A 46087-nucleotide genomic window follows, 5' to 3' on the forward strand; every position below is an offset into this window, starting at 1 on the left:
CGCGAGCACAAGAAGCTCGCTCTACGCCAAGCCGCATGACCAGCTTCATGATCGCCCATTTTGCAGAACTTGACGCACACAACCCCTTTTTGCAGCTACCGGCCGCCAACGTCAGTGACGAATGAATGGGTCGCGATCCTTCGCGCCCCCCTCTGTCCTGCCGGACATCTCCCCCACAGGTGGGGAGATTGGCCAATCATCTGGCCCTACACCTCGCACCCAAAAACCGCTAAACACGCCCCCATGAACCAGCACGCGCACCTCCGCATCGGCCATTCGGCCTGTCCGCATGATTGCCCCTCGACCTGCGCGCTCGAGGTCGAGCTGCTCGACGGCAACCGCATCGGCCGCGTCCATGGCGCCAAGTCCAACAGCTACACGGCCGGCGTCGTCTGCGCCAAGGTCGCGCGTTATGCCGACCGCGTCCACCACCCCGACCGTTTGCTGAAGCCGCTGATCCGCGCCGGCGCCAAGGGCGACGGCGCCTGGAAGGAAGCAAGCTGGGAGGCGGCGCTCGACCTCGTCGCCGAAAAATTCATCGCGGCCGAGGAGAAATACGGCTCGGAGACGGTCTGGCCCTATTATTATGCCGGCACGATGGGACTGGTGCAGCGTGACGGCATCGACCGGCTGCGCCACGCCAAGAAATATTCGGGCTTCTTTGGTTCGATCTGCACCAATCTCGCCTGGACCGGCTGGATGATGGGCGCCGGCGCCTTGCGCGGGCCGGACCCGCGCGAGATGGCGAAATCCGACTGCGTGGTGATCTGGGGCACCAATGCGGTGGTGACCCAAGTCAACGTCATGACCCACGCCATCAAGGCGCGCAAGGAGCGCGGCGCCAAGATCGTCGTCATCGACGTCTACGAGAATGCGACGATGAAGCAGGCCGATCTCGGCCTGGTGCTGAAGCCGGGCACCGATGGCGCGCTGGCTTGCGCGATCATGCATGTCCTGTTCAGGGAAGGCATGGCCGACCGCGCCTATCTCGAAAAATATACTGACGACCCGAAAGGGCTTGAAGCCCATCTCGTGACGCGCACGCCGGAGTGGGCTGCAGGGATCACCGGCTTGACGGTCGCCGAGATCGAGGCCTTCGCCCGCCTCGTCGGCACGACGAAAAAGACCTATTTCCGCCTCGGCTATGGTTTTGCGCGCCAGCGCAATGGCGCCGTCAACATGCATGCGGCGTCCTGCATCGCGGCTGTCACCGGCAGCTGGCAATATGAGGGCGGCGGCGCCTTCCATTCCAACTCCGGCATCTTCAAGCTCAACCAGGAAGTGCTCGAAGGCACCAGGATGCGCGATCCCTCGATCCGCTATCTCGACCATTCGCGCATCGGCCCGGTGCTGACCGGAGCCAGCGACGCGCTTTATGGCGGCCCGCCCGTGACGGCGATGCTGATCCAGAACACCAACCCGGTAAATGTCGCGCCGGAGCAGCGACTGGTGAAACAGGGTTTTATGCGCGACGACCTGTTCTCTTGCGTGCACGAGCAGTTCATGACCGACTCGGCCAAGCTTGCCGATGTCGTTCTGCCGGCGACGATGTTCCTCGAGCACGACGATGTCTACAAGGGTGGCGGCAACCAGCACATCACGCTTGGCCCCAAGCTGATCGAGCCGCCGGAAGGGCCGCGCACCAATCATTTCGTCATCGAGCAATTGGCTGATCGCCTCGGCGTCGCCGATCGCCCGGGCTTCGGCCTGACCGAGCAGCAGCATATCGACATCATCCTGGGCAAGCGCGGGCTGGGCAGCTTCGACAGCTTGAAGGAAGAAAAGTGGGTCGACCTGCAGCCGGATTTCGACACCGCGCATTTCATCAGGGGATTTGGCCATGCGGATGGAAAATTCCGCTTCCGTGCCGACTGGACCGGACAGGCCGCGCCCAACCGGCCGCCCAAAAGCATGGGCCTGTTCGGCCCGGTGGCGCGGCTGCCGGAATTCCCCGACCATGTCGACCTGATCGAGGTCGCCGACGAAACCCACCCGTTCCGGCTGACGACATCGCCAGCGCGCAATTTTCTCAACTCGACCTTTTCGGAAACGCCGGTGTCGAAGGCCAGGGAGGGCCGCCCGGAACTGCTTCTGCATCCCGACGATGCCGCAGCCCTTGGGTTGGCCGACGGCGATCGCGTCGAAGTCGGCAACACGCGCGGCGAAGTCGTGCTGCATGCGAAGCTGTTCGACGGCATCAAGCGCGGCGTGGTGATCGCCGAAGGCATCTGGCCAAACAGCGCCCATGAGCGCGGCGAGGGCATCAACGTGCTGACCGGCGCCGACGCGCCTGCACCCTATGGCGGGGCTGCCTTCCACGACAACAAGGTCTGGCTGCGCGCGGCAAGTTGAGGTCGGCGAACTCAGCTCGTCTGGCGCCAAATCATACCGGCAGGATTTCAGCCGCCTTCTTTTGGTCTCGCCGAAGACGGATGTCGTCGGCGATCGCATGAGCCTCGATCGAGATTTCGCGCAGCAATCCGGTGACCGGATTGTGAAACCCAATCAGATAAAGGCCAAGGTCCGAAGCCCTCGCATTGACGCCGCTACCGCCTGGCTGGACGCCGGGCTCCAGCAATCTGGCATAGCCCGGCCGGAAACCAGTGGCGAAGATGATCGCATCGAACTCGCCATGCTTGCCATCTATGAAACGGGCGCCTTGTTCGGTGATCTCGGCAATATCGGGTGCGACCTTGATCGCGCCTTCGCGGATCTTGCCGACCGTGCCGATGTCGATCGTCGGAATGCGCGATGCCAGGGCGATCTGCTGCAGCATTCCTTGCCGCGGCCGCGTGAGCCCATATTTCCCCAGCCTGCCCAGCGCCAGATCGAGAATGATAGGGAACAAGGCATCGTTGATGCGTTGCGGCATCAGGCGAGCCGCCATGCCGATCATCTGGATGGGCACGCCGAGCAGCTCGCGCGGCACGATATGGACGCCGCCGCGCACCGAAATCGTCGGTCGCGCACCGCCTTCCACCAGATCGAGCGCAATCTCGGCGCCGGTGTTGCCCATGCCGACGATCAGAACCGACTGGCCGGCAAAAGGCATGGCGTTGCGATAGTCGGCGCTATGCAGTCTTTTGCCCTTGAAGGCATCGGCGGCAAATCCGGGCATCAGCGGCTCTGCGTTGTTGCCCGACGCGATCACCACGTTTGAAGCGTGCAGGGGGCCGGTTGTCGTGTCCACGAGCCAGCTTCTGCCTTGCCGGCTGATCGCCCGCACCGTTTCTCCAAATCGGGGCCGCAGATCGAAACGTTGCGCATAGGCATCGAGATATGAAGCGAACAGATCGCGCGGCACATAGCGCGGATACTCCCTGGGAAAGGGCACGAGGGGCAGCGACGAATAGCGTTTGGTCGTGTGCAAATGGACACGCTCATAGTGGCGTCGCCACGCGGGTGCGGCCTGCTGCTCTTTTTCGAGCAGGACGAAATCCTGCCCGGCCTGCCGCAGGCACGCGGCAATGGACAGGCCCGCCGGCCCGGCACCGATAATCGCAACTGGTGTAGTGTCGTCCAAGCGCGCCTCCGCCGACAAATTCGCTTCCGGAGAATGGCAAAAGCATGGCAGCCGGAGCCTGCCATGCCTGCAACGCTCAGCCGGTCAAGGGCACCGTCAACCCGACCTTGACCCGGTCCATGGCAACGAACGTTCGGAACTTGCGGACATTGTTGCTGTCGAAGAACAGTTTTCGCGTCAGCGCTTCATAGGCGCCCATGTCGGCCACGGTGATGACCAGGATGAAATCGGCCTCGCCGGTGACATAGTAGCATTGCTGGATTTCAGGGGTCGCCGAGAATTGCCGCTTGGCCGCGTCGATCAGTTCGGCGCGTTCGCTCTCGAGTTCCACCTCGACGAAGATGGTGATCGGCTGGCCGACCGCCGCCGGCTCGATGATCGCGACATTGCCGGCGATGACGCCGGTCTGCTCCATGCGCTTGATGCGGCGCTGCACCGCCGGCGCCGACAGGTTCACAGCTTCGCCGATCAGCCGCTGCGGCGTCGTGTTGTCGCGCTGCAGGATGGCAAGGATGGCGAGATCGAAACTGTCGAGCGAGGGCGGGATTGCAGGCAATGAATATTCCTAGCGAAACAAACTTGCATTTGCGAGGCCATATTACAGCGCTCTTTGCGGTCATCCTGCAATATATTCTCGCCGAACGCCAAGGAGGCCCGCAGTGTTCCTGCTCAACCGCAATGCTTTGCATCGCCTGCCACTCGATACCGCCGATGCCGAAATCCTCGGCGTGGCCGGCGCTGACACGGTCGAGCGTTTTCTTTCCCATCGCGACAATCACCTGAAAACGCCGCTGCATGCGCTTCCGGCGTTTGCCAGCGAACTCGGAATTAGCGCCGTCCACATCAAGGATGAGGGCTTTCGCCTCGGCCTTGGCAGCTTCAAGGCGCTTGGCGGCGCCTATGCCGTCTTCCGGCTGGTGCTGGAGGAGGCAGGCAGCCGGCTTGGCCGGCCCGTCGACGTGGCCGATCTCGATCGCTCTGATGTGCGGGCCGTCGCCGCGGCGATGACATTTGCCTGTGCGACCGACGGCAACCATGGCCGCTCCGTCGCGCAAGGCGCGCAACTCGTCGGTGCGCGGGCGGCGATCTTCGTCCACGCCGGCGTCAGCGAGGAGCGCATCGCCGCGATCGCCCGTTATGGCGCCGAGATGATCCGCGTTGACGGCAACTATGACGATTCGGTCAGGCAAGCCGCTCAGGTTTCGGCCGACAAGGGCTGGACCGTCGTGTCCGACACCTCGTGGCCCGGTTATGAACGGATTCCTGGCCTGGTCATGCAGGGCTATACGGCGATCGTGCGCGAAGCCTTGCGCCAGCTCTCTCGGACGCCAACCCACGTCTTCGTGCAGGCTGGTGTCGGTGGCATTGCCGCCGCGCTGGCCGGACATCTTGCCATCGTGCTCGGTGATGCTAGGCCGACCTTCATCGTGGTCGAGCCGGCGCGTGCCGCCTGTGTCTTTGCAGCCGCCCAGGCCGGGCACCCGGTCAAGGTCGCGCATGGCCAGCCGACGGTGATGGCCATGCTTGAATGCTACGAGACCTCCCCGGTAGCCTGGCGGGTGCTGGCGCGCGCCGCCGATGCCTTCATAACGGTGGATGAGGCCGACGCCGTCGCGGTGATGCGGCGGCTGGCCCGGCCGGCCGCCGGGGATCCGGTGATCGTCGCCGGCGAAAGCGGCGGTGTTGGTCTTGCCGGGCTGATCCGGGCGATGGCGGACAAACCGACCGAGCTTGGACTGGACGGCAAATCGCGGGTGCTGGTGATCAACACCGAAGGTGCCACCGACCCGCATCGCTATGCCGAGCTGGTTGGCATGAGCCCGGCCGATGTGCTGGAAGGCAAGATGAAAGCCGAGGCAACGGCATGATCGCGATCGATGCACAGCGCCTGCTTGGGCGTATCGGCGAACTCGGTGCCGTCGGTCGCGACGGCGAGGGCAGGCTGATCCGGCTGGCCGCCTCCGACACCGACAAGCAGGGCCGCGATCTCTTCGTCGGCTGGCTGCGGCAGGCCGGGCTCGATGTCGCCATCGACCGGGTCGGCAATATTTTCGGCATCTGGCAAAGCCCGGACAACAGGGAGCAGGCACCGCTGCTCATCGGCTCGCACATAGACACTGTCATCGATGCGGGCATCTATGACGGCTGTTATGGCGTGCTTGCCGGGCTGGAGGTGATCGAGACGCTCAAGGCATCAGGCTTTTCGCCGTCGCGTCCGGTCGCGGTCGCCGCTTTCACCAATGAAGAGGGCGTGCGCTACACCCCCGACATGATGGGCTCGCTGGTCCATGCCGGCGGCATCGATGCCGAAACGGTGCTGGCCGCTGTCGGCACCGACGGCAGCGTGCTGGGCCAGGAGCTCGCCCGCATCGGCTATGCCGGCGACCGGGAACCCGGGTTCCTCAAACCGCATGCTTATCTCGAACTGCATATCGAACAGGGGCCGGTGCTGGAGCGTGAAAGCGTGCCGATCGGCGCGGTGGAGAATCTGCAAGGCATCTCCTGGCAGCGTATCACCATCGACGGCGTCGCCAATCATGCCGGCACCACGCCGATGTCGATGCGCAACGATGCCGGCCATGCCGCCGCCCGGACCATCACCTTCCTGCTCGACCGGATCAAAGCCTCGAACGCGCCGACGGTGGCGACCGTGGGTACGATCCGCTTCGAGCCGAATGCCATCAACGTCATTCCCTCACGCGCCGTCTTCACCATCGATCTGCGCGATCCCGACGAACAACGCCTGCAGGCGGAGGAGGGGGCGCTTGCCGCCTATCTCGAGCAACTTGCCACCGATGAGGACGTGACGATCTCGGTCGAGCAACTGGCGCGCTTCGAACCGGTGATCTTCGACCTTCGCATCGTCGAACTAATCGAGGCCGCCGCGAAAAACCGTGGTCTCGGCGTCCGGCGCATGACATCCGGTGCCGGCCACGATGCACAGATGCTGGCGCGTATTGCCCCGGCAGCGATGATCTTCGTGCCGAGCGCCGGCGGCATCAGCCACAATCCGCGCGAGCACACCGAAGATGCCGAGCTTGTTGCCGGCGCCAACATCCTGCTTGATGTGGCCGCGCGACTGGCAAAGTAGGTCAGGAGGGGCGGAAAATGTCTGAACTCGATCGTGACGCGCTGAGGCGCGAGATGATTTTTTGGCGGCGCGATTTGCACGCGCACCCCGAATTCGGCTTCGAGGAGAAGCGCACCGCCGCCTTCGTCGCCGCCAAACTGCGTGAGTTCGGCCTCGACGATGTCACCGAAGGTGTCGGCGGCACCGGCGTCGTCGGCACGCTGAAGCGCGGCAGCGGCAACCGGGCGATTGCGCTCAGGGCCGACATGGATGCACTGCGCATATCAGAGCAGTCGGACGCACCCTACCGTTCCGGCAATCCCGGCATCATGCATGCATGCGGCCATGATGGCCACACCACCATGCTGCTCGGCGCGGCAAAGCTGCTGGCGGAGCAAGGCGGTTTCGATGGTATCGTGCGCTTCGTGTTCCAGCCGGCCGAGGAATGGGGCAGGGGCGCGCTCGCCATGCTCGATGATGGGCTGATGCAACGCTTTCCCTTCGACGAGATTTTTGGCCTGCACAATATGCCCGGTCTGCCGATCGGGCATTTCGAGACCCGTGCCGGCCCTATCATGTCGGCCGAGGATATCTTCGAGATCGTGCTCACAGGGCTCGGCGGTCATGCCGCGCGGCCGCATGCGGGCAACGAGACGCTGGTCGCCGCCTGCGCGCTGGTCACCAATCTGCAGACCATCGTCTCGCGCCGGCTGAGCCCGGCCGACATATCGGTGGTTTCGGTGACCGAGCTGATCACCGACGGCACCCGCAACGCTCTGCCCGGCCTTGCCCGCATCCTCGGCGATGCGCGCAGCTTCCGGCCCGAGGTCAGCGCCGAGATCGAGCGGCAAATGCGCATCATTACGCAGGGCACTGCCGCCGCCTACAATGTCGCGGCCGAGGTCAATTACAGCAGGGAGTTCGTGCCGCTGCGCAACGATTCCGAACTGGTCGATGCGGCATTTGCCGCCGCAAGGCACGTCTTCGAACCCGGCAAGATCGCCGTCGCCCGCGAGCCGATGACCGCTTCGGAGGATTTCGCCCGCTTCCTCGACCACGTGCCGGGCTGCTTCGTCTTCCTCGGCAATGGCGAGGCTTCGGCGCCGCTGCACAATTCCAGCTACGACTTCAACGATGACGGGCTGTTGTTCGGCACGAATTTCCATGTAGCCGTGGTCAGGCAAAGGCTGGGTGGCGAGGCGGGAAGATGATCGCGTTTTGATCGCCAACTCCCGGGTTTATTGAGATTGCCGGGATGATGGTCAAGACAAGCTTGTGACGGCTGGCGACCGATAGGGCCGTGCGCGTCGGTACGTTTTTAACAAAGACAATCCCCCGATGACGCAGGGGCAAGACTCAGCTAGCCTTACCTGTGCGGCGGACCTCATTATCCGCTTGGCCGGCGCTTCGTTCCTCCTCCCAAGCGGCGCCGGCCTTCTTCCCCCAAAGCCTGTCCGGAACGCCACGGCGGCATGCGGCAGGACACGAACCCCGCAAACGCCAAGTTCCGCCTCCGGTGCCCCGAGAATGCATCGGGAAAGCGCTGGCGAAACCCGTAGCCCACCCTCATCTCCGACTGCGCGCGTGGACGATTGGCAAGGGAACCAAATGCGGTTTACCCGGTTGGTTCTGCTCCAAGGAGTGTTGCACCATGTTCCGTCTGCTCGTCGCCGGCGCCTTCGCCTATGTCACTTATCGTATCGCCAGGAAGATGGTCGAAAACGTGCCCGATACGGTCGACCCGCTGCTGTTGCCGCCGTCGCAATATGATCGCGAGACCTTGCGGCGGCAGTCGGCCGACATGGGTGTCGATCCGCAACGCTAAGACACCGGACGTCACGCTTCGGCCTGTCGAGCACGAGGCCAGCCTCGCATCGACGTTGCGAACAAAGCAGAAACGATGCTTGATGGGCGATGAACCTCGCCACTGCTGATTCGACCTTTCGGGAACCGACCATCCAGCCTGCCTATCTCGCGCGGCTGAACGACGCCCAACGCCAGGCCGTCGAGCATGGCGACGGCAAGATCGCCGGTCCGCTGCTGGTCATTGCCGGCGCGGGTTCGGGCAAGACCAACACGCTGGCGCATCGCGTCGCCCATTTGGTCGTCAAGGGGGCCGATCCGCGCCGCATCCTGCTGATGACGTTTTCGCGCCGCGCCGCGTCCGAAATGGCCAGGCGCGTCGAGCGTATCGCCGGCGAGGTGCTCGGCCGCGATGCAGCTGTCATCACCGATGCGCTGACCTGGGCCGGCACCTTTCACGGCATCGGCGCGCGGCTGCTGCGCGACTATGCGCTGGAGATCGGTCTCGACCCTGCCTTCACCATCCATGATCGCGAGGATTCCGCCGACCTGATGAATCTGGTTCGCCACGAGCTCGGCTTCTCGAAGACGGAAGCGCGTTTCCCCACCAAGGGGACCTGCCTTGCCATCTATTCGCGCGCCGTCAACGCGCAGGCACCGCTCAACGAGGTGTTGGGTTCCGCCTTTCCCTGGTGCGCCGGTTGGGCGGAGCAGCTGAAGCAATTGTTCGCTGGTTATGTCGAGGCCAAGCAGGCGCAAAATGTGCTCGATTACGACGATTTGCTGCTCTACTGGGCGCAGATGGCGGCGGAGCCCGAGATAGCGGCGCATCTGGGCGGGCGTTTCGACCATGTGCTGGTCGATGAATACCAGGACACCAACCGCTTGCAGGCTTCGATCCTGATGGCGCTGAAACCCGACGGCGCCGGGCTGACGGTGGTCGGCGACGATGCACAGTCGATCTATTCGTTCCGGGCCGCCGAGGTTCGCAACATCCTCGACTTCCCCAACCAGTTCGCGCAAGCCGCCGACGTCGTGATGCTGGAGCGCAATTACCGCTCCACCGAAACCATCCTGGCGGCCGCCAATGCGGTGATCGGCGAAGCCTCGGAGCGCTTCACCAAAAACCTGTGGTCGGAGCGCAAGTCGACCGACAGGCCAAAACTGGTGAGCGTGCGCGACGAGGTCGAGCAGGCCAATTTCGTCTGCGATACCATCCTGGCCGAGCGCGAGGCCGGCACGGCACTGAAATCGCAGGCGGTGCTGTTTCGCGCCTCGCACCACAGCGGCCCGCTGGAGATCGAGCTGACGCGGCGCAACATTCCCTTCGTCAAGTTCGGCGGGCTGAAATTCCTCGATGCAGCCCATGTCAAGGACGTGCTGGCGGTGCTGCGCTTCGCCGAGAACCCGCGCGACCGCGTCGCCGGCTTCCGCGTGCTGCAGCTGATGCCGGGCATCGGCCCTTCGGCTGCCGCGCAGATCGTCGAGACCATGACGACGGCGCTGGACGAGGCCATGGGGCTGGCCGGCTGGCGTCCGCCGCAACGCGCGGCGGATGACTGGCCGGGCTTCGTCTCGCTCTATTCCGGCCTGCGCGCCGGCGCCAAATGGCCTGCCGACCTCGAACAGGTCAGGCTGTGGTATGAGCCGCATCTGGAGCGCATCCACGAAGATGCGACGACACGGCGCGCCGATCTCTTGCAACTTGAGCAGATCGGTTCGGGCTATGCTTCGCGCGAACGCTTCCTGACAGAATTGACGCTCGATCCGCCCGACGCCACCAGTGACCAGGCCGGGCCGCCGCATCGCGACGAGGACTATCTGATCCTGTCGACCATCCATTCGGCCAAGGGCCAGGAATGGAAGAACGTCTTCGTGCTCAACACGGTCGACGGCTGTATCCCGGCCGATCTCGGCGTCGGCACCAAGGAGGACATCGAGGAGGAGCGCCGGCTGCTCTACGTGGCGATGACGCGGGCCAAGGACAATCTCAACCTGGTCATGCCGCAACGCTTCTTTCCGCACGGCCAGGCGGCGCGCGGCGACCGCCATCTCTATGCCTCGCGCACCCGCTTCATCCCGGCCTCGATCCTGGCGGCGTTCCAGCAGGTGTCATGGCCGAGCGCACAGGTGGCACAGGGCAGGGCGGCCCGGCCGGAGGTGCGCGTCGACATCGGCGCGCGCATGCGCGGCATGTGGAAATAAATAGCCGCGGGATAGCGCCATGTCGAAACCACCGGTCAGGGTCGCCATCGCGGGTGCGCTGGGCCGCATGGGCCGCGAGATGGCGGCCGCCGTGCAGGGCGATGCGCGGCTGGCGCTCGCCGCCCGCTTCCACCGGCCGGGCAGTATCGGCGAAGGGCTGGTGAGCCGCGACGAGGCGCTTGCCGTGGCCGACGTGGTCATCGACTTCACCACGCCGGCTGCCTCGGCTCATCTGGCCAGCATTTGCGCCGAGCGCGGCGGCCCGGCCCTGGTCATCGGCTCAACGGGCTTCGATGCTGATGAATCGGCTGCTATCGCCGACGCCGCGAAAACAATTGCCATCGTGCGCTCCGGCAGCTTTTCGCTCGGGCTCAACATGTTGATCGGGCTGGTCGAGCAGGCGGCGCGGGCACTCGATCCCGATGACTGGGACGTGGAAATTGTCGAGGCGCATCATCGCCACAAGGTCGATGCGCCATCGGGGACGGCGTTGATGCTGGGGTCTGCCGCAGCCGGCGGACGCGGCATCGACCTGGACACGGTCGCCAGGCGTGCACGCGACGGCGTCATGGGCTCGCGGCCGACCGGCGAGATCGGCTTTGCGGTACTGCGTGGCGGCAGCATCGTCGGCGAACACAGCGTCAGCTTCTGCGCCGAGGGCGAGACCTTGACCTTGTCGCATGCAGCCGGCGACCGCATCATGTTCGCCCGCGGCGCCATCGCCGCCGCACTCTGGGTGGCTGGACGTCCGCCCGGCGAATATGACATGCGCGACGTGCTGGGTATGACCGGCCTATAGCGGCCGGTTTGTCCTCCTGGTTGGACGTACGCACCCATATCTCGTCCACCTCCGCACCGTAAAGAATGCTGGAGGGGTCAGGTCTCTCCAAACCGAACCGTTCGGTTCGATTTCTGTTGACGGACTGTATAGCAGATGGTGAACGCTGGCTTGGTTGTCGGCCTCGCATGGTGGGAGAGGAATCTCACTAACAATTTGATTTCGAACAATAAAATTATGACCGCTGAGGCCCTGTGCCAAATTTCAAGGTCCGAATTCGAGCCGCGAAGGAACATCTTCGTGATTGGAATCCGTGGCAGGGCAAGCCCATCTCGGGGTGGTCCGAGCGACGCGAAACTCCTCCCAAGGGCACGCCACTAGACGGACAGAACAAAGAAATACTGGAGTAAATAAAATGACCAAGATCGCTCTTACCGCCGCCGCCATCCTCGTTGCCACGGGCACTGCTTTTGCCGGCAGCGACAATTATGGCTCTTACAATGCCAACCAGCCGGTTGCGAACCAGTCCGTGTCCAACATCGACACCACGCACACCGGCTCGATCCCGAAGTCCGTGAAGACGCAGGGTGATGCCAATGCCAACGTGCCGGCTCAGTCGGGCCAGGGCATCTGGGGTCGTTGATTTTCTGAAGTCTGCGACCACAAAGAGCGGTGGGCTTTGCCCGCCGCTCTTGTTTTTTGCATGAGCAGGATTTCGGCCGACGGCGTCAATGTCGCAGCGCCGATCGTAAATCGAACCAGACGGTTCAATTTATGTTGACGAATCGTGAACGATGGCGAGCGCTGGCTCGACGAACCGCCGCACCATGCGTCAGGGATCCCCTTATAAGCGTTTGAGATAAATTGATAAAACAGAGTGGCTCAACACCTTGGCCTACGTTCGAGGTCCAGATTCCGCACGTGAGGGAACGTCTTCGTGATTGGAAGTCGGCGCACGAAAAACCCAGATCGAGGCTGTCCGAGCGACGCGAAATTCCTCCCAAGGGCACGCCACTAGACGGACAGGAACAGGAATACCGGAGTAAATAAAATGACCAGGATCGCTCTTACCGCCGCCGCCATCCTCGTTGCCACGGGCACCGCTTTTGCCGGCAGCGACAACTATGGTTCGGACAATGTCAATCAGCCGGCCGTCACCTCGCACGCGGTCAATGTCGACCACAGTTACACGGCTTCGACCCACAGGCTGGTCAAGCATCGCGACCTCACGCTGAGGCCCGATTCGGCCCAGCCGGAATCCGGCCAGGGCAACTGGGGAAACTGACGGCTCAAGCGGGCGTGCGGTGGGCTTTGCCTGCCGCACCTGCCATGGACGCTAGCCCAGGTCCTTCGGCCGCAGGCAATGTGTCAACCGGGCGGGGGACACGACGGACCAATCGCCTTCGAAGACCACCCGGGCCAGGGCTGCCGTCGGGAATTTCTCCTCAAGTCTCTTGAGCGCCTTGGCGTCTGACCCCGGCCCGGCGAGCTGTCTGGCCAAATGTTCCAGGCCCGGATTGTGGCCAATTACCAGCAAGCTGCCGCTTGAAGCGTCGGTTTGACCAATCTGGCTCAGAATGTCCGCCGCTGAAGCATCGTACAGCGCCTTGACGAATGCGATCCGGGGCTGGACGGGCAGCTCCGCCGCCACAAGCCGCCAGGTGTCGCGGGTGCGCAGCGCCGGCGACACCAGCGCCAGGTCCGGCAGCCAGCCGCGCGCCGCAAGCTCGCGTCCCATCAAGCACGCCGCCTTAACCCCGCGTTCGGCCAAAGGCCGGTCGAAATCATCGAGATCAGGGTCGTCCCAGCTCGATTTGGCGTGACGGAGGAGGAGTAGTTGTCTCATCGATGTTGGTCAGGACCAGCGAGACTGGTCAGACGAGTGCGGGCCTTTTGTTTGATCGCCTCAATGTCGAAGGGATCGAACGGGCCGCTTTCCAGTCCTTCCAGCCAAGCTCTGCGCAGTCGGTCCGTTTCGGTCTGGCACCGAGTCTGATTTGGCGGTTCCAGGCTAAGTGCCGTTGTCATTCCCGATCTAGGCCTCTCACGGCGTGATGCGCGCCAGATGCTCGAGGTCGGCTTCCTCGCGCAGCGGATCCGGGGCCATCACCACCGAAGTGCCGTTGTCGGCATCGTCGGCAAAGTGGGCAAGTACGGTGCGGCCGGCCTCCATGCGCGCCTTGCCTTCGGCGACCAGTCCCAATGCCAGCGGATAGAGCCGGTGCTCGGCCTTCAGCACGCGGGCTGCCAAAGTATCGGCGTTGTCGCCGACCATCACCGGTACGGCCGCCTGCGCGATGATCGGACCGTCGTCCATCTCGGAGGTGACGAAGTGCACGGTGCAGCCATGGATGCGGATGCCGGCGGCCAGTGCGCGCACATGGGTGTCGAGCCCCTTGAACGCCGGCAGCAGGGCAGGGTGGATGTTGATCATGCGGCCCTGCCATCTCTGGACGAAGCCGGGGGTGAGGATGCGCATATAGCCGGCCAGCGCCACGATCTCGGCGTTGAAGGCTGCGAGCGCGGCGTCGATGGCGGCGTCATGCGCCTGCTTGCTGCCATGGTCGGCACGCGAGACGACCTGCGTGGCGATGCCGCGCGCCCTGGCGATGCCGAGCCCGGCGGCATCCGGCTTGTCGGAAATGACACCGACGATCTCGGCCGGGAACGCCGGGTCGCTGGCCGCGGCAATCAGCGCGGTCATGTTGGAGCCGCGTCCCGAGATCAGGACGACGGTGCGTTTCTTCTGCGCGCTCATAGGCCGATCGAGCCCCGATAGATGACCCCGGCGTCGCGGCGCGGCACGATGCGGCCGATCGGCGTCACCGTCTCGCCGGCCTCCTGCAGCACGGCGGCGACCTGTGCCGCCTGGCCGGATGCGACCGCCAGAATCATGCCGATGCCGCAATTGAAGGTGCGCATCATCTCTTCCGGCGCCACGCCGCCGGTCTTGGCGAGCCACGAAAACACGGCAGGAACGTCGATCGCTTCGAGATCGAGTTCGGCCGAAAAATCCTTGGGCAGCACGCGCGGGATGTTTTCCGGGAAGCCGCCGCCGGTGATGTGGGCGAGCGCCTTGATACCATGCGTGTTGCGGATCGCCTTGAGAATCGACTTGACGTAGATGCGGGTCGGCTCGAGCAGCGCCTCGGCCAGCGTGGCCTCGTCGTTGAACGGCGCCGGATCGCTCCACGACAGACCGCTGACGGCGACGATGCGGCGCACCAGCGAATATCCGTTCGAGTGCAAGCCAGAGGAAGCCAGGCCCAGCAGCACGTCGCCTTCGACAATATCGTCGGTGGGCAGCAATTGGCCGCGTTCGGCGGCGCCCACCGCAAAGCCGGCCAGATCGTAATCATTGCCGTGATACATGCCGGGCATCTCGGCCGTCTCGCCGCCGATCAGCGCGCAGCCGGCCTGGCGGCAGCCCTCGGCAATGCCGCCGACGATCGCGGCACCCTGGTCGGGATCGAGCTTGCCGGTGGCGAAATAGTCGAGGAAGAACAGCGGTTCGGCACCTTGCACGACGATGTCGTTGACGCACATGGCGACGAGGTCGATGCCAATCGTGTCGTGCTTGCCGGCATCGATGGCGATCTTGAGCTTGGTGCCGACGCCGTCATTGGCCGCCACCAGCACCGGATCGATAAACCCGGCCGCCTTGAGGTCGAACAAGCCGCCAAACCCACCGATCTCGCCGTCGGCGCCCGGCCGGCGCGTCGCGCGCACCAGCGGCTTGATCTTCTCGACCATGAGATTGCCCGCGTCGATATCGACACCGGCCTCGGCATAGGTGAGCCCGTTCTTGCGCTTGTTCACGTCGCGCTTGCTCATTTCTGGTGCCCGTTCAACAATTTTCCTTGTCGCGGGCTCTTCGCATGAACGGTTTCTGTCCGCAAGGATAACGGCCATCTCGGCCCATAAAACCGTGGACGGCGCGCGCGTACAGGCGCTCGTGATTGGCGAAAGCCGGGCTGAAAGCCGCTCTCCCGTGCGGGAGATCGGCAGCTTCTCCCTTGTTGCCACCCGCCATCTTCATCATCTATCTCCGACCAAGAGGAGGTGCCAAGCATTTGACCATCCCCAACCTGATCACCATCCTGCGCCTTGTCCTGGTGCCGGCGGTGGTGCTGGCGATGCTGCAGGCGCGCTGGGACTGGGCTTTTGCCGGGTTCCTCGTCGCCGGTATTTCCGACGGCGTCGACGGGTTCATCGCCCGCCGTTTCAACCAGCAATCCACCCTCGGCGCCTATCTCGACCCGGTGGCCGACAAGCTGCTGCTGGTTTCGGTGTTCGTTGTCATGAGCTTCATCGGGCAATTGCCGCTGTGGCTTGTCGTCATCATGGTGTCGCGCGACGCGTTGATCGTCTGCGCGGTGGTGTTGTCCGCCGTCATGACCCATCCGGTCGAGATGAAACCGTTGTTCGTGTCGAAGGCCAACACCGCGATCCAGATCGTGCTGGCCGCGCTTGTGCTGGGAGAACTTGCCCTTGCCGTTCACCTCGACCCGCTGAGGTCAGTTCTCATATTGCTGTCCGGGGTCTTGACCGTGGCTTCGGCCGCAGCCTATCTCGTGACTTGGCTGAGGCACATGAGCGGCTATGGCGAAGGCTCCACTCCGGACATCTGAGACAGAAGCGGCAGCAATCGAGGCCGCGGCCGCCGACACCGCCGCGTCCGCGACCTTTCGCCGCCAGATCTTCTTCTGGCTGGCCGGCGCCGCGCTGCTGGCGCTTTTCCTCTATGTTTTCAGCGCGATCCTGCTGCCCTTCGTCGCCGGCATGGTGCTTGCCTATTTCCTCGATCCCGTTGCCGACCGGCTGCAGCGGCTCGGCCTGTCCCGTTTCATGGCGACGGTGGTCATCCTCATCTCCTTCCTCATCGTGCTGGTCCTGGCCTTCGTCATCCTCATTCCGGTTTTGGCCACGCAGATGGCCGATTTCGCCGGCAAATTGCCGGAATATCTGACCCGCCTGCAAAGCCTGATCACCTCGTTCGATCCGAAATGGCTGGAACAGAAGTTCGGCGTCAACGCCAATAGCTTGCGCGACGGGCTGAATTCGCTGCTGACCTCGGGCTTCGGCCTGATCACCACCGTCTTCACCTCGCTGTGGAGTTCCGGCATGGCGCTGGTCTCGGTGGTAAGCCTGTTCGTGGTGACGCCGGTGGTCGCCTTCTACATGCTGCTCGACTGGGACCGCATGGTGGCGGTCATCGACGGTTGGGTGCCGCGCGACAACGTCGCGACCGTGCGCGCCATCGCGCGTGACATCAACACCGCAACAGCCGGCTTCGTGCGCGGCCAGGGCACGCTGTGCCTGGTGCTGGGCGCCATTTATGCCACCGGGCTGACGCTGACCGGACTGAATTTCGGCATCCTCATCGGCCTGTTCGCCGGGCTGATTTCCTTCATCCCTTATGTCGGCTCGCTGACCGGGCTGGTGCTGGCCGTCGGCGTCGCCTTCGTCCAGTTCTGGCCGGACTGGACGATGATCGTCGCCGTCGCGGTCGTGTTCTTCATCGGTCAGTTCATCGAGGGCAACATCCTGCAGCCGCGGCTGGTCGGCAAAAGCGTCGGCCTGCACCCGGTATGGCTGATGTTTTCGCTTTTTGCCTTCGGTGCGCTGTTCGGCTTCGTCGGCTTGTTGATAGCGGTGCCGGCTTCTGCGGCCGTCGCCGTGCTGGTGCGGTTCGCCATTGCCCGCTATCTCGAATCGCCGCTCTACAAGGGCCGCGGCGCGGCACCTGTGCCGCAGCTTCCGGCCGATCGCGGCGGCGGCCACCGCACGCAACCGCGTCGCTGAAGTGACTGCCCAGCCAACCGACCCGCCACGCCAGTTGCCGCTCGATCTCGGCCATGGCACCGGCTATTCGCGCGACGAACTCGTGGTCTCCGGCACCAACAACCAGGCGGTGGCGCTGGTCGACCGCTGGCCGGACTGGCCATCGCCGGTGGTGGTGCTGGCCGGTCCCGCGGGTTCGGGCAAGACGCATCTGGCCTCGATCTGGCGCGCGCGTGCCGATGCGGTGGCGGTCGACGCCAGGCGCATCGGCGACAGCATTGCCAATCTCGGCGCGCGGCCGGCACTGATCGACGATGTCGATACCGGCGCGGTCGATGAACAGGGCCTGTTCCATCTGATCAATGCGGTGCGTGGTGCCGGGTCGACGCTGCTCCTGACGGCGCGCCGCTTCCCGTCCGCCTGGGGCGTCACGCTGCCTGATCTCGCCTCACGGCTGAAAGCGGCGGCGACAGTGGAAATTCATGAGCCCGACGATCTCCTGCTCGCCGGCGTCATCACAAAACTCTTCGCCGACCGTCAGATCGAGGTCGAACCGCATGTCGTGCAGTATCTGGTCCGCCGTATCGAGCGCTCGCTGGCGACAGCGATGCGCGTGGTTGAGCGGCTCGACCGGACCGCGCTCGAACGCAAGACCCCGATCACCAGGGCGCTGGCAGCCGAAACCGTCAACGCCATGGACGAAGGGCAGGGCGAATTCGAGATTTAGCCTGAGAGGCCAGTCTCAGAGCCACATTCTGGCGAAATGACGCACCGCGAGGTAGACGGCAGAGTGAGCGGCGATATAGCCGGCGGCGACCAGCACAAACATTCCGATACTGATACGCCAGGAGCGGGAGACGACAGCGCCTGGGGCCTGCCTCGCCTGTCTGCGGCTTTCACGGTTGTTCCACATCGCCAGTGCGGCGCAGGCAATTGCCCACGTCACCATGAACGGAACGGTGATGCCGGCATAGGCAAAGTAGGCCGGTCCGAAAAGCGACACCCAGGCATCGATTCCAAGCATCTGAACCCCTGTTTGCCGAACCGGCCCGCGGCTGCCGGATGCACGACCGGAGCCGGAGCAAGTGAGCATATGGCTGCGCCGGGCATTGGGCTGTGAGGGGATGGTCGGAGTGGAGAGATTCGAACTCCCGACCCTCTGGTCCCAAACCAGATGCGCTACCAGGCTGCGCTACACTCCGAACGGTCTGTTGCCTATTCATTTCGATGGTGCATGGCAAGTGCAAAAACCCGCGAGAGCAAAAACCTTGCCGCCGTGCGCATTGCGCAGTAATGACGGGCGAAGGGTGGCGATGCCGCCTTGCACAAGAACGAGGTGGCCATGTCCGCGCGCATTTTCAGCCCAGCCAAAACCGCGATGCAGTCCGGCAAGGCCAAGACCGGCCACTGGGTGCTGGAATTCGATCCCGAGACGCGCAAGAAGATCGACCCGCTGATGGGCTATACGACGTCGGCAGACATGAGAAGCCAGATCAGGCTTAGCTTCGACACGCGGGAAGAGGCGGTGGCCTACGCCGAAAAGCAAGGGCTCGCTTTCCGCGTCGAAGAGCCGAAAGAGACCAAGCGCCGCCAGATTTCCTATGCGGAGAATTTCCGCTATGACCGCAGGACGCCCTGGACGCATTGAACGGCGCCCAGCGCCAGAATATCCAGCCGGTCCAAAGGCCGGCCAGCGGTCCCGTAGCTCAGCTGGATAGAGCACCGGCCTTCTAAGCCGATGGTCACAGGTTCGAATCCTGTCGGGATCGCCAAAGCCTTTCGGTCCGTTCCGGACACATAGGTTACGGTTTATACCAGAGACATGGGCTTTCAGAGAGCGTCACCAGGCCTCGTGCGCTCAAACCGCCGCCGCCAGAAGCAGCGTTACCCCCAGGACCGTCGACGCATAGATCGTGGCTAGAAGCACGATCGGGCGAGGATATTCGGCGGGTGTCGCGAGGCCGGCAAAGTGGGGATTTCGAAATGTTTCGGTGCCGGGCGACGGGCCGTCGGCGACGGCGGGAGTGTTGTCATTGCAAGCGTGAACAGAAAGACGCTGGGCAATATCGGCGGCGATCAGAGGATCGTCCGCCACCAATTTCGACCAGTCCGAAACAATACCAATTTCACGTTTGAACATCGCGCGCCTCCCGTTTGGGATCTAACAGCGATATCTAAATTATGTTCCGCCGATAGTTTGACGAGGCGGATCGCTCTTGGCCCTTGCAACCTTCTGATCGATGAAAACCACGCCCGCTGCCTCCAACCCTCGACGGATGGCAGCCAGCTTGGCCGAACTCGGAATCCTTCGTCCGCTCTCGAAACTGCCAATCGTTCCTTCGCTAAGGCCGCACTTCGCGGCGAGTCGCACCTGCGACCATTTCAGCATCGCTCGTGCGGCTCTGCACTGCTGGGACGTAAGGGGCTGGATCCCTGAGACGGTGGAGCTTCCCTTGTTCACATCCTCAGATCCCTTCGCTTCGGCGGGAGGTAGCTTTGCACCAGGTGCACCCTGTCCAGATCCACCGTGACCATTGTCCCGAACGACACCGTGACCTTGTCGCCATCGATCCGCGTAACGTCGCCGGATAATTCCATCGGCTGGCCCTTGGCCAGCCTGACCGAATGCGAAAAATCGTAACCGGGGATCGACACGCTGACGCGGTCTTCCGTGACGCGCTTCAGCACCGTCGCCATGACCGCCACTTCGTCGCCGACCTTTATTGCCATGCTTCTGATTCTGGGGCGGCATCCGGCTGGCGTCAAGGATTAGCTATGCCTTATATAGAAAGTCACGGAATCACCTCTTTCCATCCAGGAACGCCACGACAGCGGTAAATACCGCAAGCTGTTCAGCTCTGTCATGGTGATGAGGGGATTTAGCGTGGCCGGGCAGTCGGCTGGGGGCCAGCGTATTATTTCGTTACTCTGCCTTTTCGGAACCTTCCCGCGCACGGCGCGTTCGGCCCGCTGTATTCGCGGACCCTCATATAAAAGTGGACAGGCGGGAGGCAAACAAGGGTGGGGAGGAGTGTTGCCATGTCGAAGCGAGAAATAGGCATATCTTCGGCTCTGGATCGGCGCATCGCCGACCTCAAGGCCAGGATGCAGGACGCCCGGATCACGGAATATGAAATGAAGACCTTTCAAAAAGTGGCTTCAGCCATGGGAGGCGACGGAGGCTCCCTGCGCCTCGATGCCGACGACCTGATCGCGGCATCCTTTGTCGTCGATGCGCTGAGTGAGCCGACGCTCAACTGACGACGAGCGGTCTGGCTTCGCGCGCCGTTTTGCCCTTGCTCGGCCGGCAGTTGGCCCACGCCTTCAAGCTCTGAAACAGGATGGCTGCTTTCCAGCGGCCGTCTTGTAGCGTCTGTCGCAAGTCACCGACAGGGCCGGCGGGTTGGTTCCGCCGCCCGATATCGAATTGGAGGGAAAGTCTTATCAATTTGTTGGGGTTGGTGCGTCATAGTAGCGACGGCTAACGGAGTTGAACGCGATGAAGCTCGATCTGTCGCCGACGAGCTGGGGCAGGGTGATCGCTGTCACGGCAGTCGGTACGGCATTCTTCATTGCCGTGGCGTTCTTCGTCGATTCCTTCAACTTTCCCTATCTTTCGCCCGAGGCTCTGTGGCGGGCACAGATGACCGACCTGATGCTGCCTTTGGTGCTGGGTGGTTCGTTTCTGTTTTTCCTGATGTGGAAGATTCGCCAGCTGGCCATCGCGCAGCGCGACCTCAGCGTCATCGCCGCGACCGACAGCCTGACGGCGGTGCTGAACCGTGGCGCCTTCTCGATGCTGGTCGAAGCCTATCTCGAGCAGACCCGAAAGCAGGAGCAAACCCGTTCGGGCGCGCTGCTGATCATCGACGCCGACCACTTCAAGTCGATCAATGACCGCCTGGGCCATGACTGCGGCGATCAGGCGCTCAAACTGATAGCGCAGGCGATCAAGGGGCAACTTCGTGGGGGCGATATCGTCGGCCGCATCGGTGGCGAAGAATTCGGCGTGTTTCTGCCCGGCGTGGATCCCTCGCAATCCTGGATGGTTGCCGAAAGCATCCGCCGGCGTATCAGGGAGATGGAATTCTCACCCGGCGGCAGGCCTTGTCCGCTTTCCGTCAGCATCGGCGGCACAAGCTTTACCGGCCCGATCACCTATGAGGAAATCTTCTCCGCTGCCGACAAAAGGCTTTACACGGCCAAGTCGAACGGACGCGATCAAGTCAGCTTCGATCCGGCCGGAACGTCTCCGGCGCCTGCGCCCGGGGTCGCCACCGTGCATTGATGGCATAAACTTGCAGATTGCTGGATCGGGAAGCGCAGACCGCTCCTCTACGCTTTCAAAGCTTACAGTCATGTGCAGGAAATCCGATCTTTTTGGATAGCATGCCGGCTCGATAGGCGATGGACTGCAACCGCTTGCCGGTATACTCCCCCGCATTGGCGATGTTTCGTTGTTGGTAGAAACGGTTCTGAATCCTGAGTTTCTAAACGTTCCGGCCGACGTGCGATCATGATTTTTGATGCTGGCGGGCATGTGGCGGGAACGGTCAGGTAAGCACTGCTATTATGATCCATTTGTTCAACGGCTTTCAGGATCCCTTCGGCGGCAGTGACCTTGAAGCTTTGGAACTGCACCGGCTGTTGAGTGCCGACTCCGAAGTGCATCTGTGGGCAACCTCCTCCAGTGTGTCCGCCGAGTTGATGCGGAATTTCCCGATTCGCCGCGTCTCACTGTCGAAGTGGGATGTACCGAATGGGGGTACCTACGTCTTTCTCGGCTCGCATTGGCGCAACAAGATGTGGCCTTACCTGATCCCGCGACCGCGCCGGCTGATCTATGTCTTCAATACCTTTCACCCGAAAATCATGTCGCTGACGAGGCGCATGCCCCGCATGCTGAACTGGCCCGACGCCGAACTGGTGCTGATTTCCGATTTTCAGAGACGGATGCTCCAAATCGATGGCACCGTGCATCCGTCTCCGATCGATATCGAACGTTTTTCACCACGGCTTTCACCACGGCGTCTGGATTCGGATCGTCCGTTCACCGTCGGACGCTTGAGCCGCGATGGGCCGGGCAAACATCATCCCGATGACATACCTCTCTACGAGACATTGCTGGCCGAAGGTACAGCCTTGCGGATTCAGGGAGGGACAGGGCTCAAGGGCAGCCTCATGCCGCATCCGCAACTCGAGCTGTTCCCACCCGGCCAATTTATCGCCGAAGAGTTTCTGCAGACGCTCGACGTGTTCTATTATCGCACCGGTTGGCATGTGGAAACCTTCGGTCGCGTCGTGTTCGAGGCGATGGCCTGCGGGTTGCCTGTGGTCTGCCATTCCCATGGCGGCTATTCCGACCATATCAGGCATGGCGAAAACGGTTTCTTGTTCGAAACGACGCAGCAGGCGGCGCGGATCCTGGCCGATCTCAAAGCCGATCCGGCGCTGCGGGCGGCGGTGGGCCTCAAGGCCCGGCAGACCGTCGAGCAGCTGTTTTCGCCGCAGGCACTGCGGCAGCGGCTGGATTTTTATCTGCGTTAGCGGCACGTCATCCCTTGGGCGGTGCTTGACGCAACAACATGCCTGGCTGTCTGTCATCGATCTCGACATCGCGCTAAAGCAGGCACGCAAATCAGACCATTGGGGCTGACAGGCAGCGGCGCGCCACAGGGCAGGACTTCTATCGATGACATTGATGGGCGCGGCGGCACTGCTGATCCTGATCCTGACTTACGCCGGTGTCGCCATCGGCCGCATCCCCGGCCTGCGCCTCGACCGGGCGGGGATCGCGCTTCTCGGCGGGGCCGCGATGATCGCCATCGGCGCGCTCAGCATGGAGGATGCCTACCGGGCGATCAATTTCGACACCATCACGCTTCTGCTCGGCATGATGATCGTGGTGGCGCATCTGAAAGTGTCGGGCGCCTTTCGCGGCCTTGGCGCCATCGCCATCGAGCACGCGCACGCGCCCTTCATGCTTTTGGTGATGGTGACGCTGCTGACCGGCGTGTTGTCCGCCTTCCTGGTCAACGACGCCATCTGCCTCGTCATGGCGCCGATCGTCGTCCACGTCACCCGCATCATCAAGCGCAACCCGATCCCCTATCTGATCGCCACCGCCACCGCGTCGAATTGCGGCAGCGTCGCCACCATCACCGGCAATCCGCAAAACATGGTCATCGGCGCGCTGTCGGGCATTTCCTATCCGGCCTTTTCGGCAGCGCTCGCTCCGGTCGCCCTTTTCGGCCTCGTCGCGGTCGTTGTCATCATCCGTATCGTCTTCCGGGCCGAATTCGCCCGCACAGTCCAACTGACGCCGGAGGTATCGCGTGGCCGCATGCACAAGGGGCAGGTGCTGAAGGCGGTGGTGGTCTGCATCGGGCTGGCGATCGCCTTCTTCGCCGGCGTGCCGGTGGCCAAGGCGGCACTCATCGGCGGCGCCATCCTCTTGCTCACCCGCGCCATCAAGCCGGAACGCATCTACCGCGAGATCGACGGCCCGCTGCTGTTCATGTTCGCCGGTCTGTTCGTTGTGGTCGCCGGCGCCGAAAAGACGCTTCTTTCGCCAGACATGATCGCTTCGGCCAAGAACCTCGGGCTGGGCGACGTCTGGCGCCTGTCCGGTTTCACCGCGGTTCTCTCCAACATCATGAGCAATGTCCCGGCCGTGCTGGCGCTTCGGCCCTTCATACCGGGCCTCGAAAACCCCGAGCGCGCCTGGCTGGTCGTCGCCATGAGCTCGACACTGGCCGGCAATTTCACGCTGCTGGGTTCGGTCGCCAATCTGATCGTCGCCGAACAGGCACGCGCCGCCGGCACGACGCTGTCGTTCGGCGCTTTTTTCAAGGTCGGCTTGCCGCTGACGCTGATAACGCTGGCCGCCGGCACGGCATGGCTGGCGTTTGGGTTCTAATGCATGTCGCCCAAAAGTGGCCCCGGTTTTGGGGCAACGATATGCATAAAACCAAAGGCTTAAAGCGCGTCGCGCTTTAGGCCTGGCTGCCTGAAATCCGCGCCCGCACCAGCGTCGCCGCGGCGCGGCCGGCGGCCTCGATGTAATCGGGGTTGCGGTGGATCAGCATGATCGAAAAGCAGCCGTCGATCAAAAGCACGATCTCGCGTGCCAAGGCAGGCGGCTCGCCGACGCCATGGTCCGACAAGGCGCCGGCTAGCCATGTTTCGAAATTCAGCTTGTGCCGCGCGCCGACTTTGACCGCCGGATGTCCGGGCATCGAGGCGAGTTCGGCGGCCGTGCGCAGGAAGCTGCATCCTTTCCATTTCGGGTGACGAGCGGACCTCGCCAGATTGGTGAAGATCGCCTCGACCTTGCGATCCGCGCCGCCTTCGGCAGCATCGAACCAGCCAGCCATCCGCTTCAGATTGGGTTGGTCGCGGCCATCGAGATAGGCGGCGATGAGGTCGTCCTTGCTCTTGAAATGGTAGTAGAGCGTGCGCTTGGTGAGACCCGCTTCCTCGGCGACGGCATCGACGCTGACGCGACCGATTCCTTCGGCATAGAAGAGCCTGGTCGCGGCATCGACAATGCGTTTGCGGGTAGGACTTTGCGTGTCAGGCATGAGCTTAGGTATACCGACTAGTGAATATACACAAGCGGAAAGAGGCATAGTCTTCCGGTCATCAGCATGATGAAGAAGGAAGAGCCAATGACCGATCTTGTCCTTAACGAAACCCGGGATGGGATTGCCATCCTCACCCTCAACCGGCCGGAGAAGCTGAACGCGTTGAACTATGCCCTGATCGATCGCCTGCTTGCGATCCTCGACGACATTGACGTCGATGACAGCGTTCGTGCGGTCATTCTGACCGGAGCAGGGGAGCGGGCGTTTTCGGCCGGCGGCGACATTCATGAGTTCTCGGCCAGCGTGGCGGTCGGCGTCGATGTCGCGATGCGTGATTTCGTCATGCGCGGGCAACGGCTGACGGCGAGGCTGGAAGCGTTTCGCAAACCCGTCATCGCTGCCGTCAACGGCATTGCCTTTGGTGGCGGTTGCGAAATCACCGAGGCGGTGCCGCTGGCCATCGCCAGCGACCGCGCTTTGTTCGCCAAGCCGGAAATCAACCTCGCAATGCCGCCGACCTTTGGCGGAACCCAACGCTTGCCCAGGCTTGCCGGGCGCAAGCGGGCGCTCGAACTGCTGTTGACCGGCGACTGGTTTGCGCCGCCGCGGGCGCTTGAACTGGGTCTCGTCAACGAGGTTGTGCCGCATGCCGAGTTGATGCCGGCCGCGATCGGCCTGGCCAGGCGCATCCTGCGGCACTCCGATCTGGCGATTGCCGGCATCCTCACGGCGGTGGCGCGCGGCCTCAACCAGAGCATCGCCGAAGGCTTGGCTGTCGAGGCCGAGCAGTTCGCCCGCATGGCCCCGACCGCCGATCTGCGCGAAGGGCTGAATGCCTGGATGGCACGCCGCGAGCCGGGCTATGACGGCTCGTGGACGCATATCGCGCGCCCCGACGAGGCCAGGCGAGCCTCGTTGGCGCTGGATCAGGGCGCCACCACCAAACGGCCTTTCATGTTGGGGTGAAAGCGGCAGAAATAATCGACCGCTCCCGCCGCCTTCAATGTCAGGCTTGCGGATTTCTTCGGCGGGATCATCACTTCCCAGCCGCCTTTCACGGTGGCCGTGTGGGCGAACACATCCTTGTTCACCCACTCGATCGTGTCGCCGACCTTGGCCTCGACGGTGGCTGGCGAGAACACCAGCCTGTCGATGATGACCTGGATGGTTTCTGCTCGCGCCGGAACGGTACCGACGGCCAGCGCCAACGCAATCCACAGATGGCGTTTCGGCATGCTCCCGGTCCTTACTTGAGCATGCCGGCGACGTGCTCGGCGTGCTGCTCATGGCCCTGGAAAATCTTCAGGCCGGTTTCCAGCAGGCTCTTCAATTCGGCATTCTGCGCCGACGGGATGAGCAGCGTTTCAAGAGCGCCATCGACCTGCTTGTGATAGGCCACCTCATTGTCGACATAAGCCTTGTCGAAGGCCGCGCCCTTGAGCTTGGCGAGTTTCGCCCGCTCCTCCTCCGCCGCCTTGGTCAACGCCTTGCTGGTAGCGTTGTCTTCCGGCGTGACCTTGAGTTTCTTGACCAGATCGAGCGCCTGCACGTTCACCGCCTCATGGTCGCGCACCATGTCCTTGGCGAAGGCGAGCACCTCCTTGTTCTTCGACTTTTTGAGCGCTTGCTTGGCCGCCTCGACGTCGATCACGCCGGCCGTGTAGGCGATGTGTGCGATCTGCGGGTCGGTCGGCTTGTCGGCGGCTTGTGCGAACGGGGCGGTGCCAAGCAGCAGCATGGCGGCGAGCGCGGCGGTGTGTCGGATAGACATGGCATCTCCTTCGTCCGGGCGTTTGAAATCGCTCCGGACAGTGTTTTTCGGTTGACGGTCATTGGATGCGGTACGGCGGCAAACGTTCCCGCCAAAATCAACTGAATCGCCGAGGCTCAGCTTTCCAGCCCGAGCCGCCGCATCACGGCGCCTGTCAGCCTTTCGCAGCGCCGGCCGGCGAAGGGGAAGGCATCGAGCAGCACCGGCCCGATCTGGTCGTCCAGCGCCTTGCGCACCAAAGCGCGGGCCCGGTGCAGCCTTGTCTTGACGGTTTGTGGCCGCACGCCGAGAAGATCGGCGGTCTCTTCGATGCTCAGCCCCTCGATCACCCGCGCCACGAACACCGTCCGGTAGACATCGGGAAGGCTGTCGGTGGCCCGTTCGACCAGCTGGAGGATCTGCCGTTGCGCCATCGTCCGTTCCGGATCGTCGCTGGGGTTGAGAGGGAACCGGATGATCTCGGCTTGCGGATTTTCCGGCAGTGCCACCGTTCTGCGCCTTTTGCGCAGGCGGCCAAGCGCCTCGTTGATGACGATGCGCGACAGCCATGTGGCCAGAGAGGAGTCGCCGCGAAACGCTTCGAGATGGGCGAAGGCCCTGACATAGGCCTCCTGCACGATGTCCTCGGCCTCGCTGTCATTGCGCACGACGCCGCGCGCGATCCGGTAGAGCCGCTGATTGTGTGTCTTGATGATGGTGCGGAAGGCATCGCCGTCGCGCGCCAAGGCGCGGCGCACAAGCTGCATCTCGCCTGGCACAGCAGAAGGCACGGCCGTCAAGACAGCAGGCATGGCCAGTTTCCTCAACCCAATCTCCGGACCGAACCTCGACTGAGAGATTGGACGCTGTCGCCGGCAAAAGGTTCCCGAAGACTTTTCGCGGGGCCCGGCGGCGGTACCCTACCGCGCGAGTGAAGGCTTGTCAGGCAGCCTGCAGGCGCGCCGTGGCCGCCAACAGATCGGTCTGGGTGATCAGCCCGAGAATCCGTTTGTCGTCGTCGACGATGATGACCGCATGGCTGCGGCCGTCGGTGAGCACCGGCAGCAGACCCATGGCGGCAAAACCTGCGGCGGCTGTTGCCGCGGGCGATATGACGGATCCGACCGTACCGGAGGCCTGGGTGAGTTCGCGCAACCCCACGGTGCCTGCCAGCCTGGCCTCCGCATTGACAACCGGCAGGGTCCGGATGTTGTGGTCAAGCAGCAATTGGCGCGCTGCCTCGGTGGAGGTGTGAGCATCGACCGAGATCACATCGCGCGACATGATGTCCGCGCACAGAAGGGTCTTGTGCGCGCGCACCATCGCCTGCAATTCGACCTGCCGCAGCAGCCGGTCGAGATCGTTGCGATCGATATCGAACGTCTCGTCGAGTGCGCCAAGCGCGGCATCGATGTCTTCGGACCGGAAGCCCACGCGCAGCTGCGCCGGCGGATCGCCGGTGCCGTGGCTGTTCGCCGGCGCTGCAACCGGTACATGCGGATAATTGCGCCGGGCCAGCCTGTGGAAGCCGTAGCCGAGCGCCACCAGCAGGATCGAGTTCAGCGCCACCGGCACGAATGGAAACAGGAAGCCGGCGCTGATGACGGCAGGCCCTCCCAGCACCGCGGTCAGCGCGGCCGCTCCGCCCGGCGGATGCAGGCAGCGCGTGAACGACATGGCGGCGATGGCCAGTGCTACCGCGATGCCGCTGGCAAGGGCGGTTTCGTGGATGAAATGCGCCACGATCACGCCGACAAGTGCCGATATCGTGTTGCCGCCGATGATCGACCATGGCTGTGCCAGCGGACTGGCGGGCACGGCGAACAGGAGCACCGCCGACGCCCCCATCGGCGCCACCAGCAGCGGCACGTGCGGGCCGTTGCCGAGCACAAGGCTGGCGATCACACCGGTGAGTGCAATGCCGATCGTCGCGCCGATACAGGCGACGAGACGCTCGCGCAGCGTCGCGCCGGCAAGAATGGGAACAAAAAGGCGGAAAGCCATGGGGTCGAAAACTCTGCCGGTATTCCAGGGGAAGTCCAAAATGTGCTGATTGCACCGCAATGGCGTGGCATCGCTGAATTTGAAAGCCAAACTGATCCGCGAAATCGCAATTTTAGGGAATAGAATTCCGCTAGTGCATGTCGCCCAAATGTGACCTCGGTTTTGGGAGAACGACATGCGCAAAAACAAAACCTGAAGCGGGTCGCCTGAAAATCTTCAGGCGCGACCCGCTTTAGGCCGCCGCTGCGGCGGTCAGGCCGCGCGAAATATCGGCCTTCAGGTCGTCGACATCCTCGAGGCCGATCTGCAGACGGATCAACGGACCCTCATAGGGGGCTTTTGCAACGACGCGGTCGCCGAGCCAGACCGGTACGGCAAGGCTCTCATAGCCGCCCCAGGAATAACCGAGGCCGAAGATCCGCAGCGCGTCGAGGAAGGCGTGCTGCTGCTTCTGGCCGCCACCGGCAAGAACGATGGAAAAGATGCCGCTCGAGCCGGAAAAGTCGCGCTTCCACAGAGCGTGATCCGGATGGCTGGGCAGGGCCGGGTGGAGCACGCGCGCCACGCCCTTCTGGCCCTCGAGCCAGGAGGCGATCGCAAGCGTGCTGCGCTGATGGTGTTCGAGGCGTACGCCCATGCTGCGCAGGCCACGCAGCACCTGGTAGACGTCGTCGGGCCCGGCGCAACAGCCAAGCGTGCAGAAGCTTTCGTAGAGGTGCGTCCAGCAACTCTCATTGGCCGACACCGTGCCAAGCAGCACGTCGGAATGGCCGGCCGGGTATTTGGTCGCCGCATGGATAGATATGTCGACACCGTGGTCGAGCGGGCGGAAATAGAGTGGCGTCGCCCAGGTGTTGTCCATCATCACGATGGCGCCCGTGGCGTGCGCCGCCTTGACGATGGCCGGGATGTCCTGCACCTCGAACGTGTTGGAGGCCGGCGATTCCGTGAACACCACCTTGGTGTTGGGCTTGATCAACGCCGCGATGCCGGCGCCGACATCGGGGGCGTAATACTCGACCTCGACGCCCAGCCGCTTCAGCATCGTGTCGGCGAAATTGCGCGTCGGATGATAGACGGTATCGACGATCAGCAGATGGTCGCCGGCCGAGACGAAGGCGAGCAGCGGCACCGTCACCGCCGCAAGGCCCGACGGCACCAGGATCGTGCCTGCCGAGCCTTCCAGCGCGTCTATGGCATGGGCAAGCGCATCGGTCGTCGGTGTGCCGCGCGTGCCGTAAGTGTATTTCTGGGTTCGCGCCGCCATCGAAGCCGCGTCGCGGAAAAGCACGGTCGAAGCATGCACCACCGGCGGATTGACGAAGCCGAAATAGTCGTGCGGATTGTTGCCCGAATGGGCAAGCCGCGTGTTGATGCCCATCCCGCCGTGCTCGCTGCCGTCTTTCGCCATTCTGCGTCGCCTTGTTTGATAAGCCGCTAGCCATAGTGCGGCGCTATGGACCGTGCAACAGCCACCGCCCGCCAGGAGGCGGACTTCGAATATGCCAATTCGTCGCGGCAAAAACAGCGATACGGGGACGGAGTATTAAACGAAAAACCCGCCTGTGCGGCGGGTTATCGGCGCAAACCAGCACCATGGACGAATATGTACCATAGCTGAGGGCAGGGAGTCAAGAAAAAATTCCTATCAAGAAAAGCGACAGGCACAAAAGCTACCGGCACAAAAAGCTGCTGCCGCCGCCGCCGACCTGTTGTCGTCAGGTCTTTTGTTGACCTGCGTTCGGAGCCCTTGTCCCAGCCGATCGGTCTATTGTGGGCGGCGGTGAATGGTATATGATCGTCGGCTAATATTAATCGCCGGATTGCTTCGATCAGATGCTGCCGGATGGTTGCTGCCGGTTGACTTCTGGTCCTCCACGATCCGGATCGCGCTCACGAAGCGTGAGCGCGGCAAGGGAGGAATGCCATGCCGGACGTCAAATGGGCCATGAAGGCCAGCGAATTCATCAACTGCAACTGCGCCTATGGCTGCCCGTGCCAGTTCAACGCCATGCCGACATACGGATTCTGCCAGGCAGTCGCCGGCATGGAAATCGAGAGCGGCCATCACGGCGACACCAAGCTCGACGGGTTGCGGTTCGTCGGGATTTTCAGCTGGCCCGGCGCCATACACCAGGGCGGTGGCGAAGCCGCGGTGGTCATCGACGAGAGGGCGACGGAAGCCCAACGTGGCGCGCTGCTTCGCATATTGGGCGGTCTGGACACCGAGCCAGGTGCAACGATATTTCAGGTCTTTTCGACCACGCTGGAGAAATTCCACGATCCGATTTTCGCGCCGATCGAATTCAAGATCGACGTCGACGCGCGAACCAGTCGGCTGCATGTCGAGGGTATAACCGACGGTCGCGGCGAGCCGATCCGGAATCCGGTCACCGGCGCCGCGCACCAGGCGCGCATCGACTTGCCGCACGGCTTCGAATACGCGATCGCCGAGGTCGGGCGCGGCTGGACCAAGGCGACGGGCCCGATCAAGTTCGAGCTGGCCGATACGCACAGCCATTTCGCCAATCTGCATCTCACGCAGAGCGGCATCGTGCATTGACCTGATCCAATGGGCGATACGGCCCTCGAGGCGGTGCTGAGGCGCGATCGCGCGGTCGTGACGGCCGCGCTCGTCGTGATCGCCGTGCTCGCCTGGGCCTATGTGCTGTGGCTCGCCGCCACCATGGTCATGCCCGGCTCCCTTTTGCCGGATGGCGAAGGCGGCGACATGGCCGGCATGGATATGGGCGCCGCCGTGGCGCCCGGCTTCCGGGTCTGGGCATTGGGCGATTTCGCCTTCACCGTCACGATGTGGGCGGTGATGATGGTTGGCATGATGACGCCTTCGGTCGCGCCGATGCTGCTGCTCTATGCCGGTGTCGGCCGCAAGGCGCGGGCGGATGGCCGGCCTATCGCTTCGACGGGATGGTTTTTTGCCGGCTATCTTGCCGTCTGGGTCGCCTTCAGCCTCCTGGCGACCGGTGCGCAATGGCTTCTCGCCCGTCTAGCCTTGCTCGATCCCTCGATGGCGACCCTCAGCGCGATCCTCGGCGGCCTCGTTCTGATCGCCGCCGGTCTCTATCAATGGACGCCGATGAAGGGCGTCTGCCTGCGCCAATGTCAGGCACCGATCGCGTTCCTGGCCAGCCATGGCGGATTCCGTTCCGCTCCGCTCGGCGCGCTTTGGCTCGGCATGGATCACGGCGCTTATTGCCTGGGGTGCTGCTGGGCGCTGATGGCTCTGTTGTTCGTCGGTGGCGTCATGAACGTGCTGTGGATCGCCGGCATCGCCATCCTTGTTCTGCTGGAAAAGACGGTGCCGACCGGGCAGCTGATTCCGCGCGTTTCAGGCGCGTTGATGGCCGCCATCGGGACCTGGATCGTCTTTCAAGCCTTTTGAGAGCAGTCTTCGTCGGCGGTCTGTATTGGTATGCAGCCGTCAGTAAATCGTCAGATGACAATCTTGGAACCTGGTAGTTCGTCGCACGGGGAGGTCAACAACGACGAGGTATTGCCCGGGATGGATTTCGCTGCCGCGGCCCGTATTGGCCCGGCGTTGGCGTTGCATGAGATTTGCCGCCTTTAGTAGCCCTGCTGGCTAAATCGCGGGCGTGTTTGTCTGTAAATCGGGCATTTGCGGCAATCGGTTTTCAAACTCTTTGGGTTTCGGTCATTTTCCTTGACCTCACAGGAATTATCGCCTTCGATGACATTTGTGAACGGGAGGCGGCGCGTCGGTTACGATGCGGGGTTCCGGGATGGGCCGGGATGGGAGCCGCGTTCACACGGGAGAAAAAAATCAGGATTTACTCCTGAAAAACAGAGAAAAGGGTCTGTGGGTCATGAAACATATTGCTATCGGCATTCTAGGCGCCGCCACGCTTGGATTGATGGCGTCCGCCGCGTCGGCGGCCACGCTCGACACCGTCAAGGCGAAGGGCTTCATCCAGTGCGGCGTCTCCACCGGCCTGGCCGGCTTTTCGGCGCCGGACGACAAGGGTGACTGGCAAGGCATCGATGCGGATTTCTGCCGCGCTGTCGCGGCCGCCGTCTTTGGTGACGGCTCCAAGGTCAAGTTCACGCCGCTCAGCGCCAAGGAGCGCTTCACCGCGCTGCAGTCGGGCGAGATCGACATCCTGTCGCGCAACACCACCTGGACCATCAACCGCGATACGGCGCTTGGCCTGAATTTCATCGGCGTCACCTACTATGACGGCCAGGGTTTCATGATCAACGCCAAGAAGCTGCCGGGCGTCAATTCGGCATTGCAGCTTTCGGGCGCCGCTGTCTGCGTGCAGAGCGGCACCACCACCGAGCTGAACCTCGCCGACTACTTCAAGGCCAACAAGATGGAGTACAATCCCGTCGTCTTCGAAAAGCTGGAAGAGGTCAACGCCGCCTATGATGCCGGCCGCTGCGACGTCTACACCACCGATCAGTCGGGCCTCTATGGCATCCGCCTGACGCTGGGAGCGCCGGCCGACCATGTCGTGCTGCCCGAGATCATCTCCAAGGAGCCGCTCGGACCGGCCGTTCGCCAGGGCGACGACCAGTGGTACCACATCGTCAAGTGGACCTATTTCGCGCTGCTGCAGGCTGAAGAGCTCGGCATCACCAAGGCCAATGTCGATGAGATGAAGAACTCGGCCAGCCCCGAGATCAAGCGCGTGCTCGGCCAGGAAGCCGATACCAAGATCGGTACCGATCTCGGCGTCTCCAATGACTGGGTGGTCAACATCGTCAAGGCCGTCGGCAATTATGGCGAAATGTTCGAGCGCAATGTCGGCTCGGGCAGCCCGCTGAAGATCGCGCGCGGAATCAACGCGCTGTGGACCAAGGGCGGCCTGCAATACGCGCCGCCGATCCGCTGATCGAAATGTGATCCGGGAGGCAGATCATCTGCCTCCCGGTTTCTCTTTCCAGGGGACGGTCGAATGGCATCGCAGGAAGTACTTCGCGAGGAGCCCAGCCGCGGTTCCTTCATCAACGATCCGAAAATCCGGGGCATATTCTTCCAGGTGCTGGTCGTCGTGCTGCTGGTGGCGGGCGTCTGGTGGATTGCCCACAATGTCATCGACAACTTGACGCGGCTGCGCATCGCTTCGGGCTTCGGCTTCCTCAAGGGTCGCGCCGGCTTTGACATCAGCGAGAGCGCGATCGCCTATTCGTCGGATTCGACCTATGGCCGCGCGATTCTGGTCGGCCTCATCAACACCTTGATCGTCGCCATCGTCGGCATCATCACCGCAACGATCATCGGCTTCGTCATCGGCATCGGCCGGCTCTCGCAGAACTGGCTGATCAGGAAGATCTGCACCGTCTATGTCGAGGTCTTCCGCAACATCCCGCCGCTGCTGGTCATCTTCTTCTGGTATTCCGGCGTGCTGGCCGTTCTGCCGGCGCCGCGCGACAGCATCGGTTTGCCGTTCGGCTCCTTCCTCAATCAGCGCGGTTTCTATTTTCCACGCGCCGTGTGGGGCGACGGCTCATGGCTGATCTTCGTCGCCCTGCTCGTCGGCATCGCCATGGCGTGGTTCGTCGCGCGCAGGGCGCGGCAACGGCAGATGGCGACCGGCCAGCAATTTCCGGTATTTTGGACGTCCGCGGCGCTGATCGTCGGGCTGCCGCTGCTCGCCTATGCGCTGAGCGGCTTTCCCCTGAGCTTCGACTACCCGAAGCAGTCGACTTTCAACCTGACCGGCGGCTTTCAGGTCCGGCCGGAGTTCCTGTCGCTTTATCTGGCGCTGTCCTGCTATACCGCCGCCTTCATCGCCGAGATCGTGCGCGCCGGCATCAGGGGTGTCAGCGCGGGCCAGACGGAAGCTGCCGGTGCGTTGGGGTTGCGGCCCGGATCGATCCTGCGGCTGGTCGTCGTGCCGCAGGCCATGCGCATTGTCATTCCGCCGCTGACCAGCCAGTATCTCAACCTGACCAAGAACTCGTCGCTGGCCATCGCCATCGGCTATCCGGACCTGACGGCGACCGCCGGGACGGTGCTGAACCAGACCGGCCAGGCCGTCGAGGGCGTGGTGATCATGATGGTGATCTATCTCGCCATCAGCCTCCTGACCTCGCTGGTGATGAACTGGTTCAACGCCAAGATGGCGCTGGTGGAGAGGTGAGGTAAGGACATGCAAGAACATGATATGTCCTGGGTGCGCACCGAAATGGTGCTGGCGCAGCCGGCGCCCGCCAGCGTCACCGGCCTCGGCGCATGGGTGCGCAAGAACCTGATTGCTTCTGCCGGCGACACCATTTTGACCATCGTCGGCATCGCCCTGGTGGCGATGATCCTGCCGCAAATCATCAATTGGGCGTTCATCAACGCCGTGTGGACGGGACCGGATCGGACCGTATGCGCCACGGTGGCGCAAGGCGGCATCCAGCCGGATGGCTGGACCGGCGCCTGCTGGGCTTTCGTCAACGCCAAATTCGGCCAGTTCATGGTCGGACGCTATCCCATCGAGGAGCGCTGGCGGCCGATCCTGGTCGCCATACTGTTCGTGGCGCTGCTGGTGCCGATGCTTATCCCGAAAGTGCCGCGCAAAGGGCTGAATGCGGTTCTGCTGTTCTTCGTGCTGCCGGTCGTCTCCTTCGTCCTGCTGGTCGGCGGCATGTTCGGCCTGCCGCATGTCGAGACCTCGCTTTGGGGCGGGCTCTTGGTAACGCTCAGCCTGTCCTTCGTCGGCATTGCCGTGTCGCTGCCGCTCGGCATCGTGCTGGCGCTCGGCCGCCGCTCCAAGATGCCGATCATCAAGACGCTGTGCGTCGTCTTCATCGAGACGGTGCGCGGCATCCCGCTGATCACCGTGCTGTTCTTTGCCAGCGTCATGCTGCCACTGTTCCTGCCGGAGGGTGTCTCGTTCGACAAGTTCCTGCGCGCTTTGATCGGTGTGTCGCTGTTTGCCGCGGCCTATATGGCCGAAGTGGTGCGCGGCGGCCTGCAGGCGATTCCCAAGGGCCAGTATGAAGGTGCCGATTCGCTCGGTCTCGGCTATTGGCAGAAAATGTATTTCATCGTCATGCCGCAGGCGCTGAAACTGGTCATCCCGGGCATCGTCAACACCTTCATCGGCATGTTCAAGGACACCAGCCTGGTCATCATCATCTCGATGTTCGACCTGCTCGGCATCGTCAAACAGAATTTCTCCGATGCAAACTGGGCAACCGCGCAGACGGCGAGGTCAGGCTTGATCTTCGCGGCCTTCGTCTTCTGGCTGTTCTGCTTCGGCATGTCGCGCTATTCAATGTACACCGAACGCCGGCTCGACACCGGCCACAAACGCTAAACAAAAGAACAAGGGGACCCCCTGCCATGGCCACCGAAAATGCCGTCAGCGCCGAAGAGATCAAGGTCAACGCCGCAAAGATGCAGATTTCCACCACCGATGTCGCCATCGACATCATCGCCATGCACAAATGGTATGGCGAGTTCCATGTGCTGAAGGACATCAACCTGAAAGTGATGCGCGGCGAGCGCATCGTCATCTGCGGCCCCTCCGGCTCCGGCAAATCGACGATGATCCGCTGCATCAATCGCCTGGAGGAGCACCAGAAGGGCAAGATCATCGTCGACGGCAAGGAATTGACCAACGATCTCAAGAAGATCGACGAGGTGCGCCGCGAGGTCGGCATGGTGTTCCAGCACTTCAACCTGTTCCCGCATCTGACCATCCTGGAGAATTGCACGCTGGCGCCGATCTGGGTGCGCAAGACGCCGAAGAAGCAGGCCGAGGAAATCGCCATGCATTTCCTCAAGCGCGTCAAGATTCCGGAACAGGCCAACAAATATCCCGGCCAGCTTTCCGGCGGCCAGCAGCAGCGTGTGGCGATTGCCCGCTCGCTGTGCATGAACCCGCGCATCATGCTGTTCGATGAGCCGACCTCGGCGCTCGATCCGGAGATGATCAAGGAAGTGCTGGAGACGATGGTTGGCCTTGCCGAGGAAGGCATGACCATGCTGTGCGTCACCCATGAGATGGGCTTCGCCCGCAAGGTCGCCAACCGGGTGATCTTCATGGACCAGGGCCAGATCGTCGAGCAGAACACGCCGGCCGAGTTCTTCGACCACCCGCGCCACGAGCGCACGAAGCTGTTCCTGTCGCAGATCCTGCACTAGGCCTCGACGGCCACGAAGAGCCCGGCTGAAACACTGCCGGGCTCTTTTGCGTATGGGATAATAGGCGGGCGTTCGTGTCGCGCCGGAGCGCGTTTGCAGGGCCGCCTTTCATGAAAAGACTGGGACGCTTTCTAGGTCTTCTGTTGGTTGTCGTCGCACTCGCCGTGGCGACGGGCACCTTCGTGCCACGGCCGCTGTGGCCGGCGGCCGCCGCCATGCCCGCTACGACGCGCCACATCCTGGTGCTGAACAATCCGATCCACACCGATATCGCCATCCCGGTCGATGACGCCGTGCGCCGGCGTTTCCATTTCCTGGTCGATGCGGGCATACCGGCCGACAGGCCGGAGGTCCGCTACATCGTCTTCGGCTGGGGCGGTCGCGCCTTCTACCTGGAGACACCGACATGGTCCGAGCTGAAGGCGGTGCCGGTGATGAAGGCACTGACCCTCGACGCGTCGGTCATGCATGTCGATGTCGCCGGTGACATCGTCGAACCGCGCCCCGATATCGCGGGGTTCGACATCACCGAGGATCGGTTCACGGCGTTGCTCGATTTCATCGATGCGAGTTTCCAGCGGGGACCGGAAGGCCCGATCCTCGTTCCGGACGCAGCCTATTCGAGGTTCGACGGCTTCTACGAAGCCAATGGCCATTTCAACGCACTGGTCGGCTGCAACACCTGGACGGCGGCGGCCTTGCGCATCGCCGGCCTGCGCACCGGCTGGTGGAACCCGCTGCCTGTATCGCTCGGCCTGTCGATGAGCTTGTATAATTAGCGTGAGCATTCCGCGAATTGGCGTCGCGTTCCTTCACACCCCCCTCTGTCCTGCCGGACAGTCCGGCAGGACAGAGGGGGGTGCTGTCCACCAACCGATTGTGCTTGTACGCTCAGCGTCGAATGATCTTCTGAGCCTGCCACCCATAGAGCCAGTCCAGATCCGCCGCGAGTTTTTCCGACGAGCGCACCTTCAGGAACACATTGCGCGCAATCGCCACTGGACCCGAGGCATGCCAGGCCAGCCGGTTGACAGCGCCGCGTCGGGTGACCTGCGCGACACGCGGCCGCCGTGACTGCTCCCAGACGGCAAGTGCGGCCAGGGGGTCGGCAGGGAAGTCGGCGATGATGTCGGCAAGCGTCGCCGCATCCTCGATCGCCATGGCCGCACCTTGCGCCGCGAACGGGGTCATTGCATGCGCGGCGTCGCCGATCAGCGCAATGCCGTTCGGTGTTGTCCAGGGCTGTTGCGGGTCGACTGTGTGGATCGGCCATGCGGTCCACGGACCGGCCTGCTCGACCAGACGGGCAAGTTCTGCCGCGGTGCCGCGCAGGGCGCTGCTCAGGATCCCGGCGTCGGCGTTGCCGGACCAGCCCTCGGCAATGCGGTCGCCCTTGGTGAAGGCCGCGAGATTGAAGGCCGCACCCTTGCTGACGGGATAGGCGACCATATGGAAGCCGGGATGCAGGAAGGTGGTGACGCAGTCCTTGGCGCCGATGGCTGCAAAGGTTTGCCCGGCGGCGCTGTCAACAGCGACGGTGGCGCGCCAGGCCAGTTCGCCGGAGAAATGGCTCCTTGCGAAGGCCGCTCCCTTGCTCGAGCAGGCAAGCCCGCGTACCGACGACCAGACGCCATCGGCGCCGACCAGCAGGAAGCCCTCGGCTTCGACAGTCTTGCCGGCCATCTCGGCCGTCGCCGTGATGCCATGGGTGTCGGCGGCAATGGTGCTGATGCGCGCCCCGGTGACGATCTCGATGTTGGCGATTTCGTCGGCCCTCGCCAGCAGCGCGCTCTGCAGGTCGGCCCTGTGCGCGACGAGATAGGGTGCCTGCCAGCGGCTTTCGACGGCTTGCCCCAGCGGCACGCGCGCCAGTTCGCGCAAGGTCGCGGCCTCCTTCAACACCACGGCTTCCGGCCGCACCGCCGCCGGCAGCAGCCGGTCGAGTACGCCAAGCTGGCGAAGGATGCGGGTCGCGTTGGGAGAGAGCTGGATGCCGGCGCCGGCAGCTTCCAGGCGCTGCGCCTGTTCGAACACCCGAACAGGGTAGCCGCGTTCGGCGAATGCAAGAGCTGCGGTCAATCCGGCGACACCCGCCCCGGCGATGACAATTTGCCGGGAGCGCGTGTCGGTCATCGGGCTGGTCGCGAAAGACTCAGGCGGCCTGATCGATGTAGATGCAGCCGGCCGGCAGCGTTTCCGTCGCCTTCAGCTTCGGCGAATAGCGGTAGAGCGTCGAGCAATAGGGACAGACTTTTTCGTTGTCGTCGCCCATGTCCAGAAACACATGCGGGTGGTCGAAAGGCGGATTGGCGCCCGTGCACATGAATTCCTTCACGCCGATGTCGATTGCCTGATAGCCCGCATCGTTCTGAAAATGGGGAATGGAACCGCCTGCCATCGTCGTCTCCTTAACGCAGTCTCGTCTGCATCTGGATCATATCAGGCCTCTTTGCAAGTTCGATGAAATGAAACTGTCGCAAAAGCCTGTCAGAGGATAAGTTAAGCCGGTTAACGCATGGCCCCGAAGACCGACACCGGTTTTCGCAAGGACCATGCGTCGCCTTGGAATGGTAGAGCGTCCTTTGCGCGTCCTGAATGACGCGCGGCGCTTTAGCTGGCTGACGGTGTGGAAGAGCGGGAATCATGAACGAACTGAAGCCGGTGCAGAACGAATTCGTGGATGTCGAGGTGGCCCGCCCGGAGGGCGGCAATCCGGACCGGTTTGTCAACCGCGAGTTTTCCTGGCTGCAGTTCAACCGGCGCGTTCTCGAGGAGTCGCTCAACCTCAATCATCCGCTGCTGGAGCGCGTCCGCTTCCTGTCGATCTCGGCCGCCAATCTCGACGAGTTCTTCATGGTGCGCGTCGCCGGCCTCGCCGGCCAGGTGCGCGAGGGCATCACGCTGAAGAGCCCTGACGGCCGCACCCCCGAACAGCAGCTCGAACAGCTGCTGCGTGAGGTCGAGCGGCTGCAGGAAGACCAGCAGAAGAGCCTTTCGGCGCTCACCGTGCTGCTCAACAAGGAAGGCATCGAGAGCATCACCCGCGATGCGCTGACCAAGGACGAAAAAGTCTGGCTGGAAGACCATTTCCAGGAGCAGGTGTTCCCGGTACTGACCCCGCTGTCGATCGATCCGGCGCACCCGTTCCCGTTCATTCCCAATCTCGGCTTCTCGATGGCGCTGCAATTGCGCCATCGCAAGAACGGCGAGGAGATGAGCGCGCTGCTGCGCCTGCCGGTGGCGCTGAAGCGCTTCATCCGTCTGCCGGACCGCAAGCATCATGTCCGCTTCATCCCGCTGGAAGAGGCGGTCGGCCTCTATATCGGCAAGCTCTTTCCCGGCTACGAAGTCAAGGGCTCCGGCACGTTCCGCATCATCCGCGACAGCGATATCGAGGTCGAGGAGGAGTCCGAGGACCTCGTGCGCCTGTTCGAAACGGCGCTGAAGCGGCGGCGGCGCGGTTCGGTGATCCGCATCGAATTCGACAGGCTGATGCCTGGCGAATTGCGCGACTTCGTCGCCGGCGAGCTTGGCGTGTCGTCCAGCCGCATCAGCGTCTTGACCGGTCCATTGGCGCTCAGCCAAATTTCCGAGATCGTCGCCGTTCCCCGCGACGACCTGAAATTCACGCCCTACAATCCGCGTTTTCCCGAGCGCATCCGCGAGCATGGCGGCGATTGTTTCGCCGCCATCCGCGAGAAGGACATCGTCGTCCATCACCCCTACGAATCGTTTGACGTCGTGGTGCAGTTCCTGCGCCAGGCGATGGCCGACCCGGAAGTGGTGGCGATCAAGCAGACGCTTTACCGCACCTCCAATGACAGCCCGATCGTGCGTGCGCTGGTCGACGCGGCCGAGGCCGGCAAGTCGGTCACCGCGCTGGTCGAGCTCAAGGCGCGCTTCGACGAAGAAGCCAACATCCGCTGGGCGCGCGACCTGGAGCGTGCCGGCGTGCAGGTCGTGTTCGGCTTTCTCGAGCTGAAAACCCATTCGAAAATGTCGCTGGTGGTGCGGCGCGAGGACGGCAAGCTGCGCAACTACGTGCACCTCGGCACCGGCAACTACCATCCGGTAACGGCGCGCATCTACACCGACCTGTCCTTCTTCACCACCGATCCGACGATTGCCCGCGATGTCGCCCAGCTGTTCAATTTCATCACCGGCTATGCCGAGCCGACGGACGAAATGCGGTTGGCGATCTCGCCGTTCACGCTGAGAAGCCGCATCCTGAAGCACATTGCCGACGAGATTGCCTACGCGGTGCAGGGGAAACCGGCGCGCATCTGGATGAAGATGAACGCACTCGTCGATCCGATCATTATCGACGCGCTCTACGATGCCAGCCGCGCCGGCGTCGAGGTCGACCTGGTCGTGCGCGGCATCTGCTGCCTGCGGCCTCAGGTTCCGGGCCTGTCGGAAAACATCCGCGTCAAATCGATCGTCGGCCGTTTTCTCGAGCACAGCCGCATCTATTGCTTCGGCAACGGTCATGGCCTGCCATCGGACGAGGCGATCGTCTACATCTCCTCGGCCGATCTGATGCCGCGCAATCTCGACCGCCGCGTCGAAACCATGGTGCCGATCACGAATCCAACTGTGCACGAACAGATCCTTGGCCAGATCATGCTGGGCAACATCATGGACAATCAGCAAAGTTTCGACGTATTGGCTGATGGAACCTCCCGGCGCGTCGTGCTGGAGGAGGGCGAGGAACCGTTCAACGCGCAGGAATATTTCATGACCAATCCGAGCCTGTCGGGACGGGGTGACGCGCTGAAGTCCCATGCGCCCAAGCGCATTGCGCAGTTCAAGCGCCGCAAGAAGAACGCAGCAGCGTCCGGCTGATGCTGTCTGATTCCCAGGGCCGGCTGCAGGACCGCCGACCGCTGTCCATCATCGACATCGGATCGAACTCGATCCGCCTCGTCGTCTATGAGGGGCTGGCGCGCTCGCCGACCATGCTGTTCAACGAAAAGATGCTGGCTGGTCTGGGCCGTGGCATCGTTTCGACCGGCAAGCTCGACCCCGAGGCGGTGACCCGCTCGATGGAGGAGTTCCGCCGCTTTCGCGCGCTTTCCGACCAGGCCGGCGCCGAGCATATGTATGTGCTGGCCACCGCCGCGGCCCGCGAGGCGGTCAACGGCCCCGATTTCATCCACCGCGCCGAGGATGTGCTGAAGACCGAGATTCGTGTCATCAGCGGCCGTCAGGAAGCCTATTATTCCGCGCTCGGCGTCATATCCGGCTTCCATCCGGCCAATGGCATCGCCGGCGATCTGGGCGGCGGCAGCCTCGAACTGGTCGACGTCAGCGGCGAAGCGATCGGTGACGGCATCACGCTGCCGCTGGGCGGTCTGCGCCTGCAGGACATGGCGAAGAACTCGCTGGCTCAGGCGGCGAAGATCGCGCGTGACGAACTGGCGAAGGCGAAGCTGTTGAAAGGCGGGCAGGGCAGGCCCTTCTACGCCGTCGGCGGCACCTGGCGAAATCTTGCCCGGCTGCACATGGAAATGACCAACTATCCGCTTGGTGTCATGCACCATTACGAGATCTCGGCCGAAAGCGCGGCGAATTTCCTCAAGCAAGTGGCCAAGGCCGAGATCGAGAAGGTCAAGGGCATCGAAGGCGTTTCCAAGAACCGCCGTTCGCTGCTGCCCTATGGCGCCGTCGTGCTGCAGGAGATCATGGCGGCGATGCAGCCGTCGAAGATCATCGTTTCGGCTCTGGGTGTACGCGAAGGCTTTCTCTATTCGCTGCTCGACGAGGCGGAGCAGAAGGCCGATCCGCTGATTTCGGCCTCGGAGGAACTCGCCCGCCTGCGCTCACGCTCCGTCGCCCATGCGCATGAGCTCGTCGACTGGACTGCCAAAACCTTTGCCGCCTTCGGCATCGACGAGACCGAGGACGAGGCGCGCTACCGCCACGCGGCCGCATTGTTGGCCGATATCGGCTGGCGCGCGCATCCCGAATATCGCGGCAAGCAATCGCTCAACATCATTGCGCACGCCTCCTTCTTCGGCGTCGACCATCCCGGCCGTGCTTTCCTGGCCATGGCCAACGCCTATCGTCACGACGGCATCTTCAACGAAGCCATCGCCCCCGAGATCAAGGCGCTGGCGCCGCCGCGTTATCTGGAGCGGGCCCGCGTGCTCGCCGCGATGATGCGCGTCGTCTACCTGCTGACGGCGTCGATGCCCGGCATCATGCCCAGGCTGAAATGGGAACAGCGCGCCAACGGCGTGCTGGCGCTGGTCCTGCCGGCATCGCTGGCCGATCTCTATGGCGAGCGGCCGGCCGGGCGCCTGGCGCAACTGGCAAGGATAACCAACCGCCGGCTGGTGCTGGCTGTCGAGGGCGGGCCCAGCATGTCGGTGAAGTGAACACGATCTACCTGAGTGTCATTCTGACCCACGCGGATATTGGGCCGACTCAATCCCGCCACTCGCCGGCGGGTTCGCGTTTGATGACCGGCTTCCCCCAATCCGTCGCTGCTTCGCAGCGCCACCTTTCCCCCCTCCGGAGGGAAAGGAAGGGAGCCGCGTTGGAAGAGCGTTGGCGGCAACAGGCTCGTACCCTTCCTCTACCCCGTCGATCGGGGGAGAGGTGGCTCGGCGAAGCCGAGACGGAGTGAGGGTCGACCTGAGCGCAACTACGCAAAGATATTAAACCGCATTGCGCTTATCCGCCGACCATGCGCCGGCGCCGGCCATCGCCAGCGCAACGAACCCGCCTGCTATCGCAATGTCCTTCATCAGCATCTGCTGGTGCAGGAAGGCGAGCATCGCGTCGCCGCCGCCCTGGCCGTAATGGCCGATGAAGCCGGCGGCAATGCAGAAGGCGGCGAGCAGCAGCGCCGCGATCCGGGTCTGGAAACCGACCAGGATGAGCAGCCCGGCGATCAGTTCGAACAGTCCCGTGCCCCAGGCGGCAAGCGTCGGCAGCGGCAGGCCGAGGCCGGCGAAATAGCCTGTCGTGCCGGCAATATCGCTCAAAGCTTGGAAACCGGAGGGCACGAACAGGGCGGCGAGCAGCAGCCGGGAGAGCAGGAGCAGCGCGTTGCGGGGCATGTTCACCTCCGTTATCGGCCGCCGGCCGGCCTCGTCCGATGCCCCGATCCTATCAGAAAACTTCGGCCAACAGATCGGCGGGCATGTACCAACAACGAAAAAGCGGCGCGGAAAATTCCGCGCCGCTCTTTCGTTCGGCTATTGCCAGTTTTTGGCTCAGCCGCGCTTGGCGTCGATCGAATAGGCACCCGCGCCCGAGGAAGCCAGCACGAGGAAGCCGCCAGCGATGGCGAGGTTCTTGAGAAACTGGATCATCTGCATCTGGTCAGCCCAACCGGTGTGGGCGACCAGACCGGTAGCGACCGTGAAGATCGCCAGCACCCAGGCGACAATCCGGGTCTTGAAGCCGACGAGGATGGCGAGGCCGCCGAGAAGCTCGATCAGGCCGACGACAATGGCCGTTACGGTCGGCAAGGGCAGGCCGAGGCTGCCGAAATAACCGGCCGTGCCGGTGATGGCGGTCAGCTTGCCGAAGCCTGAAAGCAGGAAGATGACGGCAAGCAGGACGCGGCCGAGGAGAATGGTGGTCGAGGCATTGGATGCGCCGGAACCGGCGACTGAAGTGTTGATGGACATGGTGGCTCTCCGGAAGGGGTTGATACCGGTGAGATAGAGCAAGCCGACTGTTCACCAAAGCCACCAGGTTGGCGACACATTGTTCACAGTACTTACATTTCCGTGATCGGGCGGTCCGCGCAAAATTCGCTTCAGGTCAGGTCGTAACGGGAGTAAATTCTCCCGTCGGCAAATACCGGGCTTTTGGTTGACGCAATTCCGGACGGAAAACCGCAAGACATTTTTCCCGGAGTTGCCTACCCCGGATGCGTCATGTCCTCCGGCCGCACCAGCCGGTCGTAATCGGCTTCGCTGACCAGCCCGGTGGCAAGCGCTTCCTCGCGCAGCGTGGTGCCCTTCTTGTGCGCGGTCTTGGCGATCTTGGCGGCATTGTCGTAGCCGATGGTCGGCGCCAGCGCCGTCACCAGCATCAGCGAGCGGTCGAGTGCCGCCTTGATGTTGTCTTCGCGCGCCTCGATGCCGACGACGCAATTGTCGGTGAAGGAGACCGAGGCGTCGGAGAGTAGTTGCACCGACTGAAGGAAATTGTAGGCCATCAGCGGGTTGTAGACGTTGAGTTCGAAATGGCCCTGGCTGCCGGCGAAGGTGAGCGCCGCATTGTTGCCGAACACCTGCACGCAGACCTGCGTCAGCGCCTCGCACTGGGTCGGGTTGACTTTGCCCGGCATGATCGACGAGCCCGGCTCGTTTTCCGGCAGCGACAGCTCGCCGAGGCCCGAACGCGGGCCGGAACCGAGGAAACGGATGTCGTTGGCGATCTTGAACAGCGCGGCGGCCGCCGCATTGATGGCGCCGTGCGAAAACACCATGGAATCATGGGCCGCCAGCGCCTCGAACTTGTTCGGCGCGGTGACGAAGGCAATGCCGGTGATGGTGGCGATGCGATCCGCCACCCTTTCGGCGAAGCCGACCGGCGCGTTAAGGCCGGTGCCGACGGCGGTGCCGCCTTGCGCCAGTTCCTGCAGGCCTGGCAATGTCAGCTCGATGCGCTTGATCGACGAGGCAACCTGCGCGGCATAGCCCGAAAATTCCTGGCCAAGCGTGAGGGGGGTGGCATCCTGCGTGTGCGTGCGGCCGATCTTGATGATGTGATTGAACTCTCTGCTCTTGGCGGCGAGCGCCTTGTGCAGGTGCTTCAGCGCCGGCAAGAGGTCGTGCACGATGCGTTCGGCGCAGGCGATGTGCATGGCCGTCGGATAGGTGTCGTTCGACGACTGGCTCATATTGACGTGGTCGTTGGGATGCACCGGCTTCTTGGAGCCCATGACGCCGCCCAGCATCTCGATCGCCCGGTTGGAGATCACCTCATTGGCGTTCATGTTGGACTGCGTGCCCGAGCCGGTCTGCCAGACCACCAGCGGGAAATGCTCATCGAGCTTGCCGTCGATAACCTCTTGCGCCGCCTCGACAATCGTCTTGCCGATCGCCGGATCGAGCCGCTTCAATTCCATATTGGCTTCGGCCGCCGCCCGCTTGACGATGCCCAGCGCGCGCACGATCGAGGCCGGCTGCTTTTCCCAGCCGATCTTGAAGTTACCGAGGGATCGTTGCGCCTGCGCACCCCAATAACGGTCGGCGGCGACTTCGATCGGGCCGAAAGTGTCGGTTTCGGTTCTGGTCTTTGCAGCGGTCACGGGTCTCTCCTTGTCGAAGTCGGCAACGGCGTATCGCGTTGCACAAACGGCTTCAAGCGGAGATTGCGGGCGGCAAGGATGCAAATCGGTTGATATGTGATCTCCCCCCTGTTTGGACCGGAGACATCGCGAACAGGTGTGCGAGGACATCGCGAACAGTTTTGTCACTTATCGTCTGCAGAGGT

Annotated in this window: 47 protein-coding genes and 2 tRNA genes; 28 read left to right on the forward strand and 21 right to left on the reverse strand. The window is 63.1% G+C overall.

Features of this window, described 5'->3' with window-relative positions:
- Positions 1-243: 243 nt before the first annotated feature.
- On the forward strand, positions 244-2352 hold the full coding sequence (locus NKH52_RS30490; RefSeq protein ID WP_352736094.1) for a molybdopterin-containing oxidoreductase family protein: 2109 nt from the start codon (positions 244-246) through the stop codon (positions 2350-2352).
- Positions 2353-2383: 31 nt separating this feature from the next.
- Here the strand turns inward: NKH52_RS30490 and NKH52_RS30495 are convergent, their stop codons facing one another.
- Both NKH52_RS30495 and NKH52_RS30500 read right to left on the reverse strand, forming a co-directional pair.
- Entirely contained in the window at positions 2384-3523 is a 1140-nt protein-coding gene (locus tag NKH52_RS30495; RefSeq protein WP_352736092.1) for a flavin-containing monooxygenase, read from the reverse strand.
- A 76-nt stretch (positions 3524-3599) separates the two neighbouring features.
- Positions 3600-4079 carry an Lrp/AsnC family transcriptional regulator gene (locus NKH52_RS30500; RefSeq protein ID WP_352736091.1) on the reverse strand — a complete coding sequence of 160 codons (480 nt, stop codon included), beginning with the start codon at positions 4077-4079 and terminating at the stop codon, positions 3600-3602.
- 103 nt (positions 4080-4182) lie between these two features.
- On the opposite strand from NKH52_RS30500, the gene NKH52_RS30505 reads away from it, so the two are divergent.
- From NKH52_RS30505 to NKH52_RS30540, 8 genes are all read left to right on the forward strand, one after another.
- Positions 4183-5391 (forward strand): diaminopropionate ammonia-lyase, encoded by a 1209-nt coding sequence (locus NKH52_RS30505; protein ID WP_352736089.1) that lies wholly within the window; start codon positions 4183-4185, stop codon positions 5389-5391.
- Positions 5388-6614: a Zn-dependent hydrolase gene (locus NKH52_RS30510; RefSeq protein ID WP_352736087.1), complete on the forward strand. Its 1227-nt coding sequence runs from the start codon at positions 5388-5390 to the stop codon at positions 6612-6614. The genes NKH52_RS30505 and NKH52_RS30510 overlap by 4 nt, the downstream gene beginning before the upstream one ends.
- A 17-nt stretch (positions 6615-6631) precedes the next feature.
- Positions 6632-7804, forward strand: coding sequence for a M20 aminoacylase family protein (locus NKH52_RS30515; RefSeq protein WP_352736086.1), 1173 nt, complete (start codon positions 6632-6634; stop codon positions 7802-7804).
- A gap of 440 nt (positions 7805-8244) precedes the next feature.
- Positions 8245-8418: a hypothetical protein gene (locus NKH52_RS30520; protein WP_127269821.1), complete on the forward strand. Its 174-nt coding sequence runs from the start codon at positions 8245-8247 to the stop codon at positions 8416-8418.
- 89 nt (positions 8419-8507) lie between these two features.
- Positions 8508-10601 carry an ATP-dependent helicase gene (locus NKH52_RS30525; protein ID WP_352736084.1) on the forward strand — a complete coding sequence of 698 codons (2094 nt, stop codon included), beginning with the start codon at positions 8508-8510 and terminating at the stop codon, positions 10599-10601.
- Positions 10602-10620: 19 nt separating this feature from the next.
- Positions 10621-11400: a 4-hydroxy-tetrahydrodipicolinate reductase gene (dapB, locus tag NKH52_RS30530; protein ID WP_352736082.1), complete on the forward strand. Its 780-nt coding sequence runs from the start codon at positions 10621-10623 to the stop codon at positions 11398-11400.
- A 394-nt stretch (positions 11401-11794) separates the two neighbouring features.
- Positions 11795-12022 (forward strand): DUF680 domain-containing protein, encoded by a 228-nt coding sequence (locus NKH52_RS30535; protein WP_023812599.1) that lies wholly within the window; start codon positions 11795-11797, stop codon positions 12020-12022.
- A 408-nt stretch (positions 12023-12430) separates the two neighbouring features.
- Complete coding sequence (locus NKH52_RS30540; protein WP_352736081.1) at positions 12431-12664, forward strand: DUF680 domain-containing protein; 234 nt, start codon at positions 12431-12433, stop codon at positions 12662-12664.
- A 51-nt stretch (positions 12665-12715) separates the two neighbouring features.
- On the opposite strand, the gene NKH52_RS30545 is transcribed toward NKH52_RS30540, so the two are convergent.
- The 3 genes from NKH52_RS30545 to purM form a co-directional block, all read right to left on the reverse strand.
- Positions 12716-13225 (reverse strand): SixA phosphatase family protein, encoded by a 510-nt coding sequence (locus NKH52_RS30545; protein WP_352736079.1) that lies wholly within the window; start codon positions 13223-13225, stop codon positions 12716-12718.
- A 198-nt stretch (positions 13226-13423) separates the two neighbouring features.
- A complete protein-coding gene (gene purN / locus NKH52_RS30550; protein ID WP_352736078.1) occupies positions 13424-14137 on the reverse strand; it encodes a phosphoribosylglycinamide formyltransferase in 714 nt (237 codons plus the stop codon).
- A complete protein-coding gene (purM, locus tag NKH52_RS30555) occupies positions 14134-15213 on the reverse strand; it encodes a phosphoribosylformylglycinamidine cyclo-ligase (protein WP_352736076.1) in 1080 nt (359 codons plus the stop codon). The genes purN and purM overlap by 4 nt, the downstream gene beginning before the upstream one ends.
- 239 nt (positions 15214-15452) lie before the next feature.
- Here purM and NKH52_RS30560 point away from each other — a divergent pair, with 239 nt between their 5' ends.
- Genes NKH52_RS30560 through hdaA form a run of 3 tightly spaced genes read left to right on the forward strand, consistent with a single transcriptional unit; the run spans position 15453 to position 17890 of the window.
- On the forward strand, positions 15453-16010 hold the full coding sequence (locus tag NKH52_RS30560; RefSeq protein ID WP_127289150.1) for a CDP-alcohol phosphatidyltransferase family protein: 558 nt from the start codon (positions 15453-15455) through the stop codon (positions 16008-16010).
- Positions 15982-17184 (forward strand): AI-2E family transporter, encoded by a 1203-nt coding sequence (locus NKH52_RS30565; protein WP_352736074.1) that lies wholly within the window; start codon positions 15982-15984, stop codon positions 17182-17184. Before NKH52_RS30560 ends, NKH52_RS30565 begins: the two co-directional genes overlap by 29 nt.
- 1 nt (position 17185) lies before the next feature.
- Positions 17186-17890 carry a DnaA regulatory inactivator HdaA gene (gene hdaA / locus NKH52_RS30570; protein WP_023812592.1) on the forward strand — a complete coding sequence of 235 codons (705 nt, stop codon included), beginning with the start codon at positions 17186-17188 and terminating at the stop codon, positions 17888-17890.
- Between the two features lie 15 nt (positions 17891-17905).
- On the opposite strand, the gene NKH52_RS30575 is transcribed toward hdaA, so the two are convergent.
- Both NKH52_RS30575 and NKH52_RS30580 read right to left on the reverse strand, forming a co-directional pair.
- Positions 17906-18187 carry a hypothetical protein gene (locus NKH52_RS30575; RefSeq protein ID WP_023812591.1) on the reverse strand — a complete coding sequence of 94 codons (282 nt, stop codon included), beginning with the start codon at positions 18185-18187 and terminating at the stop codon, positions 17906-17908.
- Positions 18188-18288: 101 nt separating this feature from the next.
- Positions 18289-18365 (reverse strand) — tRNA-Pro (locus tag NKH52_RS30580).
- Positions 18366-18505: 140 nt separating this feature from the next.
- Here NKH52_RS30580 and NKH52_RS30585 point away from each other — a divergent pair.
- Both NKH52_RS30585 and NKH52_RS30590 read left to right on the forward strand, forming a co-directional pair.
- Positions 18506-18811, forward strand: coding sequence for an ETC complex I subunit (locus NKH52_RS30585; protein ID WP_023812590.1), 306 nt, complete (start codon positions 18506-18508; stop codon positions 18809-18811).
- A gap of 47 nt (positions 18812-18858) precedes the next feature.
- Positions 18859-18935 (forward strand) — tRNA-Arg (locus NKH52_RS30590).
- 86 nt (positions 18936-19021) lie between these two features.
- On the opposite strand, the gene NKH52_RS30595 is transcribed toward NKH52_RS30590, so the two are convergent.
- From NKH52_RS30595 to NKH52_RS30605, 3 genes are read right to left on the reverse strand one after another with little or no spacing between them, the layout of a single operon-like run.
- The gene (locus NKH52_RS30595; protein WP_352736072.1) at positions 19022-19303 is read right to left on the reverse strand and encodes a hypothetical protein; all 282 of its coding nucleotides are present in this window, start codon (positions 19301-19303) and stop codon (positions 19022-19024) included.
- Between the two features lie 39 nt (positions 19304-19342).
- Complete coding sequence (locus tag NKH52_RS30600; RefSeq protein ID WP_352736071.1) at positions 19343-19624, reverse strand: helix-turn-helix domain-containing protein; 282 nt, start codon at positions 19622-19624, stop codon at positions 19343-19345.
- Complete coding sequence (locus NKH52_RS30605) at positions 19621-19893, reverse strand: hypothetical protein (protein ID WP_352736070.1); 273 nt, start codon at positions 19891-19893, stop codon at positions 19621-19623. Before NKH52_RS30605 ends, NKH52_RS30600 begins: the two co-directional genes overlap by 4 nt.
- A gap of 309 nt (positions 19894-20202) precedes the next feature.
- Between NKH52_RS30605 and NKH52_RS30610 the strand changes: the two genes are divergently transcribed.
- From NKH52_RS30610 to NKH52_RS30625, 4 genes are all read left to right on the forward strand, one after another.
- Positions 20203-20424 carry a hypothetical protein gene (locus NKH52_RS30610; protein ID WP_023814103.1) on the forward strand — a complete coding sequence of 74 codons (222 nt, stop codon included), beginning with the start codon at positions 20203-20205 and terminating at the stop codon, positions 20422-20424.
- A gap of 238 nt (positions 20425-20662) precedes the next feature.
- Complete coding sequence (locus NKH52_RS30615) at positions 20663-21451, forward strand: GGDEF domain-containing protein (protein WP_127289146.1); 789 nt, start codon at positions 20663-20665, stop codon at positions 21449-21451.
- A 284-nt stretch (positions 21452-21735) separates the two neighbouring features.
- Positions 21736-22710, forward strand: a complete 975-nt coding sequence (locus NKH52_RS30620) for a glycosyltransferase family 4 protein (RefSeq protein ID WP_352736069.1) — start codon at positions 21736-21738, stop codon at positions 22708-22710.
- Between the two features lie 145 nt (positions 22711-22855).
- Positions 22856-24082, forward strand: a complete 1227-nt coding sequence (locus NKH52_RS30625; protein WP_127289138.1) for an anion transporter — start codon at positions 22856-22858, stop codon at positions 24080-24082.
- Positions 24083-24158: 76 nt separating this feature from the next.
- On the opposite strand, the gene NKH52_RS30630 is transcribed toward NKH52_RS30625, so the two are convergent.
- The gene (locus tag NKH52_RS30630) at positions 24159-24746 is read right to left on the reverse strand and encodes a TetR/AcrR family transcriptional regulator (RefSeq protein WP_352736068.1); all 588 of its coding nucleotides are present in this window, start codon (positions 24744-24746) and stop codon (positions 24159-24161) included.
- A gap of 87 nt (positions 24747-24833) precedes the next feature.
- Here NKH52_RS30630 and NKH52_RS30635 point away from each other — a divergent pair, with 87 nt between their 5' ends.
- A complete protein-coding gene (locus tag NKH52_RS30635; protein WP_352736067.1) occupies positions 24834-25715 on the forward strand; it encodes a crotonase/enoyl-CoA hydratase family protein in 882 nt (293 codons plus the stop codon).
- On the opposite strand, the gene NKH52_RS30640 is transcribed toward NKH52_RS30635, so the two are convergent.
- From NKH52_RS30640 to NKH52_RS30660, 5 genes are all read right to left on the reverse strand, one after another.
- Complete coding sequence (locus NKH52_RS30640; protein WP_352736066.1) at positions 25676-25984, reverse strand: cupredoxin domain-containing protein; 309 nt, start codon at positions 25982-25984, stop codon at positions 25676-25678. The genes NKH52_RS30635 and NKH52_RS30640 overlap by 40 nt on opposite strands.
- A gap of 11 nt (positions 25985-25995) precedes the next feature.
- On the reverse strand, positions 25996-26520 hold the full coding sequence (locus tag NKH52_RS30645; RefSeq protein ID WP_352656370.1) for a DUF4142 domain-containing protein: 525 nt from the start codon (positions 26518-26520) through the stop codon (positions 25996-25998).
- A gap of 116 nt (positions 26521-26636) precedes the next feature.
- Positions 26637-27311 carry an RNA polymerase sigma factor gene (locus NKH52_RS30650; RefSeq protein ID WP_352736065.1) on the reverse strand — a complete coding sequence of 225 codons (675 nt, stop codon included), beginning with the start codon at positions 27309-27311 and terminating at the stop codon, positions 26637-26639.
- Positions 27312-27441: 130 nt separating this feature from the next.
- Positions 27442-28503: an HPP family protein gene (locus NKH52_RS30655; RefSeq protein WP_352736064.1), complete on the reverse strand. Its 1062-nt coding sequence runs from the start codon at positions 28501-28503 to the stop codon at positions 27442-27444.
- Positions 28504-28735: 232 nt separating this feature from the next.
- Positions 28736-29914 (reverse strand): cystathionine beta-lyase, encoded by a 1179-nt coding sequence (locus NKH52_RS30660; protein ID WP_352736063.1) that lies wholly within the window; start codon positions 29912-29914, stop codon positions 28736-28738.
- A 516-nt stretch (positions 29915-30430) separates the two neighbouring features.
- Between NKH52_RS30660 and NKH52_RS30665 the strand changes: the two genes are divergently transcribed.
- From NKH52_RS30665 to NKH52_RS30695, 7 genes are all read left to right on the forward strand, one after another.
- Positions 30431-31066, forward strand: coding sequence for a DUF1326 domain-containing protein (locus tag NKH52_RS30665; protein ID WP_352442917.1), 636 nt, complete (start codon positions 30431-30433; stop codon positions 31064-31066).
- Between the two features lie 9 nt (positions 31067-31075).
- Positions 31076-31906, forward strand: coding sequence for a DUF2182 domain-containing protein (locus NKH52_RS30670; RefSeq protein ID WP_352736061.1), 831 nt, complete (start codon positions 31076-31078; stop codon positions 31904-31906).
- Between the two features lie 442 nt (positions 31907-32348).
- Entirely contained in the window at positions 32349-33377 is a 1029-nt protein-coding gene (locus NKH52_RS30675; RefSeq protein WP_023814120.1) for an amino acid ABC transporter substrate-binding protein, read from the forward strand.
- Positions 33378-33440: 63 nt separating this feature from the next.
- Entirely contained in the window at positions 33441-34628 is a 1188-nt protein-coding gene (locus NKH52_RS30680; protein ID WP_352736059.1) for an amino acid ABC transporter permease, read from the forward strand.
- A 9-nt stretch (positions 34629-34637) separates the two neighbouring features.
- A complete protein-coding gene (locus tag NKH52_RS30685; RefSeq protein WP_127289116.1) occupies positions 34638-35795 on the forward strand; it encodes an amino acid ABC transporter permease in 1158 nt (385 codons plus the stop codon).
- Positions 35796-35875: 80 nt separating this feature from the next.
- A complete protein-coding gene (locus tag NKH52_RS30690; RefSeq protein WP_031213892.1) occupies positions 35876-36625 on the forward strand; it encodes an amino acid ABC transporter ATP-binding protein in 750 nt (249 codons plus the stop codon).
- A gap of 110 nt (positions 36626-36735) precedes the next feature.
- On the forward strand, positions 36736-37404 hold the full coding sequence (locus tag NKH52_RS30695; RefSeq protein ID WP_352736058.1) for a TIGR02117 family protein: 669 nt from the start codon (positions 36736-36738) through the stop codon (positions 37402-37404).
- A gap of 112 nt (positions 37405-37516) precedes the next feature.
- On the opposite strand, the gene NKH52_RS30700 is transcribed toward NKH52_RS30695, so the two are convergent.
- Together NKH52_RS30700 and NKH52_RS30705 are read right to left on the reverse strand one after the other, a co-directional pair.
- A complete protein-coding gene (locus NKH52_RS30700) occupies positions 37517-38758 on the reverse strand; it encodes an FAD-dependent monooxygenase (protein ID WP_352736056.1) in 1242 nt (413 codons plus the stop codon).
- A gap of 19 nt (positions 38759-38777) precedes the next feature.
- Positions 38778-39023 (reverse strand): zinc-finger domain-containing protein, encoded by a 246-nt coding sequence (locus NKH52_RS30705; protein ID WP_023814125.1) that lies wholly within the window; start codon positions 39021-39023, stop codon positions 38778-38780.
- A gap of 245 nt (positions 39024-39268) precedes the next feature.
- Between NKH52_RS30705 and NKH52_RS30710 the strand changes: the two genes are divergently transcribed.
- Together NKH52_RS30710 and ppx are read left to right on the forward strand one after the other, a co-directional pair.
- A complete protein-coding gene (locus tag NKH52_RS30710; RefSeq protein WP_127381246.1) occupies positions 39269-41470 on the forward strand; it encodes an RNA degradosome polyphosphate kinase in 2202 nt (733 codons plus the stop codon).
- Positions 41470-43005, forward strand: coding sequence for an exopolyphosphatase (gene ppx, locus NKH52_RS30715; RefSeq protein ID WP_352736054.1), 1536 nt, complete (start codon positions 41470-41472; stop codon positions 43003-43005). Before NKH52_RS30710 ends, ppx begins: the two co-directional genes overlap by 1 nt.
- Before the next feature lie 282 nt (positions 43006-43287).
- Here the strand turns inward: ppx and NKH52_RS30720 are convergent, their stop codons facing one another.
- The 3 genes from NKH52_RS30720 to fumC all read right to left on the reverse strand — a co-directional run bounded on the left by NKH52_RS30720 (position 43288) and on the right by fumC (position 45902).
- On the reverse strand, positions 43288-43692 hold the full coding sequence (locus NKH52_RS30720) for a DoxX family protein (protein WP_128305384.1): 405 nt from the start codon (positions 43690-43692) through the stop codon (positions 43288-43290).
- A gap of 156 nt (positions 43693-43848) precedes the next feature.
- On the reverse strand, positions 43849-44268 hold the full coding sequence (locus NKH52_RS30725; protein ID WP_127289105.1) for a DoxX family protein: 420 nt from the start codon (positions 44266-44268) through the stop codon (positions 43849-43851).
- Between the two features lie 236 nt (positions 44269-44504).
- Positions 44505-45902 carry a class II fumarate hydratase gene (gene fumC, locus NKH52_RS30730; RefSeq protein WP_352736053.1) on the reverse strand — a complete coding sequence of 466 codons (1398 nt, stop codon included), beginning with the start codon at positions 45900-45902 and terminating at the stop codon, positions 44505-44507.
- Between the last annotated feature and the right edge of the window lie 185 nt (positions 45903-46087).

The sequence above is a fragment of the Mesorhizobium sp. M1066 genome, from assembly GCF_040318635.1.
In the GTDB taxonomy this organism is placed as follows: domain Bacteria; phylum Pseudomonadota; class Alphaproteobacteria; order Rhizobiales; family Rhizobiaceae; genus Mesorhizobium.

What these genes read in the sequence shown, in the direction of transcription:
- NKH52_RS30490 (WP_352736094.1), top strand. Translation starts at nt 244, where the DNA reads ATGAACCAGCACGCGCACCTCCGCATCGGCCATTCGGCCTGTCCGCAT.
- NKH52_RS30510 (WP_352736087.1), top strand. Translation starts at nt 5,388, where the DNA reads ATGATCGCGATCGATGCACAGCGCCTGCTTGGGCGTATCGGCGAACTC.
- NKH52_RS30515 (WP_352736086.1), top strand. Translation starts at nt 6,632, where the DNA reads ATGTCTGAACTCGATCGTGACGCGCTGAGGCGCGAGATGATTTTTTGG.
- NKH52_RS30520 (WP_127269821.1), top strand. Translation starts at nt 8,245, where the DNA reads ATGTTCCGTCTGCTCGTCGCCGGCGCCTTCGCCTATGTCACTTATCGT.
- NKH52_RS30525 (WP_352736084.1), top strand. Translation starts at nt 8,508, where the DNA reads ATGAACCTCGCCACTGCTGATTCGACCTTTCGGGAACCGACCATCCAG.
- dapB (WP_352736082.1), top strand. Translation starts at nt 10,621, where the DNA reads ATGTCGAAACCACCGGTCAGGGTCGCCATCGCGGGTGCGCTGGGCCGC.
- NKH52_RS30535 (WP_023812599.1), top strand. Translation starts at nt 11,795, where the DNA reads ATGACCAAGATCGCTCTTACCGCCGCCGCCATCCTCGTTGCCACGGGC.
- NKH52_RS30540 (WP_352736081.1), top strand. Translation starts at nt 12,431, where the DNA reads ATGACCAGGATCGCTCTTACCGCCGCCGCCATCCTCGTTGCCACGGGC.
- NKH52_RS30545 (WP_352736079.1), bottom strand. Translation starts at nt 13,225, where the DNA reads ATGAGACAACTACTCCTCCTCCGTCACGCCAAATCGAGCTGGGACGAC.
- purN (WP_352736078.1), bottom strand. Translation starts at nt 14,137, where the DNA reads ATGAGCGCGCAGAAGAAACGCACCGTCGTCCTGATCTCGGGACGCGGC.
- purM (WP_352736076.1), bottom strand. Translation starts at nt 15,213, where the DNA reads ATGAGCAAGCGCGACGTGAACAAGCGCAAGAACGGGCTCACCTATGCC.
- NKH52_RS30565 (WP_352736074.1), top strand. Translation starts at nt 15,982, where the DNA reads ATGGCGAAGGCTCCACTCCGGACATCTGAGACAGAAGCGGCAGCAATC.
- NKH52_RS30575 (WP_023812591.1), bottom strand. Translation starts at nt 18,187, where the DNA reads ATGCTTGGAATCGATGCCTGGGTGTCGCTTTTCGGACCGGCCTACTTT.
- NKH52_RS30585 (WP_023812590.1), top strand. Translation starts at nt 18,506, where the DNA reads ATGTCCGCGCGCATTTTCAGCCCAGCCAAAACCGCGATGCAGTCCGGC.
- NKH52_RS30595 (WP_352736072.1), bottom strand. Translation starts at nt 19,303, where the DNA reads ATGTTCAAACGTGAAATTGGTATTGTTTCGGACTGGTCGAAATTGGTG.
- NKH52_RS30605 (WP_352736070.1), bottom strand. Translation starts at nt 19,893, where the DNA reads ATGGCAATAAAGGTCGGCGACGAAGTGGCGGTCATGGCGACGGTGCTG.
- NKH52_RS30610 (WP_023814103.1), top strand. Translation starts at nt 20,203, where the DNA reads ATGTCGAAGCGAGAAATAGGCATATCTTCGGCTCTGGATCGGCGCATC.
- NKH52_RS30615 (WP_127289146.1), top strand. Translation starts at nt 20,663, where the DNA reads ATGAAGCTCGATCTGTCGCCGACGAGCTGGGGCAGGGTGATCGCTGTC.
- NKH52_RS30620 (WP_352736069.1), top strand. Translation starts at nt 21,736, where the DNA reads ATGATCCATTTGTTCAACGGCTTTCAGGATCCCTTCGGCGGCAGTGAC.
- NKH52_RS30625 (WP_127289138.1), top strand. Translation starts at nt 22,856, where the DNA reads ATGACATTGATGGGCGCGGCGGCACTGCTGATCCTGATCCTGACTTAC.
- NKH52_RS30630 (WP_352736068.1), bottom strand. Translation starts at nt 24,746, where the DNA reads ATGCCTGACACGCAAAGTCCTACCCGCAAACGCATTGTCGATGCCGCG.
- NKH52_RS30635 (WP_352736067.1), top strand. Translation starts at nt 24,834, where the DNA reads ATGACCGATCTTGTCCTTAACGAAACCCGGGATGGGATTGCCATCCTC.
- NKH52_RS30640 (WP_352736066.1), bottom strand. Translation starts at nt 25,984, where the DNA reads ATGCCGAAACGCCATCTGTGGATTGCGTTGGCGCTGGCCGTCGGTACC.
- NKH52_RS30645 (WP_352656370.1), bottom strand. Translation starts at nt 26,520, where the DNA reads ATGTCTATCCGACACACCGCCGCGCTCGCCGCCATGCTGCTGCTTGGC.
- NKH52_RS30650 (WP_352736065.1), bottom strand. Translation starts at nt 27,311, where the DNA reads ATGCCTGCTGTCTTGACGGCCGTGCCTTCTGCTGTGCCAGGCGAGATG.
- NKH52_RS30655 (WP_352736064.1), bottom strand. Translation starts at nt 28,503, where the DNA reads ATGGCTTTCCGCCTTTTTGTTCCCATTCTTGCCGGCGCGACGCTGCGC.
- NKH52_RS30660 (WP_352736063.1), bottom strand. Translation starts at nt 29,914, where the DNA reads ATGGCGAAAGACGGCAGCGAGCACGGCGGGATGGGCATCAACACGCGG.
- NKH52_RS30665 (WP_352442917.1), top strand. Translation starts at nt 30,431, where the DNA reads ATGCCGGACGTCAAATGGGCCATGAAGGCCAGCGAATTCATCAACTGC.
- NKH52_RS30670 (WP_352736061.1), top strand. Translation starts at nt 31,076, where the DNA reads ATGGGCGATACGGCCCTCGAGGCGGTGCTGAGGCGCGATCGCGCGGTC.
- NKH52_RS30675 (WP_023814120.1), top strand. Translation starts at nt 32,349, where the DNA reads ATGAAACATATTGCTATCGGCATTCTAGGCGCCGCCACGCTTGGATTG.
- NKH52_RS30680 (WP_352736059.1), top strand. Translation starts at nt 33,441, where the DNA reads ATGGCATCGCAGGAAGTACTTCGCGAGGAGCCCAGCCGCGGTTCCTTC.
- NKH52_RS30685 (WP_127289116.1), top strand. Translation starts at nt 34,638, where the DNA reads ATGCAAGAACATGATATGTCCTGGGTGCGCACCGAAATGGTGCTGGCG.
- NKH52_RS30690 (WP_031213892.1), top strand. Translation starts at nt 35,876, where the DNA reads ATGCAGATTTCCACCACCGATGTCGCCATCGACATCATCGCCATGCAC.
- NKH52_RS30695 (WP_352736058.1), top strand. Translation starts at nt 36,736, where the DNA reads ATGAAAAGACTGGGACGCTTTCTAGGTCTTCTGTTGGTTGTCGTCGCA.
- NKH52_RS30700 (WP_352736056.1), bottom strand. Translation starts at nt 38,758, where the DNA reads ATGACCGACACGCGCTCCCGGCAAATTGTCATCGCCGGGGCGGGTGTC.
- NKH52_RS30705 (WP_023814125.1), bottom strand. Translation starts at nt 39,023, where the DNA reads ATGGCAGGCGGTTCCATTCCCCATTTTCAGAACGATGCGGGCTATCAG.
- NKH52_RS30710 (WP_127381246.1), top strand. Translation starts at nt 39,269, where the DNA reads ATGAACGAACTGAAGCCGGTGCAGAACGAATTCGTGGATGTCGAGGTG.
- ppx (WP_352736054.1), top strand. Translation starts at nt 41,470, where the DNA reads ATGCTGTCTGATTCCCAGGGCCGGCTGCAGGACCGCCGACCGCTGTCC.
- NKH52_RS30720 (WP_128305384.1), bottom strand. Translation starts at nt 43,692, where the DNA reads ATGCCCCGCAACGCGCTGCTCCTGCTCTCCCGGCTGCTGCTCGCCGCC.
- NKH52_RS30725 (WP_127289105.1), bottom strand. Translation starts at nt 44,268, where the DNA reads ATGTCCATCAACACTTCAGTCGCCGGTTCCGGCGCATCCAATGCCTCG.